General features: G+C 72.8%; 35 protein-coding genes, 6 tRNA genes and 1 rRNA gene (2 of these 42 only partly in view). 26 read left to right on the forward strand and 16 right to left on the reverse strand.

Annotated elements, in window-relative coordinates; translation table 11 throughout:
• The 3 genes in view from OOK31_RS21520 to OOK31_RS21530 are tightly spaced (at most 54 nt apart) and all read left to right on the forward strand, a layout consistent with a single transcriptional unit that may run on beyond the window.
• Positions 1-961: the 3' portion of a hypothetical protein gene (locus OOK31_RS21520; RefSeq protein WP_267088899.1), read on the forward strand. It extends 305 nt beyond the left edge of the window; the window shows 961 of its 1,266 coding nt (coding positions 306-1,266); the start codon falls outside the window, past its left edge; it ends in the stop codon at positions 959-961.
• A 54-nt stretch (positions 962-1,015) separates the two neighbouring features.
• Complete coding sequence (locus tag OOK31_RS21525; RefSeq protein WP_267088900.1) at positions 1,016-1,810, forward strand: maleylpyruvate isomerase family mycothiol-dependent enzyme; 795 nt, start codon at positions 1,016-1,018, stop codon at positions 1,808-1,810.
• A gap of 38 nt (positions 1,811-1,848) precedes the next feature.
• On the forward strand, positions 1,849-2,328 hold the full coding sequence (locus tag OOK31_RS21530) for an META domain-containing protein (RefSeq protein WP_267088901.1): 480 nt from the start codon (positions 1,849-1,851) through the stop codon (positions 2,326-2,328).
• 21 nt (positions 2,329-2,349) lie between these two features.
• Here the strand turns inward: OOK31_RS21530 and OOK31_RS21535 are convergent, their stop codons facing one another.
• Both OOK31_RS21535 and OOK31_RS39415 read right to left on the reverse strand, forming a co-directional pair.
• The gene (locus OOK31_RS21535; protein WP_267088902.1) at positions 2,350-3,807 is read right to left on the reverse strand and encodes a sulfatase; all 1,458 of its coding nucleotides are present in this window, start codon (positions 3,805-3,807) and stop codon (positions 2,350-2,352) included.
• Positions 3,808-3,993: 186 nt separating this feature from the next.
• Complete coding sequence (locus tag OOK31_RS39415) at positions 3,994-4,089, reverse strand: putative leader peptide (RefSeq protein WP_323188240.1); 96 nt, start codon at positions 4,087-4,089, stop codon at positions 3,994-3,996.
• A 168-nt stretch (positions 4,090-4,257) separates the two neighbouring features.
• Here OOK31_RS39415 and purF point away from each other — a divergent pair, with 168 nt between their 5' ends.
• On the forward strand, positions 4,258-5,775 hold the full coding sequence (purF, locus tag OOK31_RS21540) for an amidophosphoribosyltransferase (RefSeq protein WP_267088903.1): 1,518 nt from the start codon (positions 4,258-4,260) through the stop codon (positions 5,773-5,775).
• A 101-nt stretch (positions 5,776-5,876) separates the two neighbouring features.
• Positions 5,877-6,947 (forward strand): phosphoribosylformylglycinamidine cyclo-ligase, encoded by a 1,071-nt coding sequence (gene purM, locus OOK31_RS21545; protein ID WP_267088904.1) that lies wholly within the window; start codon positions 5,877-5,879, stop codon positions 6,945-6,947.
• 101 nt (positions 6,948-7,048) lie between these two features.
• Here purM and OOK31_RS21550 read toward each other — a convergent pair whose 3' ends face one another.
• A complete protein-coding gene (locus OOK31_RS21550; protein ID WP_267088905.1) occupies positions 7,049-7,318 on the reverse strand; it encodes a DUF3073 domain-containing protein in 270 nt (89 codons plus the stop codon).
• 276 nt (positions 7,319-7,594) lie between these two features.
• A complete protein-coding gene (locus tag OOK31_RS21555; protein ID WP_267088906.1) occupies positions 7,595-8,704 on the reverse strand; it encodes a Glu/Leu/Phe/Val dehydrogenase dimerization domain-containing protein in 1,110 nt (369 codons plus the stop codon).
• 212 nt (positions 8,705-8,916) lie between these two features.
• Between OOK31_RS21555 and OOK31_RS21560 the strand changes: the two genes are divergently transcribed.
• Complete coding sequence (locus OOK31_RS21560; protein WP_267088907.1) at positions 8,917-9,774, forward strand: hypothetical protein; 858 nt, start codon at positions 8,917-8,919, stop codon at positions 9,772-9,774.
• Between the two features lie 588 nt (positions 9,775-10,362).
• A complete protein-coding gene (gene bldC / locus OOK31_RS21565) occupies positions 10,363-10,569 on the forward strand; it encodes a developmental transcriptional regulator BldC (protein ID WP_003949541.1) in 207 nt (68 codons plus the stop codon).
• Between the two features lie 602 nt (positions 10,570-11,171).
• Here the strand turns inward: bldC and OOK31_RS21570 are convergent.
• Together OOK31_RS21570 and hrpA are read right to left on the reverse strand one after the other, a co-directional pair.
• Positions 11,172-11,245: transfer RNA gene (locus OOK31_RS21570), tRNA-Asp, on the reverse strand.
• Between the two features lie 70 nt (positions 11,246-11,315).
• Entirely contained in the window at positions 11,316-15,239 is a 3,924-nt protein-coding gene (hrpA, locus tag OOK31_RS21575) for an ATP-dependent RNA helicase HrpA (RefSeq protein WP_267088908.1), read from the reverse strand.
• A 110-nt stretch (positions 15,240-15,349) separates the two neighbouring features.
• Between hrpA and OOK31_RS21580 the strand changes: the two genes are divergently transcribed.
• From OOK31_RS21580 to OOK31_RS21590, 3 genes are read left to right on the forward strand one after another with little or no spacing between them, the layout of a single operon-like run.
• Entirely contained in the window at positions 15,350-15,820 is a 471-nt protein-coding gene (locus OOK31_RS21580) for a hypothetical protein (RefSeq protein ID WP_267088909.1), read from the forward strand.
• 60 nt (positions 15,821-15,880) lie between these two features.
• Positions 15,881-16,597 (forward strand): thioredoxin domain-containing protein, encoded by a 717-nt coding sequence (locus OOK31_RS21585; RefSeq protein ID WP_267088910.1) that lies wholly within the window; start codon positions 15,881-15,883, stop codon positions 16,595-16,597.
• Positions 16,594-17,418, forward strand: a complete 825-nt coding sequence (locus OOK31_RS21590; RefSeq protein ID WP_267088911.1) for a cytochrome c biogenesis CcdA family protein — start codon at positions 16,594-16,596, stop codon at positions 17,416-17,418. Before OOK31_RS21585 ends, OOK31_RS21590 begins: the two co-directional genes overlap by 4 nt.
• A 41-nt stretch (positions 17,419-17,459) precedes the next feature.
• On the opposite strand, the gene OOK31_RS21595 is transcribed toward OOK31_RS21590, so the two are convergent.
• The 3 genes from OOK31_RS21595 to OOK31_RS21605 form a co-directional block, all read right to left on the reverse strand.
• Positions 17,460-17,533 (reverse strand) — tRNA-Phe (locus OOK31_RS21595).
• Between the two features lie 22 nt (positions 17,534-17,555).
• Positions 17,556-17,629, reverse strand: a tRNA-Asp gene (locus OOK31_RS21600).
• A gap of 39 nt (positions 17,630-17,668) precedes the next feature.
• Positions 17,669-17,741: transfer RNA gene (locus OOK31_RS21605), tRNA-Glu, on the reverse strand.
• 103 nt (positions 17,742-17,844) lie between these two features.
• Between OOK31_RS21605 and OOK31_RS21610 the strand changes: the two genes are divergently transcribed.
• The 10 genes from OOK31_RS21610 to OOK31_RS21655 all read left to right on the forward strand — a co-directional run bounded on the left by OOK31_RS21610 (position 17,845) and on the right by OOK31_RS21655 (position 26,977).
• Positions 17,845-18,195 (forward strand): metallopeptidase family protein, encoded by a 351-nt coding sequence (locus OOK31_RS21610; protein ID WP_030225620.1) that lies wholly within the window; start codon positions 17,845-17,847, stop codon positions 18,193-18,195.
• A gap of 26 nt (positions 18,196-18,221) precedes the next feature.
• Positions 18,222-18,668: a CrcB family protein gene (locus OOK31_RS21615; RefSeq protein WP_267088959.1), complete on the forward strand. Its 447-nt coding sequence runs from the start codon at positions 18,222-18,224 to the stop codon at positions 18,666-18,668.
• Positions 18,665-19,039 carry a CrcB family protein gene (locus OOK31_RS21620; protein ID WP_267088912.1) on the forward strand — a complete coding sequence of 125 codons (375 nt, stop codon included), beginning with the start codon at positions 18,665-18,667 and terminating at the stop codon, positions 19,037-19,039. Before OOK31_RS21615 ends, OOK31_RS21620 begins: the two co-directional genes overlap by 4 nt.
• A 95-nt stretch (positions 19,040-19,134) precedes the next feature.
• Entirely contained in the window at positions 19,135-19,764 is a 630-nt protein-coding gene (locus tag OOK31_RS21625) for a hypothetical protein (RefSeq protein WP_267088913.1), read from the forward strand.
• A gap of 274 nt (positions 19,765-20,038) precedes the next feature.
• Entirely contained in the window at positions 20,039-22,363 is a 2,325-nt protein-coding gene (locus OOK31_RS21630; protein WP_267088914.1) for a DEAD/DEAH box helicase, read from the forward strand.
• Between the two features lie 195 nt (positions 22,364-22,558).
• Positions 22,559-22,631: transfer RNA gene (locus tag OOK31_RS21635), tRNA-Lys, on the forward strand.
• Between the two features lie 326 nt (positions 22,632-22,957).
• Positions 22,958-23,719 (forward strand): helix-turn-helix domain-containing protein, encoded by a 762-nt coding sequence (locus OOK31_RS21640; protein ID WP_267088915.1) that lies wholly within the window; start codon positions 22,958-22,960, stop codon positions 23,717-23,719.
• 501 nt (positions 23,720-24,220) lie between these two features.
• Positions 24,221-24,294 (forward strand) — tRNA-Met (locus OOK31_RS21645).
• A 170-nt stretch (positions 24,295-24,464) separates the two neighbouring features.
• Positions 24,465-25,634: a PP2C family protein-serine/threonine phosphatase gene (locus OOK31_RS21650; protein WP_267088916.1), complete on the forward strand. Its 1,170-nt coding sequence runs from the start codon at positions 24,465-24,467 to the stop codon at positions 25,632-25,634.
• 281 nt (positions 25,635-25,915) lie between these two features.
• Entirely contained in the window at positions 25,916-26,977 is a 1,062-nt protein-coding gene (locus tag OOK31_RS21655) for a M23 family metallopeptidase (RefSeq protein ID WP_267088917.1), read from the forward strand.
• Here the strand turns inward: OOK31_RS21655 and OOK31_RS21660 are convergent.
• The 4 genes from OOK31_RS21660 to OOK31_RS21675 all read right to left on the reverse strand — a co-directional run bounded on the left by OOK31_RS21660 (position 26,967) and on the right by OOK31_RS21675 (position 32,395).
• Positions 26,967-28,316, reverse strand: coding sequence for a PrsW family intramembrane metalloprotease (locus OOK31_RS21660; protein WP_267088918.1), 1,350 nt, complete (start codon positions 28,314-28,316; stop codon positions 26,967-26,969). The two genes, OOK31_RS21655 and OOK31_RS21660, sit on opposite strands and share 11 nt — an antisense overlap.
• Positions 28,317-28,360: 44 nt before the next feature.
• Positions 28,361-29,179, reverse strand: a complete 819-nt coding sequence (trmB, locus tag OOK31_RS21665; RefSeq protein ID WP_267088919.1) for a tRNA (guanosine(46)-N7)-methyltransferase TrmB — start codon at positions 29,177-29,179, stop codon at positions 28,361-28,363.
• A 368-nt stretch (positions 29,180-29,547) separates the two neighbouring features.
• Entirely contained in the window at positions 29,548-30,768 is a 1,221-nt protein-coding gene (gene lhgO / locus OOK31_RS21670; RefSeq protein ID WP_267088920.1) for an L-2-hydroxyglutarate oxidase, read from the reverse strand.
• Between the two features lie 19 nt (positions 30,769-30,787).
• Positions 30,788-32,395 (reverse strand): sporulation protein, encoded by a 1,608-nt coding sequence (locus tag OOK31_RS21675; RefSeq protein ID WP_267088921.1) that lies wholly within the window; start codon positions 32,393-32,395, stop codon positions 30,788-30,790.
• A 643-nt stretch (positions 32,396-33,038) separates the two neighbouring features.
• Between OOK31_RS21675 and OOK31_RS21680 the strand changes: the two genes are divergently transcribed.
• Positions 33,039-35,312, forward strand: a complete 2,274-nt coding sequence (locus OOK31_RS21680; RefSeq protein WP_267088922.1) for an asparagine synthase-related protein — start codon at positions 33,039-33,041, stop codon at positions 35,310-35,312.
• 281 nt (positions 35,313-35,593) lie between these two features.
• On the forward strand, positions 35,594-38,854 hold the full coding sequence (locus tag OOK31_RS21685; protein ID WP_267088923.1) for a BTAD domain-containing putative transcriptional regulator: 3,261 nt from the start codon (positions 35,594-35,596) through the stop codon (positions 38,852-38,854).
• Here OOK31_RS21685 and OOK31_RS21690 read toward each other — a convergent pair.
• Both OOK31_RS21690 and OOK31_RS21695 read right to left on the reverse strand, forming a co-directional pair.
• Complete coding sequence (locus tag OOK31_RS21690; RefSeq protein WP_267088924.1) at positions 38,841-40,847, reverse strand: sigma-70 family RNA polymerase sigma factor; 2,007 nt, start codon at positions 40,845-40,847, stop codon at positions 38,841-38,843. The two genes, OOK31_RS21685 and OOK31_RS21690, sit on opposite strands and share 14 nt — an antisense overlap.
• A 214-nt stretch (positions 40,848-41,061) precedes the next feature.
• A complete protein-coding gene (locus OOK31_RS21695) occupies positions 41,062-41,832 on the reverse strand; it encodes a TetR/AcrR family transcriptional regulator (protein WP_267088925.1) in 771 nt (256 codons plus the stop codon).
• Between the two features lie 468 nt (positions 41,833-42,300).
• On the opposite strand from OOK31_RS21695, the gene OOK31_RS21700 reads away from it, so the two are divergent.
• Both OOK31_RS21700 and OOK31_RS21705 read left to right on the forward strand, forming a co-directional pair.
• Positions 42,301-43,677: an NAD(P)/FAD-dependent oxidoreductase gene (locus OOK31_RS21700; protein ID WP_267088960.1), complete on the forward strand. Its 1,377-nt coding sequence runs from the start codon at positions 42,301-42,303 to the stop codon at positions 43,675-43,677.
• 192 nt (positions 43,678-43,869) lie between these two features.
• Entirely contained in the window at positions 43,870-45,603 is a 1,734-nt protein-coding gene (locus OOK31_RS21705) for an ATP-binding SpoIIE family protein phosphatase (protein WP_267088926.1), read from the forward strand.
• 65 nt (positions 45,604-45,668) lie between these two features.
• Here the strand turns inward: OOK31_RS21705 and OOK31_RS21710 are convergent, their stop codons facing one another.
• Positions 45,669-46,961, reverse strand: a complete 1,293-nt coding sequence (locus OOK31_RS21710; protein ID WP_267088961.1) for an MFS transporter — start codon at positions 46,959-46,961, stop codon at positions 45,669-45,671.
• A gap of 125 nt (positions 46,962-47,086) precedes the next feature.
• Between OOK31_RS21710 and OOK31_RS21715 the strand changes: the two genes are divergently transcribed.
• The gene (locus OOK31_RS21715) at positions 47,087-47,623 is read left to right on the forward strand and encodes a MarR family winged helix-turn-helix transcriptional regulator (RefSeq protein WP_267088927.1); all 537 of its coding nucleotides are present in this window, start codon (positions 47,087-47,089) and stop codon (positions 47,621-47,623) included.
• Positions 47,624-48,195: 572 nt separating this feature from the next.
• A 16S ribosomal RNA gene (locus OOK31_RS21720) occupies positions 48,196-48,658 on the forward strand; it runs 960 nt beyond the window's last position.

Below are 48,658 nucleotides of genomic sequence, written 5' to 3' on the forward strand. Positions count from 1 at the left end.
GATCGCCCTCGAAGCGGTCCTCGCCCTGTTCCGGCCCGCCGAGGCCGACGGCACGGGCCGGGCCGGAGCGTGGGTGACCCTGGCGCTCGGCGCCTTCGCCCTCACCGGCGCCCTGCTGCGCCTGCGCTCCCGCCGGATCCAGCGCGCCCTGGTCCTCGAGGCCGCGGGGGACGCCCGCCGACCCGTCCCGGACGACCTCCCCGACGGGCACCGCCACCGCGGCCGGTGGCTGATCCTGGCCGGGGCCCTGATCTGCGCGGCCGCCACCGCCTTCCTCGCCTGGGGCCTCGCCGAGGACCTGAAGGCGCCCGCCGGACACCCGTACGACGCCTCGGGCCAGCAGGTCATGGCCCTGCTGCTGTTCGCCCCCGGCACCCCGCTCCTCGGCCGCGGCCTCACCGCCCGCCGCGCCGCCCGGCGGCTGCACGACGGCCCGCAGCCCGTGCTGCGCGTCGGGGTCCGCCACCGCTACGGCGAGCGGAACTGGCTGCTCGCCGACGCCCGGACCACCACCGCACCGCCCCTCGTCGCCTTCCGGGACCGCTTCGAGGACAGCTACCGCGGCTACCGCGGGCGGACCCTCGTCGGCGGCCCCGAGGAGCGGCTGCGCACCGAGCACCACGACATCGACGAGCTGAGCGAACCGTACGAGGCGATCCTCTACGGGGTGCCCTGCGAAGGCGCCGAGATCCTCCTGGAGTTCGCCGTCTACGCGGGCGGTTCCCGCATCGTCAGCGAGCTCACCGCCGCACCGCTGATGCCCCACCGCCGCCACACCTGCCGGGAGTGGCGCCCGGCCGGCACCTCGTACGCCGTCCGGCGCGCGGAGGACGAGAAGCGGCGCCGCGAGCGCGCGGAGTCCTCCGGCGGCAGCGGTTCGTCCAGCGGCTGCGGATCCTCCGGCAGTTGCTCCTCCAGCTGCGGAAGCAGCTGCGGCGGAGGCTGCGGCGGCGGGGACTGACCGGGGCACGGCGCGCCCGGCCACGGCGGGCCCGGCGCGAGTAGGGTCGGGCCCATGCCGCCCGCCAAGAAGAAGCAGCGCACCTACGACCCCGAGAAGATCCGCGCGGCCGTCACCGCGCAGTTCGGCCACGTCGCCCGGGCGGTACACACCCTGACCCCCGAACAGCTCGCGCGTCCCAGCGGGCTCGGGGAGTGGAGCGTCGCCGAACTCGCCGCCCACATCGCCTGGATCGCGGACTCGCTGGCCGGCGGCCTCGCCCGGCCGCCCGCCGCCGTTCCCGAGCTGAGCGCCGTCGAGTGGCCCTTCGCCACCGCCTCCCTCGCCGGGAAGATCACCGAAGCGGCCCGCGAGACCCTCACCGGCGCCCCGCTGCCCGAGCTCTACGACCGGGCGGCCACCCGGATGGCCGAGGCACTGGAGGCCAACCCCGGCAGCCGGGTCCTCGACCTGTGGATCGGGGACATGACCCTCGCCGACTTCCTCGTCACCCGCACCGTGGAACTCGTCGTCCACACCGACGACCTGAACCGGGCCCTGCCCGGCCTCGACGTCCCCGTCGAGCGGCAGGCCCTCGCCGCCTGCACCCGGCTGCTCGCCGACACCCTCGCCCTCAAGGCACCCGGCGGCTCGGTCGAGGTGCGGATCCCGCCCTTCGCGGTCGTCCAGTGCGTCGAGGGCCCCCGCCACACCCGCGGCACCCCGCCCAACGTGGTCGAGACCGACCCGCTCACCTGGATCCGCCTCGCCACCGGCCGCACCGGCTGGGCCGAAGCCCTCGACGCCGCCCGGGTCAGCGCCAGCGGCGAGCGCGCCGACCTGGCCGCGCTGCTCCCCCTGATGAGCTGAGCGGGGAACCGCCCGGGCCGCGGCCCCGTCCCAGGGGCATGCGTACCCTCAGGCACCTCGCCCCCGGCCCGGCGCTGCTGGCCGCGCTCGCCCTCACCGGCTGCGGGGGCGGCACCCCGACCGCCGCCCTCACCCCGGACGGCCCCGGCCCGTCCCGCCCGCCCGCAGCCGACGCCCCGCTCACCGCGACCACCTGGACCGTAGCCACCGTCGCCGGGGCCACCGCCCCCGAGGACCGCGCGGCCCGCTTCACGCTCACCCCCGAGGGGCGGGCTAGCGGAACCCTCGGCTGCAACCGGTTCAGCGCCCCGGCCACCGTCACCGGCCCCACCGTGACCGTCGGGCCGCTCACCACCACCCGGATGGCCTGCGAAGGCCGGGCCGGCGAGGTCGAGCGGGCCCTGACCAGCCTGTTCGGCAGCGGCCCCCTCACCTGGCGGATCCAGGACCGCACCCTCACCCTCACCGCCCCCGACGGCACCACCCTCACCGCCGGGGCGGCCTCGGCGGCCGAGTGACCACAACGATCACGACAGAGCTCAGGCCGGGTACGGCAGCAGCCCCGCGTCCGTCTTCTCCCAGGCAGCCCGCAGCTGCGCCAGCCGGGCCGGCTCCACGGCCGCCTTGTCGGCCTGCTCCCGGATGTCCCCGGCCAGGTTGAACAGCTGGTCACGGCCCGACTTGCCCCGGTAGTACTTCCAGTCGCCCCGGCGCAGCGCCCGCTCCCCGCGCACCCGCCAGAACAGGTCCCGTTCGGCCGGCTTCTCCCCGCGCAGCAGGTACCCGGCGAGGCTGGTGCCGTCCAGCGGGTAGGCGCGGTGCGGCCGGGCCCCGGCTACCTCCAGCAGGGTCGCCGTCCAGTCCGGGCTGAACACCGGGACGTGGCTGACCTGCCCGCCGTCCACCCGGGCGGGCCAGCGCAGGATGTTCGGCACCCGGATCCCGCCCTCCTGGAGGGAGGCCTTGTTGCCGGCCAGGGGCCAGTTGTAGGAGAAGCGCTCGCCGCCGTTGTCGCTGGAGAACACGACGATCGTGTCGTCCTCCTGGCCGGAGCGCTTCAGCGCCTGGAGCACCTCGCCGATCGAGCGGTCCAGGTCCTCGACCATCTCCTTGTACTTCTGGACGGAGCCGCCGTCCTGGTGCCACAGCGCCCGCCCGTCGCCCGCCTTGATCCGGCGGACGATCTCGGCGCTCGCCTCGGTGTCGCCGTCGGCGATCCAAGGCCAGTGCGGGGTGGTGAAGTTCAGGTTCAGCAGCCACGGCTTGCCGTGGTGGTCGCGGGCGACGTACTCGCTCGCCCGCTCGGTGATGATCCGCGTGTAGTAGCGCAGGTCCTTGTACTCGGCGTCGCCCTCGTAGAGGTCGTACTCGCCGCCCAGGCCCAGCTTGGAGTAGTACTCCAGGGCTCCGCCGAAGTTGCCGAAGAACTCGTCCCAGCCGGACTTGGTCGGGCTGTAGTCGGGCAGGTAGCCCGCGTGCCACTTGCCGATCAGCGCGGTGGCGTAGCCCGCCTCCTTCAGCAGCGAGGCCAACGTCGGGTGCGTGGGCTCCAGCCCCGCCGACTTGTCGGCGATCGGCTCCGCCAGACCGCCCTTCGTGCGGGCCGGGTAGCGCCCCGTGTACAGGCTGAACCGGGTCGGGGAGCAGGTCGCGGAGCCCGAGTAGGCGTCGGTGAAGCGGACCCCCTGGCGGGCGAGCCGGTCCAGGTTCGGGGTCTTGATGTGCGGGGCGCCGTACGAGGAGAGGTCCGACCAGCCGAGGTCGTCGCCCAGGATGAACAGGATGTTCGGGCGCCGCGACTGCCGGCCCCGGGCGGCCCGGAAGTCCCGCTCCCCGGGTCCCGCGTACTGGGCTTCGAAGGGCCCGGACGGCCCGCCCCGGGAGGGCTCGGCGGAGGCGGGCGAGGCGGCGCCCAGCCCCACCGCGGCGGCGGCCGCGCCCACGCCGACGGCGCCGCCGAAGGCACGCCGGGACAGGTTGGATTCAGAGGAAGACACAAGTGCTCCAGGGCATGGCCCGTAGACCTGTCCGGGGCGGCGCGGGACGGCGCACGGCACGGCGGAGCAGGCGCGGACGGGGCGGGGAAAGGCGGCGGGAAGACCGGCGCGGAACGGCGCAACAGGGTTCGCGGCGACGGGAAACGGCGGAGGAGGATAAAGCGCGCGCTCAGGCGCGCCGGAGAACTACGCGCAGCGACGACAGATGGCGCTCGCGACACGGACCAGGTCCACGTGCCGGCGCTCGACGAGGGTGACGGCTCGGTCACCGAGGGGCTGCATGAGCCGGAAGCTTGTACGAACCCACAGGTGTCTGTCAACCATCGCATTCCGGATATCGAGACACCGGGACGGTCACCCTCCGCACGGGTAACCGGACTGTCCGCACTGTGACTTTTCCCGGAGGTCCCCAATTCGGACCAGTGGTCGATCTCGCCTACACTCGGGAGCGTGCCTCGTGGTGATGGACGACTCAACCACGACCTGCTCCCCGGCGAAAAGGGCCCCCAGGACGCTTGCGGCGTCTTCGGTGTCTGGGCTCCGGGTGAAGAGGTCGCCAAGCTCACCTACTTCGGACTGTATGCACTGCAGCACCGCGGACAAGAGTCCGCGGGAATCGCTGTGAGCAACGGTTCCCAGATCCTCGTCTTCAAGGACATGGGCCTCGTTTCCCAAGTCTTCGACGAAACCTCTCTCGGCTCGCTCCAGGGTCATATCGCGGTCGGTCACGCCCGCTATTCGACCACTGGTGCCTCCGTCTGGGAGAACGCCCAGCCGACCTTCCGCGCGACCGCCCACGGCTCCATTGCCCTGGGTCACAACGGCAACCTGGTGAACACCGCCGAGCTTGCCGAGATGGTCGCCGACCTCCCCCGTCAGGACGGCCGCGCCACCCAGGTGGCGGCCACCAACGACACCGACCTGGTGACCGCCCTCCTCGCCGGACAGACCGACGAGGACGGCAAGCCCCTGACCATCGAGGAGTCGGCCACCCGGGTCCTCCCGAAGGTCAAGGGCGCCTTCTCGCTCGTCTTCATGGACGAGGGGACCCTCTACTGCGCCCGTGACCCGCAGGGCATCCGCCCGCTGGTCCTCGGCCGCCTGGAGCGCGGCTGGGTCGTCGCGAGCGAGACCGCCGCCCTCGACATCTGCGGCGCCAGCTTCGTCCGCGAGGTCGAGCCGGGCGAGCTCATCGCGATCGACGAGAACGGCCTGCGCACCTCGCGATTCGCGGAAGCGAAGCCCAAGGGCTGCGTTTTCGAGTACGTGTACCTGGCCCGCCCGGACACGGACATCGCCGGCCGCAACGTCTACCTCTCGCGTGTCGAGATGGGCCGGCGCCTCGCCAAGGAAGCCCCGGTCGACGCCGACCTGGTGATAGCGACGCCGGAGTCCGGCACGCCCGCCGCCGTCGGCTACGCCGAGGCCAGCGGGATCCCGTACGGATCCGGCCTGGTCAAGAACGCCTACGTGGGCCGGACCTTCATCCAGCCCTCGCAGACGATCCGCCAGCTCGGCATCCGCCTCAAGCTCAACCCCCTCAAGGAAGTCATCCGCGGCAAGCGGCTGGTGGTCGTCGACGACTCGATCGTCCGCGGCAACACCCAGCGCGCGCTCGTCAAGATGCTCCGCGAGGCCGGTGCGGCCGAGGTCCACATCCGGATCTCCTCCCCGCCGGTGAAGTGGCCGTGCTTCTTCGGCATCGACTTCGCCACCCGGGCCGAGCTGATCGCCAACGGCATGACGGTCGACGAGATCGCCACGTCGCTGGGCGCGGACTCGCTCTCGTACATCTCGCTCGACGCGATGATCGAGGCGACCACCATCCAGAAGCCCAACCTCTGCCGTGCCTGCTTCGACGGCGAGTACCCGATGGAGCTGCCCGACCCGCAGCTCCTGGGCAAGCAGCTCCTGGAGTCCGAGCTCGCGGGCGGTACCGACGCCGCCGACGCGCTCCGCCGCCCCTGAGCGCTCGCCCGCACCTGCCCCACCTGCGCCGGGCCCTGTCTTTCAGGCTTTTCCCAGGGCCCTGCACCACCCGCAGTAACGACACGAAAGCTCTCCCTGTCATGACAGAGAAGACCACCGGTGCCAGCTACGCAGCCGCGGGCGTGGACATCGAAGCGGGCGACCGCGCCGTCGAGCTGATGAAGGAGTGGGTGAAGAAGACGCAGCGCCCCGAGGTCCTCGGCGGCCTCGGCGGTTTCGCCGGCCTCTTCGACGCCTCCGCCCTCAAGCGCTACGAGCGCCCGCTGCTGGCCTCGGCCACCGACGGGGTCGGCACCAAGGTGGACATCGCCCGTCAGATGGGCGTGTACGACACGATCGGCCACGACCTGGTCGCCATGGTCATGGACGACATCGTCGTCTGCGGCGCCGAGCCGCTCTTCATGACGGACTACATCTGCGTCGGCAAGGTTCACCCCGAGCGTGTCGCGGCCATCGTCAAGGGCATCGCCGAGGGCTGCGTCCTCGCCGGCTGCGCCCTCGTCGGCGGCGAGACCGCCGAGCACCCGGGTCTGCTCGGCCCGGACGACTTCGATGTGGCGGGCGCGGGCACCGGTGTCGTCGAGTACGACCGGCTCCTGGGCGCGGATCGCATCCGTACGGGGGACGCCGTCATCGCGATGGCCTCCTCCGGCCTTCACTCGAACGGGTACTCGCTGGTCCGGCACGTCCTCTTCGACCGGGCCGGGATGTCCCTCGACCAGCACGTCGAGGAGCTCGGCCGGACCCTCGGCGAGGAGCTGCTGGAGCCGACCAAGATCTACTCGCTGGACTGCATGGCCCTCACCCGTACGGCCGAGGTCCACGCGTACTCGCACATCACCGGCGGCGGCCTCGCCGCGAACCTGGCCCGGGTCATCCCGGACCACCTGCACGCCACGGTCGACCGCTCCACCTGGACCCCGGGCGCGATCTTCGACCTGGTCGGCAAGGCCGGTTCGGTCGAGCAGCTGGAGCTGGAGAAGACCCTGAACATGGGCGTCGGCATGATGGCCGTCGTCCCGCAGGAATCCGTGGACGTGGCCCTGACCGCCCTCGCCGACCGGGGCGTCGACGCCTGGGTCGCCGGAGAGATCCTGGACCGGGGCGACCACACCGAGGGCGCGACCCTCACCGGTTCGTACGCGGTCTGAGCAGCACTGAAACCCGGTCCGGGGCAATGCCCTGGACCGGGTTTCAGTATTTGTCAGCTTGTGTCAGCTGGTGCAGACGCCGTGTTCAGGGAACCTGCGCGTCAAGCCCCGCGACGGTGCGCCGACGGACCGGACTCTTCGTCCTCGTCCTCGTCGTCATCGCTGTTGTACAGAGCCGCGTACTTGGCGTACGGGTCGTCGTCGTCATCGTCCTGATCGTCATCGACTTCGACCGGCGCGCTGATAGGCAGCGGCTCTGTCGGCGATGCGCCCAGCTCATTGGCCAGACGCGAGAGGTCAGTCCCGCCGCTGTTGTACTTCAGCTGGCGGGCGACCTTTGTCTGCTTGGCCTTGGCCCGGCCGCGCCCCATGGCTCGACCCCCTCGGTGACGGGGCTCGACGGCCCCAGAGTCTGACACGCGTTCATGGTTCGGAGCGGGCTCTCCGTGGAGAGACCGTCCGTAGGGGTTCAACGGTACCTGCTTCCGAGGCCATACGGTACGCCGCCCGCATGACGCGCCACTTCGCAGGACCAGCGGGGCACCCCGTACTCGCTGGTCAGCTGCGATTTTAACGCTTTCCTGGCCCGCGACCCGCCGAAGTGCAGTGAGTTCCGTCTCGCCGCACCCCGGCGGGTCCCCGAAGGGCTAGGCCGTGCGGGCCGCGGCGCGGGCGGCGAGCGCCTCCGACATCCGCTGCTCGGCGATCCGGTCGGCCGCGGCGGCCGGCGGGATGCCGTCCGCCTTCGCACGCGCGAATATGGCCAGGGTGGTGTCGAAGATCTTCGAAGCCTTCGCCTTGCACCGGTCGAAGTCGAAGCCGTGCAGCTCGTCGGCGACCTGGATGACACCGCCGGCGTTGACCACGTAGTCGGGGGCGTAGAGGATCCCGCGGTCGGCGAGGTCCTTCTCCACACCCGGGTGGGCGAGCTGGTTGTTCGCCGCACCGCACACGACGGTGGCGGTGAGCACCGGTACGGAGCTGTCGTTCAGCGCGCCGCCGAGGGCGCAGGGGGCGTAGATGTCCAGGCCCTCCACGCGGATCAGGGCCTCGGTGTCGGCGACCGCGGTGACCTTGCCGCCGGGGTGCTTGTCGAGGATCTCCTGGACGGATTCCTGGCGGACGTCCGTGATCACGACCTCGGCGCCGTCCTCCAGGAGGTGCCCGACGAGGTGCCGGCCGACCTTGCCGACGCCGGCGACGCCGACCTTGCGGCCGCGCAGCGTCGGGTCGCCCCACAGGTGCTGGGCGCTGGCGCGCATGCCCTGGAACACGCCGTAGGCGGTGAGGACCGAGGAGTCGCCGGCGCCGCCGTTCTCGGGGGAGCGGCCGGTGGCCCAGCGGGTCTCGCGGGCGACGACGTCCATGTCCGCGACGTAGGTGCCGACGTCGCAGGCGGTGACGTAGCGGCCGCCGAGGGACTCCACGAACCGGCCGTAGGCCAGGAGCAGTTCCTCGGACTTCAGCACGGACGGGTCGCCGATGATCACGGCCTTGCCGCCGCCGAGGTCGAGACCGGCGAGGGCGTTCTTGTACGACATGCCTCGCGCGAGGTTGAGCGCGTCGAGGACGGCCTCCTCGTCGGAGGCGTACGCGTGGAAGCGCGTGCCGCCGAGGGCGGGGCCCAGGGCGGTGGAGTGGATGGCGATGACGGCCTTGAGGCCTGACGCTCGGTCCTGGCACAGCACGACTTGCTCGTGGCCGCCCTGTTCACTGCGGAACAGGGTGTGCAGGACGCCGTCGGTCATTTCGGTCACGGTGGTGACTCCCATGGAAGAGATGCGGCGGAAAGACGCCCGCCCTGCGGGTGGGGGAGGGCGCACTGGGAGCAGAGTAAGACCTGTGGGGCGTGGCGGTAGCCCCTGTCCGGGGATCGGAACACTCCCGTGTGAAAGCCCCCTGCGGGCCGAGAGCACGGCATCCAGCGCCCCGGAGGTGAAGGCGCCCCAAAAAAGGGGAGGTACCGCAGGTGAGCGAATCCTCCGAGTCCAGGCCGGCCGCCGCGCGCCCCGTGCCCGCCGTTCCGTACGCCTCCTACCTGCGCGTCTACGAGCCGCTGTCGGCCTTCCCCGAGCCGGAGCGCACGCACTGGGCGGACTACGCCCGGCGCGGGGTGTCCCCGACGGCACAGGACGAACTGCTGCGTTCGCTCTCCGACTTGGTGCGGGTCCCGGTGGTGGGGGTGCCGGCGCACGAGAGCGCGGACGCCTTCACGGCGGTGCTCGAGGACGGGGGGCTGCTGGTGTGCCCGTGGCGTACCCGGCTGCGCGGGTGGCTGGCGCTGGGCGAGCTGGTGGACTCCTTCCCGCTGCCGGTGCTGGACGCGGCGCTGCCGCCTCTGGCGCGGCGCCGGGCCGCGGAGGAGTACGAGGCCTGGCGGGAGCGGAACCCGGACGCGCGCCCGTGGATCCGTACGGGGGTGTGGCAGGTGCCGCTGCGCTGGTTCGTGCTGGTGGCGGACGAGGAACGGGAGTACGTGCCGGGGGAGGTGCTGCGGTACCGGACGCCGATGGTGCAGGCCCGGCGGCGGCTCGCGCGGGGGCTGCGGACGCTGCGGGCGGCGGAGGGGTACGGCTCGCTGGCGGAGGGGCTGGTGGAGGTCGGGAGCTGGCTGGAGGAGTTCCATCCGCGGTCGATGGTCGAACTGGACTACGGCGGGCTGCTGCACGCGCTGCCCGCTGACGCCCTGGCGGCGGACCGGTCGGCGCGTGACCTGGCGGAGGGGATCGCGGTGCTGCGGGCCGGCGACCGGGAGGGGGCTACGGAAATTTACGGCGAGCTGGCACACCGTTGGCGGGCGGTTCGGGAGAGACTGTTCGCGAACTAGCACCCGTACTGATGTCCGGACCTTCGGGGTCGGGCCGGACGGCGGTCCGGGGGCCCGTGCGTTTCGCCCGTATCGGTTGTATCGCCTGATCGGGTACAAGTTGCAGATCAGGCGCTTGATCACGACATTAGGGTCTTAGTTCCAGGACCTACGTCCCGATACGGGCCATTGGCCCAAGCGTGACGGACCGCACTATCTACACCCTTGCGCCCTTCCCCTACCCTCGTGCCAAAATAGGACAAGGAGTCCGGGGAGGGTTCCTTCCGCCCAACTTCGGGCGGAATGCTCGGTATTGCACTCTATGGGGGGTCTGACGACTCCTGATCGCTCTGTGACTGATCGTCACAGTGGGGTGACTGTCCGTTATGGGACGGTCCATCGGCTTCCGCCGCTGATGAACACCTCGGAGGGCAATTCCATCGGTTTGGCCCTTGGGGCTGGACGGATGGTGTAGTTGTAGTGCCGAGGACAAGCCGTTCGTCCTATAACCGACTCGGCCTGCGTATGTCCATTTCGGGCAACGCGGGCCAAGGTGCAGAATTTAGAGGAAAGAACCGAGATGGTTCGGTTCTCCCGAGGAGGCCGCTCATGACCGCTCGCACCCCTGATGCCGAGCCGCTGCTGACCCCGGCTGAGGTTGCCACGATGTTCCGCGTGGACCCGAAGACGGTCACCCGCTGGGCCAAGGCTGGCAAGCTCACGTCCATCCGCACCCTGGGTGGACACCGCCGCTACCGCGAGGCCGAGGTTCGCGCACTGCTCGCGGGAATTCCGCAGCAGCGCAGCGAGGCCTGAGGTCCCGCAGCAACACCGCTTTAAACGGGCTTTCCCGGGTCCCCCAATCCGATGAAACCCACAGGCTTCAAACGGCTGGTCCTGCCCCAACAGGCTCATTGCCGTTAGATCGCGCTGGACTCCGCCGGGTCCAGCGCGATCTTTTTTATGCCCGGACGGGGGCGGTGCGGCGGGGATGCGCGGGGGCCGGCGGGGTGGGTGCCATTGCACATATTAAATCGAGCGGGCGTATGAGTCCGATAAACGTGCGCATCTCAAAAACTCATGTGGTGACTCCCGTCACAGCTGATGACTCTTGTATATCCGGCAATGCGCCACGTAAGGGGATCTCCGGCACAGAGTGCCCCGTGCGGACGGGGGGTATTCCCGGAAGGGGCGCCTTGCGCGACCGGGGCCGCAGGAGGGCCGCTGCGGGCCTGCGGGGCCGCGTGGGGGCCAGGGAGCCGGGGAGGGTCGTACGGGGCCTCCTGGGGCCCCTCAAGGGCGTCGCGCGCCCGAGGCGATCATGGGGGCGGGTCCGTCGCCCGACCGGGTCCGGTGGCCCGTCCCGGAAACGCGTCAGGGCCCGCATCCCTTACGGGGTGCGGGCCCTGACGTTTCTGCGAACCTGACGGGACTTGAACCCGCGACCTCCACCTTGACAGGGTGGCGAGCTAACCAACTGCTCCACAGGTCCTTGATTTGCCTCCGGTTGCCCGGCTGCGAATCCGACTGTACAGCAGGTCAGGGGGTGCAGTCGAACCCGATCACGGGGCGAGTGCGTCGACCGCCTTCACGATGCGTTTGTCGGAGACCGGGTAGGCCGTGCCGAGGGCGTGCGCGAAGTAGCTGACCCGCAGTTCCTCGATCATCCAGCGGATCTCGGTGACCGCCTCGGGCACCGGCCGGCCCTTCGGGAGCTGCTCCAGCAGCCACAGGTACTCGTCCCGCATCTCGTGGACCTTCTGCATGCGCGTGGTGTCGCGCTGGGCGCCCGTCGGCATCTGCTGCAGCCGCCGGTCGGCCGCGACCAGGTACCGCATCAGGTCCGGCAGCCGGCGCAGACCGGTGAGCGTCACGAACCCGGCCGGCATCAGGGCCGCCAGCTGCGCCTTCACGTCGGCGACGTTCGCCATCAGGGCCAGGCTGTTGGTGGCCTTCAGCCGCCGCTCGCAGGCCTGCCAGGCCGCCAGGACCTGCTGCACCTGGCCCACGGTCCGTACGGTCGTGTCCACCAGGTCGGCCCGTACGGCCTCGTAGAGCTTGCGGAAGCCCGCCTCGTCCCAGGCCGGTCCGCCGTGGTCGGCGATCAGCTTGTCGGTCGCGGCGGTGGCGCAGTCGTCGAACAGCGCCTGGATGGAGCCGTGCGGGTTCCTCGACAGGGCCAGCTTCTGCTGGTTGGTCAGCTTGTCCGAGGCGAACTTCGCCGGGTTCACCGGGATGTTCAGCAGGATCAGCCGGCGCGTGCCGAGCCACATCGCCAGCTGCTGCTCGGCCTCGGTGTCGAAGAGCCGTACGGAGACGCTCGTCCCGTCGTCGACGAGGGCCGGGTACGCCTTCACGGGCTGGCCGGCCCGGCGGGTCTCGAAGACCTTCGTCAGGGTGCCGATCGTCCAGTCCGTCAGCCCCGTGCGCTCCAGGGACTCCCCGCCCGCGCGCTCGGCGGTGGCCGCCGCGGCCTTGGAGAGGGCCTGGCGGGCCTTGGGCTTCAGGGAGAGCCGCAGCGCCTCCAGGTCCTTGTCCTCGCCGAGGTTGCGGCGCCGCTCGTCGACGATCCGGAAGGTGATCTTCAGGTGTTCCGGGATCCGGGTCAGGTCGAAGTCCTCGGCCGCGACCGGCACCCCCACCATCCGGTGCAGCTCGCGCGCCAGCGTGACGTGCAGCGGCTCCTGCAGCGGGTGCGCCGTCGCCAGGAAGCGCGTCGCGAAGTTCGGCGCGGGCACGTAGTGCCGGCGGACCGGCTTGGGGAGGGAACGGATCAGCTCGGTGACGACCTCTTCCCGCAGCCCGGGGATCTGCCAGTCGAAGCCCTCGTCGGTGACCTGGTTGAGCACCTGGAGCGGGATGTGCACGGTCACGCCGTCCGCGTCCGCGCCCGGCTCGAACTGGTAGGTCACCCGGAACTTCAGCGGGCCCTGCTGCCAGGAGTCCGGGTAGTCGGCCTTGGTGACCCCGGCCGCCTTCTCCGTCAGGAGCATCTCGCGCTCGAAGTCGAGGAGTTCGGGCTCCTCGCGCTTCTTGTGCTTCCACCAGGAGTCGAAGTGCGCCCCCGAGACCACGTGCTCCGGGATGCGCTGGTCGTAGAAGTCGAAGAGGGTCTCGTCGTCGACCACGATGTCCCGGCGCCGGGCCCGGTTCTCCAGCTCCTCGACCTCGGTCAGCAGCTTGCGGTTGTCGGCGTAGAACTTGTGGTGCGTCCGCCAGTCGCCCTCGACCAGCGCGTTGCGGATGAACAGCTCGCGCGAGACCTCGGGGTCGATGCGCCCGTAGTTGATCTTCCGCTGGGCGACGATCGGGACCCCGTACAGGGTGACCTTCTCGTACGCCATCACGGCCGCCTGGTCCTTCTCCCAGTGCGGCTCGCTGTACGTGCGCTTGATCAGGTGCTGGGCGAGCGGCTCCACCCACTCCGGCTCCACCTTGGCGTTCACCCGCGCCCACAGCCGCGAGGTCTCCACCAGCTCCGCCGACATCAGGAACTTCGGCTGCTTCTTGAACAGCGCCGAGCCCGGGAAGATCGCGAACTTGGCCGACCGGGCGCCCAGGTACTCGTTCTTGTCCGTGTCCTTCAGACCGATGTGCGACAGCAGGCCCGACAGCAGCGAGATGTGGATGTTCGTCTCGGCCGCGTCGGCCTCGTTGACGTGGATCCCCATCGACTTGGCGACCGTACGCAGCTGCGAGTAGATGTCCTGCCACTCGCGGATCCGCAGGAAGTTCAGGTACTCCTGCTTGCACATCCGGCGGAACGAGGACGAGCCGCGCTCCTTCTGCTGCTCGCGGACGTAGCGCCAGATGTTCAGGAAGGAGAGGAAGTCGCTCGTCTCGTCCTTGAACCGGGCGTGGTTCTGGTCGGCCTGCGTCTGCTTGTCCGACGGCCGCTCGCGCGGGTCCTGGATGGACAGCGCCGCCGCGATCACCATGACCTCGCGGACGCAGTTGTTCTTGTCGGCCTCGACGACCATGCGGGCCAGGCGCGGGTCGACCGGCAGCTGGGAGAGCTGGCGGCCCATCGGCGTGAGCCGCTTCTTGTGGTCCTTCTCGGACGGGTCCAGCGCGCCGAGCTCCTGGAGCAGCTGCACGCCGTCACGGATGTTGCGGTGGTCCGGCGGGTCGATGAAGGGGAACTTCTCGATCTCCCCGAGCCCGGCGGCGGTCATCTGGAGGATGACGGAGGCCAGGTTGGTGCGCAGGATCTCCGCGTCCGTGAACTCCGGACGGGTCAGGAAGTCGTCCTCCGAGTACAGCCGGATGCAGACGCCGTCGCTGGTACGGCCGCAGCGGCCCTTGCGCTGGTTGGCGCTGGCCTGCGAGATCCGCTCGATCGGCAGCCGCTGCACCTTCGTACGGTGGCTGTAGCGGGAGATGCGCGCGGTGCCCGGGTCGATCACGTACTTGATGCCCGGCACCGTCAGCGAGGTCTCGGCGACGTTCGTCGCGAGGACGATGCGCCGGCCCGTGTGCTGCTGGAACACCCGGTGCTGCTCGGCGTGCGAGAGGCGCGCGTACAGCGGGAGCACCTCGGTCAGGCGCAGCTTGCGCTTCTCCAGGGCGTCCGCCGTGTCGCGGATCTCGCGCTCACCGGAGAGGAAGACCAGGATGTCGCCGGGGCCCTCCGCCTGGAGCTCGTCCACGGCCTCGCAGATCGCGGTGATCTGGTCCCGGTCCGAGTCCTCGGAGTCCTCCTCCAGCAGGGGCCGGTAGCGCACCTCCACCGGGTACGTCCGGCCGCTGACCTCGACGATCGGCGCGTCCCCGAAATGCCGGGAGAAACGCTGCGGGTCGATCGTCGCGGAGGTGATGACCACCTTCAGGTCGGGGCGCTTGGGCAGCAGCGTCGCCAGGTAGCCGAGCAGGAAGTCGATGTTCAGCGAGCGCTCGTGCGCCTCGTCGATGATGATCGTGTCGTAGGCGCGCAGCTCGCGGTCCGTCTGGATCTCGGCGAGCAGGATGCCGTCCGTCATCAGCTTCACGAAGGTCGCGTCCTGGTCCACCTGGTCGGTGAACCGGACCTTCCAGCCGACCGTCTGGCCGATCTCCGACTTCAGCTCCTCCGCGATCCGCTCCGCGACCGTGCGGGCCGCGATCCGGCGGGGCTGGGTGTGCCCGATCATGCCCCGGACGCCGCGCCCCAGCTCCATGCAGATCTTGGGGATCTGCGTGGTCTTGCCGGAGCCGGTCTCGCCCGCGACGATCACGACCTGGTGGTCGCGTATCGCCTCGGCGATCTCGTCCTTCTTCTGGCTGACGGGCAGGTTCTCGGGATACGTGACCTCCGGCATCCGCGAGGCACGGCCGGCCAGTCGCGCGGCGGCCTTCTCGGCCTCCGCGGCGATCTCGTCGAGCACGGCCTGCTTGGCCTCGGGCTTGCGGATGCGGCGGGCGCCTTCGAGGCGGCGGCCGAGGCGGTGCGCGTCACGGAGGTTGATCTCACCGAGAAGCGTCTGCAGGGCGGCGAAGGAAGTAGACATACCTGGTCGAGGATCTCACCTGGGCCCTGCGGGTGGCGAACGCATTTGTGCCCCGCCCCGTACCATTTCGGGACGAGTCCCCCCGATGTGCCAGTGAGAGGCAGCCCACCTTGTCCCGCCGTCGCCACGTGTGCTGCCTGCTGGCGGCGCTGCTCGCGATGCTGCTGGGTCCCGCCGCCACCACGGCCCTGGCCGGGCCGCAGCCCGGGCCCGCCCTTGCCGTCCCCGCCTCCGCCTCCGTGCCGACCGTCGGCCCGGGTGTCCCCGCGACGCCGGCCGCCGCCACGGCCGGGGCCCGGTACTCGGTGCGGACCGCCGCGGACGGGTCCGCCGTGCGGGGGGACTTCAGCAGCCCGGCGGAAGCCGAGGGGCGGGGGCCCGTCTGTGATCCGGGCGGGGCCGGGCACGGGCCCGCGCCGCTGCTCCCGCCCCGCGCCGGGCAGGACCACGCGCAGCTCCCGGCCGCGCGGGCCGGGGCCGGGGTGGAGCGTCCGCAGGGGGCTCGGCCCGTACGGGTCCTCGTACGCGGGCCCGACCGGCCGGCGCCAGGACCGGTGGAGCTGTCCGTGATGCGGGTCTAGGAGGCCGGCTCCGCGCCCGTCCCCTTTTACCCTTCCGCACCGCCGTACTGGAGCACCCGTATGCCCTCCGCCTCCCGCAAGCCCCTGCTGATCTCCGCCGGGGTCGCCGCCGCCGCGCTCACCCTCGGCCTCGTCTCCTGGCAGGCCACCGCCCCCGACGCCAAGCCCGGCAGGGCCCCGGCCGCCGCGCCCGCCCCCGAAGCGGCCCCCGAACTCAAGGCGCTGGCCCGCCGTGACGCCGGCGACAAGCTCGCCACGGGCCGCCCCGACGCACCCGTCGTCCTCATCGAGTACTCCGACTTCAAGTGCGGCTACTGCGCCAAGTTCGCCCGGGACACCGAGCCCGAACTGGTGAAGAAGTACGTCGCCGACGGCACCCTGCGCATCGAGTGGCGCAACTTCCCGATCTTCGGCGCCGAGTCCGAGGCCGCCGCCAAGGCCGCCTGGGCGGCCGGGCAGCAGGACCGCTTCGCCGCCTTCCACGAGGCCGCGTACGCCGAAGGGGCCAAGGAGAAGGGCTTCGGCGAGGCCCGCCTGACCGAGCTGGCCCGCGAGGCCGGGGTCCCCGACCTGGAGCGCTTCAAGGCCGACATGGCCGGGGAGGCGGCCACCGCCGCCCTGAGGAGGGACCAGGAGGAGGGCTACCGCATCGGCGTCCAGTCCACCCCGTCCTTCCTGGTGGGCGGCCGCCCCCTCGCCGGGGCCCAGCCCCTGGAGGCCTTCACCGCCGCCGTCGCCAGGGCGAAGGCGGAAGCGGAAGCGGCGGCCGGGCGGTGACCGACATCGGCTACCTGGCCGCCCTCCTGGGCGGCCTCCTCGCCCTGCTCAGCCCGTGCAGCGCGCTGCTCCTGCCCGCCTTCTTCGCGTACTCGATCGACTCCCGCTCCCGGCTGCTCGCCCGCACCGGGATCTTCTACGCGGGCCTCGCGAGCACCCTCGTACCGCTCGGCGCGGCCGGTTCGTACGCCGGAAGGTTCTTCCACAGCAACCGCGAGGCGCTGGTCCTCGGCGGCGGCTGGCTGATCATCGCGCTCGGCGCCGCCCAGATCCTCGGCCTCGGCTTCGCCTCGAAGCGGATCTCCGAGCTGTCCGGCCGGATCCGCCCGACCACCGCCCTGTCGGTGTACGCGCTCGGCGCGGTCTACGGGCTGGCCGGCTTCTGCGCGGGCCCGATCCTCGGCAGCGTCCTGACGGTGGCGGCGGTCAGCGGCAGCCCGGTCTACGGAGGCCTGCTGCTGGCGGTGTACGCGCTGGGCATGGCCGTCCCCCTCTTCCTGCTGGCCCTGCTCTGGGACCGCTTCGACCTGGGCCGCCGCCGCTGGCTGCGCGGCCGCGTCCTGCGGCTGGGCCGGCTCGAACTGCACACGACCTCGCTGCTGTCGGGGCTGTTCTTCATCACCCTGGGCGCGCTCTTCCTCGCCTACGACGGGGCGAGCGCCCTGCCGGGGCTGCTGGACGTGGACGACTCGTACGCCGTGGAGCGGTGGGCGGGCTCCGTCGCGGACGCCGTACCCGACTGGGCGCTGCTCGGGCTGGTCGCCGTAGGGGCCCTGGCCTTCGGGCTGAGCCGGTGGCGGCGCGCGGAGCGGGAGGGGTGAAACGCGGAAGGCCCCGTCCGAGGGACGGGGCCTTCCTTCTGTGGCTGGGGCCGGGGTCGAACCGGCGACCTATCGCTTTTCAGGCGATCGCTCGTACCAACTGAGCTACCCAGCCACGAGACTGTTTCCAGCCTCAGCGAACCTGACGGGACTTGAACCCGCGACCTCCACCTTGACAGGGTGGCGAGCTAACCAACTGCTCCACAGGTCCTTGCAATGTGCGAGCACAAGTCTCGCACACGGTAATGCGTACCCCCAACGGGATTCGAACCCGTGCTACCGCCTTGAAAGGGCGGCGTCCTGGGCCACTAGACGATGAGGGCTAAAGGCCCGCCGGGCACTTTGCAGCGCGTCGGGGACGTGAGAAGCATATGGGATCGGAGGAGCTATCGCCAAAACGGTTTCCCCCGGAGCGACAATGGCCGGGTGCTGGAGATGACGCGCGAGGAGTTCGAAGAGCTCGTCGCAGAGGCCCTGGACCGGATTCCGCCGGAGCTGACGCGGCTGATGGACAACGTCGCGGTGTTCGTCGAGGACGAGCCCCCGGCCGACGACCCCGAGCTGCTCGGCCTGTACGAGGGAACCCCGCTGACCGAGCGCGGCGAGTGGTACGCCGGTGTGCTCCCGGACCGCATCACGATCTACCGGAACCCCACGTTGCGGATGTGCGAGGACCGGGAGAGCGTGGTCGCGGAGACGGAGGTGACGGTGGTGCACGAGATCGCCCATCACTTCGGGATCGACGACGAACGGCTGCACGCGCTGGGCTACGGGTGACCCGGCCGGTGCCGGGGGGCGAGGCCATCGACCCGGATGTCGACCTCCACGTCCCCGCCCAGCGCACCGAGCCGCAGGGCCGGGTGCTCGCGGCGGTCGCGGCGGGCGCCGCCCTCGGGGCCTCGGCCCGGTACGGGGTGGGCCTGCTGTGGCCGGCGGGCGGGCCCGGGGCCTTCCCGTGGGCGACCCTGTGGATCAACGTCACGGGCTGCGCGCTGATCGGCGTCCTGATGGTGCTGATCGCCGAGGGCGGGCGCAGTGCCCCGCACCCGCTGCTGCGGCCCTTCGCCGGGGTCGGGGTGCTCGGCGGGTTCACCACCTTCTCCGCCTACGCGCTCGACTTCTCCCGGCTGCTCGACGACGGGGAGGCCGGGCGCGCGCTGGCGTACGCCGGGCTCACCGCCGCGGGAGCGCTGGGCGCGGTGTGGGGGGCGGCCTCGGTGACCCGGCTGGCGGTGCGGGGGCGCGGGTGAACTGGCTGCTGGTGGTCGTGGGGGCGGTGGTCGGGGCCCCGCTGAGGTACCTGACCGACCGGGCGGTGCAGTCCCGGCACGACTCCGTCTTCCCGTGGGGGACCTTCCTGGTCAACGCCGCGGCCTGCCTGCTGCTCGGGGCGCTGAGCGGGGCCGCGCTGGCCGGGGCGGGCTCCTCGCGGGTGACCCTGCTGCTCGGGACGGGGCTGTGCGGGGCGCTGAGCACTTACTCCACCTTCTCCTACGAGACCCTGCGGCTGGCGGAGCGCGGCCACGGCTTCCTCGCCTCGGTGAACGTGCTCGCATCGGTGCTGGTCGGGCTGGGGTCCGTCCATCTGGGCTCGCAGGTGGCGCGGCAGCTGTTCGGATAAGGGGCGTGTCTCTTACGGGGTAAAGGGAGTTGGGCTCATTGACCCGCCCATCGCGGACCCCGCCGCCGTGCTCCGGAGGTGCCCCAGTGCGCCATTTGTCCTCTCTCAGACTGGCCGTCTCCGCACTCGCGGTCGCGGCGACGGCGGGCTGCATGAGCGTCGGCGAGGACGCCGCGAAGCCCGCTCCCGCCGCCTCGGTCGGCGGCAAGGGCGTCGCGGGGGCCGGCGGGGCCGCGGGCGGGGGCCACGGCTCCGGGGTCCACGGCAACGGGCAGGGCGTCAAGGGCGGTACGGGGAACCAGGACGGCAAGGCCGGTGAGCCCGGGAAGGCCTCCGGCGCGACCGGAGCCTCCCCCAGCTCCGGAGCCCCGGGCGGGCGGCCGGGACAGCCCTCGCCGTCGGCGGGGCCGGGCGGCGGGGCGGGCGGCCAGGGGGGCCAGGCGCCGTCCGGCGGCGGCTCGGGTTCCGGTGGAGGTTCGGGCTCCGGGGGCTCGGGTTCCGGTTCGGGGTCGGGTTCGGGTTCCGGGTCCGGTTCGGGTTCGGGCTCGGGGTCGGGCTCCGGGGGCGGGTCGGGTTCGGGTTCGGGATCCGGGTCGGGCTCCGGGGGCGGCTCGGCCACCACTCCGCCCGTCGTGGAGCCGACCCCGCCTGTGACGGAACCCACACCGCCCGAGCCCACTCCGACCGCTCCGGACCCGACCGCCGGGCAGGGGGGATCGGCGTAGATCTGGGGGGATTCGCGGGGCCGCCCAGTGCGGCACGAGGTCCGCACCCTGGGTATTTCCGCAGGTCAGAGGGGTCTGGCCCGGAGTGACTTGCCAGACCCCCAGGAGGGTGCGTATGGTTATAGATCGTTTGATCCCATTGCCCGGCGCCGAATCCGAAGAGCGCCGTGTGGCGCGTACTCTCCCTAGCCGTGGCTGACCGCATTGAGGCGGTCGATTTGCGATTCACGGAGTTTGGGCGCGTGCCGAGACTCCGGAAGGTTTCGCATTTCGCATGTCCATTTCCAGTTCTGACCGTTCCGTCATGCCCGAGAACGACTCCAACGAGATCGTCGACGCCGAGACCCTTGCGGTCACCGAGGCCATGGAGGCCATCGAGGCGGAGGAGATCATCGAGGCCCTTGAGGCCGATGTGACCGCCGAGGCCGACGAGGCTGACGTGAACGACGAAGACGCCGCCGACGCGGAGCCCACGATCACCTTCGGCGACCTCGGTCTGCCCGAGGGCGTCGTGCGCAAGCTCGCGCAGAACGGCGTCACCAGCCCCTTCCCGATCCAGGCCGCGACCATCCCGGACGCCCTGGCCGGCAAGGACATCCTCGGCCGCGGCCGCACCGGCTCCGGCAAGACCCTCTCCTTCGGTCTGCCCACCCTGGCCCGCCTGGCCGGTGGCCACACCGAGAAGAAGAAGCCCCGCGCGATCATCCTGACGCCGACGCGTGAGCTCGCGATGCAGGTCGCGGACGCCCTCCAGCCTTACGGCGACGTCCTCGGCCTGAAGATGAAGGTCGTCTGCGGCGGTACCTCCATGGGCAACCAGATCTACGCCCTGGAGCGCGGTGTCGACGTCCTCGTCGCCACCCCCGGCCGTCTGCGCGACATCATCAACCGCGGCGCCTGCTCCCTGGAGAACGTCGAGGTCGCCGTCCTCGACGAGGCCGACCAGATGGCCGACCTGGGCTTCCTGCCCGAGGTCACCGAGCTGCTCGACCAGATCCCCGGCGGCGGCCAGCGCATGCTCTTCTCCGCCACCATGGAGAACGAGATCGGCACCCTGGTCAAGCGCTACCTGACGAACCCCGTCACGCACGAGGTCGACAGCGCCCAGGGCAACGTCACGACCATGACGCACCACGTCCTCGTCGTGAAGCCGAAGGACAAGGCGCCGGTCACGGCCGCCATCGCCGCCCGCAAGGGCCGCACCATCATCTTCGTCCGCACCCAGCTGGGCGCCGACCGCATCGCCGAGCAGCTCATCGAGGCCGGCGTGAAGGCCGACGCGCTGCACGGCGGCATGACGCAGGGTGCCCGCACCCGCGTCCTCGCGGACTTCAAGGACGGCTACGTCAACGCGCTCGTCGCGACCGACGTCGCCGCCCGCGGCATCCACGTCGACGGCATCGACCTGGTCCTGAACGTGGACCCGGCCGGCGACCACAAGGACTACCTGCACCGCTCGGGCCGCACCGCCCGCGCCGGCAAGTCCGGTGTCGTCGTGTCGCTGGCGCTCCCGCACCAGCGCCGCCAGATCTTCCGCCTGATGGAGGACGCGGGCGTCGACGCCTCGCGCCACATCGTCCAGGGCGTCGGCGCCTTCGACCCCGAGGTCGCCGAGATCACCGGTGCCCGTTCGCTGACCCAGGTCCAGGCCGACTCCGCGAACAACGCCGCCAAGCAGGCCGAGCGCGAGGTCGCCGACCTCACCAAGCAGCTCGAGCGCCTGTCGCGCCGCGCCGTGGAGCTGCGCGAGGAGGCCGACCGCCTCGTCGCCCGCTCCGCCCGTGAGCGCGGCGAGGACCCGGAGGCCGCTGTCGCCGAGGTGGCCGAGGCCGCCGAGGCCGAGGTCGCGGCTGCTGCCGCCGCCGCTGCCGCCGAACTGGCCGCGCAGGAGCGCCGCGAGGAGCAGCGCGCCCAGCGCGACGACCGCGGCAACTTCGAGCGTCGCGACAACCGCGGTGGTGACCGCGACAACCGCGGCGGCGACCGTGGCGGCTTCCGCCGTGACGACCGCGGCGACCGTGGTGGCCGTCCGTCCGGTGGCTTCAACCGCGATGACCGTGGTGGCGACCGTGGTGGCTTCCGCCGCGACGACCGTCCGTCGGGTGGCTTCCGTTCCGGTGGCGACCGTCCGTCCGGTGGTGGCTTCCGTCGTGACGACCGTCCGTCCGGTGGCTTCAACCGTGACGACCGTGGTGGCGACCGTGGTGGCTTCCGCCGCGACGACCGTCCGTCGGGTGGTTTCCGTTCCGGTGGCGACCGTCCGTCCGGTGGTGGCTTCCGTCGTGACGACCGTCCGTCCGGTGGCTTCAACCGCGATGACCGTGGTGGCGACCGTGGTGGCTTCCGCCGCGACGACCGTCCGTCGGGTGGCTTCCGTTCCGGTGGCGACCGTCCGTCCGGTGGTGGCTTCCGTCGTGACGACCGCCCCTCCGGCGGCTTCAACCGTGACGACCGTCCCTCCGGCGGCGGCTTCCGTTCCGCCGGCGCGGGCGACCGCCCGTACGGCCGCCGCGACGACAACCGCCCCTCCGGCTCCGGTTCGACCGGTTCCTTCGGCGGCCGTCGTGACGACAAGCCCCGCTGGAAGCGCAACGGCTGACGCCTGAGCGCCGTCTGACGCGGACTCGGCCCCCACAGCACTCCGGTGCGGTGGGGGCCGAGCCCGTTTCCGGCCTGTTTCACCCGGCGTTCACCCCGCGCACGGCGGTTGGCGGGAAACCGCCCGGGCCACACCCGGCGATACCCGATCGGTCATGAGCCCCTCTCCGGCTATGCTCTGGGGTGAGCACGTGGAGGGCCATTAGCTCAATTGGCAGAGCAGCGGACTTTTAATCCGTTGGTTGTCGGTTCGAGTCCGACATGGCCTACCGCACGCGGGCCCGGGGGACCTCCTCCTGACCTGTGCTTCAGCGCCCCTTCCGGCTTCGGCCGGGAGGGGCGCTCTGCTGCCCGCCCGAGGGCGCCCGTGGCTGGATGTGGTGCCGTGACGGCCGTGGGGGCGGCTACGGGCCCACGGAGCCCCACGGAGCCCCATGAGCGGCCGTCCTGGCCGGGTTTGGCCGCGGGGGAGGACGGCGGACCGCGGAGCGGGCGGCGTCCGGACCGGGCGCGCGAAGCGAGTGCCGCCGTACCATTCATGTAGTTCGTACCAGTCCGTTCGGGAGTGTCCGTGAGTGCTTCGCCCCTTGCGTCCATGGCGCTTCCCGATCTCCTGCGGGCGTGGCGGGCCGAGGCGGGCGTCAAGCTCCGGCGGGACAGGCCGCTTCCGCAGACGGAGGTCGCCCAGCGGATGGGCGTCAGCGAACGCTGGTACCGGGGACTGGAGAACGGCGTGGCCGTCTCCCTCACGCCGGAGGTGCTGCGCAGGCTCGCGGACGCGCTGGAACTCGGACCGGACGAGCGGATGGCCCTGCACGGCAAGGCGCTGGGCGGTGCGGCCCTGGTCGCGCCGGAATCGATGGCCGACCCCATACCGGCGCTCAGCCGGCTCATCGCGGCGCAGCGGAACCTGCCGGCGTACCTCACCGACCACGCCTGGAACATCCGCGGCTACAACGGCCTGATGGCGGACTGGTTCCCGTGGGTCACCGAGCCCGGCGCCAATCTGATGCGCTGGGCGCTGACCACCGAGGAGGCGCGCGCGCAGCTGGGCGACTGGCGCGGGCACGCCGAGGTGTACCTGGCCCTGCTGCGGTTCGCGCTGGTCGGGCATCCCGAGGACCGGGAGCTGGGGGACCTGCTGGAGGAGACCCTGCGGGATCCGGAGACCCGGCAGGTGTGGGACCGGGGGCCGCGGGTGGTGGCCTACCGGCAGGGACACCGCTACCGGCTGTCCCTGCCGCACGTTTCCCCGGGAGAGCTGGTCGTCACCTCCCAGGTCCTGGTCCCCGCGTACCACCAGAGCATCCGCTGCGTCGTTCTGGTCCCCGTGGACGACGCGACGTCCGTGCTCTGAAATCCCCGCGCCCCCCGGCGCCCGTTCCCCCTGTGTTCCCCCTGAGCCTCGCGGCCCCGGTCCCGGCCCCTTCCCCCGTGGAGGAGCCGGTGCCGTCACTCTGGCATGCGGTCATCTGCGTGTACAGAGGCAAACATTTGCCGGATTCGATGAATGGGCGCATTCATGGGGACCGGTGGAAACGCGCCGGTGAAGGGTCTTCACGAGTCATCTGTGCGGCAATTTCTTGCCGGTTGACGGAGGCGTGGCCGGATGTCAATGTCGTGCCTGTTCCGTTGTGTGCTGTTCCGTTTCGGAAACGGCAGGCAACCCGGGGCGGGGCATTCGTGGATCCCCCGCGGCCTGCGCCCCGACGGCGCGGGAGGCCCGGCCCTACCGGCCGAGCCTCCCGCCGCCGCCGTCTTTCAGGGCCCTGACCTGCGGTGATGTGGGTCCATGGGTGGGGCGGGGCGGTAATTGGCGGAGGCCGTCCCCCGGATGACGTAGAGTTGTGTTTACCGACGCGGGGTGGAGCAGCTCGGTAGCTCGCTGGGCTCATAACCCAGAGGTCGCAGGTTCAAATCCTGTCCCCGCTACTCAGTACGAAGGCCCGGTTCCCTTGTGGAACCGGGCCTTCGTCGTTTCCGTTGTCCCTTCTGCGGGGCCGAGGGCGCCGTCACTCGATCGGCCCGGCCGGGTCGCCGTACGACGGCCCGTGCCGCCAGCCTTGAGGGGGCGAGGCGGGACCGGGCGGCAGGAGAGCAGCGTGGTGGGGCTGGGCCGGCAGGGAAACGGCGCGAGCACGCCCGGTGGCGGTGCGGCCCGGCGGGTGGTGCGGATCCTTCCGGTACTGCTGATCCTCCTCGGCTTCGTCTTCGACGTGCTCACCCCGCCCAGCTTCACCGGTTCCCCCTTCTTCTCCGCCGCGCCGCTGATCGCGGCCCCGCTCTTCACGTTCCGGCTGACCGCGCTGACCGGGGTCGCCGCCTCGCTCGCGGTCGTGGCGCTGCACTTCCACAACGGCACCAGCTGGAAGGCGGAGGCCCTGACCGAGCTGGTGACCGTGCTCACCGTGTCCGGGCTGGCCCTGCTCATCAACCGGGTCGTGCGGCGCAGCGGCGAGCGGCTCGCCTCGGCGCGGGAGATCGCCGAGGCCGCCCAGCGGGCCGTGCTGCCGACCCCGGCCGAGCGGATCGCGGGGCTGGAGGTCTCCGCCCGGTACGAGGCCGCGCAGGCCGACGCGTCCATCGGCGGGGACCTCTACGCCGTCCAGGAGACCCCGTACGGGGTGCGGCTCGCGGTGGGCGACGTACGGGGCAAGGGGCTGGGGGCGGTGGAGGCCGTCGCCGTGGTGCTGGGTGCCTTCCGGGAGGCCGCGGAGACCGAGCCGACCCTGGAGGGGCTGGCGCGGCGGCTGGAGCGCGCGCTGGCCCGTGAGGGCGTCCGGCGGGACAGTCTGGACGCGGTGGAGGGGTTCACCACCTGCGTACTCGGTGAGATCCCCGCCGGGGCCCAGGTGTTGCGGCTCGTCAACCGGGGACACCCCGAACCCCTGCTGCTGTACGCGGACGGTGGCCTGGCGGTGCTCGCCCCGGCCGAGCCCGCGCTGCCGCTGGGCCTGGGCGAGCTGTCGGCCGGGACGGCGGACCGGGTCGGGGAGTGGGCCTTTCCGGCGGGCAGCACCCTGCTGCTGTTCACGGACGGGCTCACCGAGGCCCGGGACACCGCCGGGGCCTTCTACGATCCGGCCGCCCGGCTGCGCGGGCGGGTCTTCCCCGGGCCGGACGGGCTGCTCGACGCGCTCAGCACCGACGTGCGCCGGCACACGGGCGGCGGGGCGACCGACGACATGGCGCTGCTGGCGGTGGGCCGGCCGGGGGAGGGGCAGCCGGAGCGGCGCCGGACGGTGCCGGTGGTCCGGCGTGACGGTCTGTAGCGCAGGAGGCGCTCTCCGCAAGGGGATTGACGGGCCGTCATTTTGCCACTGTGGCTGAAGTGATGCGTGGGTGGGCAGGTATTTGCCCGAGTTGGTGGCATGGTGAGGTCAATGTCCAGGCCAAGGCTGTTCGGTGGGTGGCCGATTGGCGTTAACGATCAGTCGCAACAGCTTGGAATCACTCCCCCGCGTCTATTACCGTTCGATAACGCAGCGCGGTCGTCCCAGCCGTCGCAAGAGACGGCGCCGTGCGCGTTCCCGCTCATGAGGAGTGTGCCCCGGTGGCCTCCAACTCGCCTGCCCACGAAGGCATCGACGTCCAGGAGACGCCCACCGCCGGAGCCTGGGGAGAGTGGAACCCCACCGAGGACTCCGCCCGCCCCCCGCGCGGCAAGCACCGCGTCCTCAAGCCGCGCGGCGGACTCGCCCGCAGCTCGACCGTGCTCGGCGTCGGCGTGATCGCGGCGGTCGGCGCGGGCGGCATCGCCACCGCGCAGGACCGGCCCCAGGTCGCGATATCCATGCCCTCGCTCCCCGACCTGCTCGGCGGCGGACACGACTCCGACGGCGCCTCGCGCACCGCCGGCGTCCCGCAGCAGGCCGCCGCGCAGGCGGAGCAGGCCCAGGTGGCGGAGCAGGCCCAGGCCGACGCGGGCGAGGCGCTGCGCAACCGGATCCTCCAGCAGGCCGAGTCCCAGCAGGACGTCACCGACGCCCAGGCGCGGGCCGAAGCCCAGCGGGCCGCGAGCGAAGCCGCCGCCCAGGAGGCCCGCAGCCAGAAGGAAGCCGCCGACAAGGAGGCCGAGGCGGTCCGCGCCGCCGCCGAGAAGGCCGCCGCCGAGAAGGCCGCCGCGGACAAGGAAGCCGCGGAGAAGGCTGCCGCCGAGCAGGCCGAGACCAAGGCCGCGGCGGGCGGCGGAGCCGGGTCCGGGTCCGGGAAGTCGACGGGCGGGTACTCCCTGCCGACCTCCGCCTACACCCTCACCTCGCACTACGGCGACTCCGGCTCCATGTGGTCCTCCGGCTACCACACGGGCCTCGACTTCGCGGCGCCCACCGGGACCCCGGTCAAGGCCGTCGGCGCGGGCCAGATCATCTCCGCCGGCTACTCCGGCGCCTACGGCTACCGGATCGTCCTCCAGCTGGAGGACGGCACCCAGGTCTGGTACTGCCACCTCTCCTCGATGTCCGTGACCTCCGGTTCCGTCGGCGCGGGCGAGACAATCGGCCGGGTCGGGGCCACCGGCAACGTCACCGGAGCCCACCTCCACCTGGAGGTGCGCAAGGGCGGCTCGACGGTCGACCCGCTGGCGTGGCTCAACTCCAAGGGCCTCAGCGTCTAGAGGCCGACAGGGCCGGCCGCCTGGGCGCCGGGACGGGCGCCGGTACCGGGACCGGTACGGGTACGGGTGCCGCTGCCGGTGCCTGGAGCGGTACGGGTGCCCGGAGCGGTGCGGTGGCCGCCGGTACGGGGGCCGGGGTCGGGGTGCCGAAGCGCTGGGGCAGGAGTTCCTCCATGACCGCGGCCCGGGCCAGTGCCGGTGCGGCCGTCGCCCGGCGCAGCCAGAGCGCGCGCAGCAACTCCCGCTCCCGCGCGGTGAAGTCCGGCCCCAGGGACGGGCCCGCCCGGCGGGCCTGGCGGCGCAGCAGGGCCAGGGCGGCGGCGTCCGCCGCGTACCGGGACACCGCGCGGGCGGCGGGACGGCCCCCCGTGCGGCGGGCCAGGGCGCGCGCCAGTGACCGGGCCGGCATCGAAGCCAGGGCCGGCACCTCCGCCGGACCGAGCCAGCCCGCGCGGGCGTACACCGCCAGCTCGGCGGCGACGGCCCGCAGCCGGTGGCGCCGCATCCGCACGGCGAGCCACAGCAGCAGCCCGAACGCCGGGACCATCACGCAGCCGTAGACCAGGTAGAACCCGTACTCCCCGAAATGCGAGGAACCGTTCCACAGGGCGTGCGCGCCCATGGCGAGTCCCAGACCCAGCAGCGGCAGCGCCGTCCTGCGCGCGCGGCGGGTGCTGAGAGCGGCCGCGCCGAAGCCGAGGCCGGTGAGCACCGTGAAGAGCGGGTGCGCGAACGGCGACAGCACGACCCGTACGAAGAAGGTCGCCGCCGTCACCGAGTCCAGCACCCCGGTCCCGTCGGCGAGGTCCTCCTCGAAGGCGTTGCCCAGGTAGAGGATGTTCTCGGTGAAGGCGAAGCCGGTGGCGGTGAACCCGGCGACCACGAAACCGTCGGCGGGGCCGGTGAACTGCCGTCTTCGGAAGAGGAACACGAGCAGCAGCGCCGCCGCCTTGACGGTCTCCTCCACGAACGGGGCGATCGCCACCGAGCCGAGCTGATCCGCGGCCGAGGGATCGGTGGTGGCCTCGGATATCCACTCCGTGGCGAAGCTGTTGGCCAGTATCGCGATCAACGCGGCGGTGCACGCCCCCCAGCCGAAGCAGAAGAACAGCTGCCGCCACGGGGCCGGCGCGGCCCGGCCGAGCCACCGGAAGGCCGCCATCAGGGGCGGCACCGGCAGCACGGCCAGGCCGAGGCCTACGAAGAACCCGGCGGTGCCGGTCTGCTCCCGTACGAGTTCCAGGATCGCGATCCCGGTGGCGGTGAGCAGAGCGACGAGCACGCACGCACGGGCCGGGCCCGGCAGGCGTGCGAGCACACGGGTGAGCGCTCGGTACACATGATGACCCTACCGAGCGGGTCGGACACTCGGAGTGACGTTCGTCAGTTCCCGGAATCGGCCTTACGGGCGAAGAGGAGGTCGTGCACGACGTGCCCCTTGTCCAGGCCCTGGCCCTCGAAGCGGGTCAGGGGACGGAAGTCGGGGCGCGGCGCGTAGCCGCCGTCCGGCTGGGTGTTCTCGAACCGCGGGTGCGCGCCGAGCACTTCGAGCATCTGCTCGGCGTACGGCTCCCAGTCCGTCGCGCAGTGCAGTACCGCGCCGGGGGCCAGGCGGGTCGCGGCCAGGTCGAGGAACTCCGGCTGGATCAGGCGGCGCTTGTGGTGGCGGGCCTTGGGCCACGGGTCCGGGAAGTACACGCGCAACCCGGCGAGGGAGGCGGGCGGGAGCATCTCGCGGAGCAGGATGATCGCGTCGCCGTTGGCCACGCGGACGTTCTTCAGGCCGCCCCGTTCGGCGAGGGCCAGGAGGTTGCCCTGGCCGGGGGTGTGCACGTCGGCCGCGAGGATGCCGGTCGTGGGGTCGGCGGCGGCCATCTGGGCGGTGGCCTCGCCCATGCCGAAGCCGATCTCCAGGATCACGGGCAGGCCGTCGAAGAGCCGGTCGAGGTCGATGACCTCGTGGCCGTCGATGTCGAGGCCCCAGGTGCCCCAGAGGCGCTGCAGCGCCTCGCCCTGGCCGGTGGTGACACGGCTGCGCCGGGGCTGGAAGCTGCGGATGCGGCGCTCGTGGTGCGACCCGGCGGGGTCGGGCGCGGGGCCGTCGGGGAAGCGGGGCTCGGTGCGCCACTTGGGGGGCACGTACGCGGTCGCCTCCGGCGCGGTGTCCGGGAGGCTGGGCTGGGGGTTCGGGGACTCAGACACAATGCGCTGATTCTACGTCCGCCCGACGAACCACCGCCGTGCCCCTGGCCGGGGTGGGGTCGGGGTCGGGGACGGGGTGGGGTGCCGTCCGGGATAGGCATGATTTATGGCGCCCCCTCCGAAGCTCCGTCGAGTGACGGGGCACCGCGCGCCAACAAATCACGTTTTACATCCCGGACGACACCCCACCCCGTCCCCGACCCCTCACGTCCGTGATCCGGTCCCGCCGAATCCAGCCTCGCCGGCGTTTGAGGCGCGGGGTCTGGGGCGGAGCCCCAGGGGGTTTGAGCCGCGCCGGCTCTGAGGCGGGAACGGTGGAAGGGTGGGTAGGGGACAAGCCCCGCGCAGCGGGACAGCCGGTCGGCGGGTCAGGGGGTGTGGAGGGTTTGGAGGGCTCGGGTGGCGATCTCGCGGCCGATCGGAAGCGACGCGGTCGCCGCAGGCGAGGGGGCGTTCAGGACGTGCACCGTCCGAGGCGCGTCCATGATGAGGAAGTCGTCCACCAGGGTTCCGTCCCGGAGGACCGCCTGCGCGCGGACCCCCGCAGTGGCGGGTAGCAAGTCCGCGGCGGTGACGGCCGGCAGCAGGCGGCGCACGGCCTCCGTGAAGGCCTGCTTCGACAGGGAGCGGTGGATCTCCCCCGCCCCGTACCTCCAGTGCCGCGCGGCCATCCGCCAGGATCCCGGCCAGGCCAGTTCGGTGGCGATGTCCCGGGGCCGGACCGTGCCCCAGCCGTAGCCCTCGCGGGCCAGCGCCGGCACGGCGTTCGGCCCAACGTGGACCCCGCCGCCGATGCCCCGCGTGAGGTGGACGCCGAGGAACGGGAACGCCGGGTCCGGCACCGGGTAGACCAGGCCCCGGACGAGCGAGGGCCGGGCCAGGTCGTGGTACTCGCCCCGGAAGGGGATGATCCGCATGCCCGGGTCGTCCCCGGCCAGGCGGGCGACGCGGTCGCACTGCAGGCCCGCGCAGTTGACCAGCACCCGCGCCCGGAACACCAGCCCGGACGTGGTGCGCACCGCCACCGCGGAGGGGCGGCGCGAGATCAGGTCCACCTCGGCGCCGTAGACGATCTCCGCGCCGGAGGACTCCGCCAGCTGCGCGGCGACCCGCCCGTAGTCGACGATCCCGGTGGTGCCCACGTGGATCGCGGCGAGGCCCCGGATCTCCGGCTCGTACTCGGCGATCTGCGCCGGGCCGAGCTCGCGGACGGGGATGCCGTTCTCCCGGCCGCGCTGGACGAGGGAGTGCAGGCGGGGGAGCTCGGCGCGGTCGGTGGCGACGATCAGCTTGCCCGTGACCTCGTGCGGGATGCCGTGCTCGGCGCAGAACTTGACCATCTCGGCGGCGCCGCGCACCGCGAAGCGGGCCTTGAGGGATCCGGGGCGGTAGTAGATCCCGCTGTGGATCACTCCGCTGTTGCGGCCCGTCTGGTGCCGGGCCGGTCCGGTCTCCTTCTCCAGGACGGTCACCCGGGTACCCGGGGCCAGGCGTGCCAGGGCATGGGCCGTCGACAGGCCGACGATCCCGCCCCCGATCACCAGCACGTCGCAGTCCACGCTGACACCTCCCACCCCTGCATACTGCACCCCGCCACCGACAGAGGGGCTACGCGGGGGCCACCAGGAGCGGCCGGGCGCGTTCGCGCAGTTCCGCCACGCGCGGTTCGTCCCCGTACGGTTCCAGCCGGTGCAGGAGGTCCCGTACGTACTCGTTCGTCCGCGCCGAGGAGATCCGGCCCGCGACCTCCACGGCCCGGGTGCCGGCCGCGCACGCCGCGTCGAGGTTGCCCGACTCCAGTTCGGCGACCGCGCTGACGACCAGGCGCAGCCCGTGGGAGCGCACGTACTCCTCGGTGGGGCGGGAGAGGGCCTGCTCGGTGAAGCGGCGGACCTGGCGGGGGAGTTTGAGGTCCCGGTAGCACTCCGCCGCGTCCGCCGCGAAACGGTCGTACGAGTAGAAGCCGAGCCAGGTCGGGTCGGGGTCGCCGTCGCGGGAGCGTTCCAGCCAGCCCTCCGCCGCGCGCAGCGCCGCCCCGGCGGCCGCCGAGTCGCCGGCCTTCGCGTGGGCGCGGGCCTCGACGAGGCGGAAGAAGCTCATGGTGCGGGCGGTGGCGAGGCCGCGGTTGCGTTCGACGGCGGCCTGCGCGAGGTCCACGCCCTCGTCGGGGAAGTCCCGGTAGGTCGCCTGGAGGGACATGGAGGCCAGGACGTAGCCGCCGAGCGGGACGTCGGCGGCGGCGCGGGCCAGGCGCAGCGCCTGGATGTAGTAGCGCTGGGCCGCTTCCTGCTGGCCGGTGTCGAAGGCCATCCAGCCCGCCAGCCGGGTCAGTTCGGCGGTCGCCCCGAACAGTGCGCGGCCCACCTCGTCGCTGTAGGAGCCGAGCAGGAGCGGCGCCGCGTCCACCCGCAGGCACTCCGGCACCATCGACGAACGCCAGTCCCCGCCGCCGTACTTGGAGTCCCAGCGGCGTGCGTCCTCGGCCGCCTCGCGCAGCTTCGTCACGTCGCTGTGGCCCACGCGCTGCGGGGAGGCGTCCGACAGGGAGGTGAGCACGGCGGGGGTGGGTGCGGGCGAGGGGGCGGGCGCGGGCGCCGGTGTGGCGGCGGCCGGTGCGGTTTCGGGTCCGGACTGGGCGGGCACAACGCTTTGCGCGGGGGTGTCGGCCGGCTGCCGGGGCGGGACGGCAGGGGTCGCCGGAGCCCCCGGAGCGACAGGCGCCGTCTCGCGAGCGGTGCCCGGTTCGCGTGCCACCGAGCTGTCGGCCGGAGATATCAGCCAGCGGGAGGCGGGCGTGGCGTACGCCGACACCGCGAAGGAACCGGCGAGCGACTGCCAGATCCCGCCGCCCCCACGCCGTCCGGCGAGATCGAGCCGGTACAGGTCCGTCGCCGAACGCACGGCCGCACCGATGTCGCGCGGGAAGGCCAGACCCACCTCGGGCGCGGGGTCCGCGTCCGCCAGGCCGATCTCGTGCAGCGGCACCGGCCGCCCCAGCTTCGCCCCGATGGCGGCGGCGATCAGGTGCGGGGCCGCGCCCTGCGGCACCATCCCCTTCGACACCCACCGGGCGACCGAGGTCTTGTCGTACCGCAGCGTCAGACCGCGCTGCGCGCCGAGGTCGTTGACCCGCCGGGCCAGCCCTGCGTTGCTGATGCCCGCGAGGGCGAGGACGGCGCCGAGCTTCTCATTGGGCTCGCGGAGCTCCCTGGACATGCGCCACCCCTCGTCACACGCGGAACGCAGACGCCGCCGGGGCATAGGCGCCCGGCATTTCGTAAACCCAGCGTAGTTCCCCGCCTCCCAAGCGTTAAGGCCCCGAGTTCCGTATGGCGGGATTGTTGTCCGTATGCACAGTCCGGGCGGAGCCCGTGCCCGGGGCGCACGTCTCCTGCCGTGCTCCGGCCGTGTGGCCGTGCGCCCGGCCGTGCGCTCTGGCCGCTCCCGGGGCCCGGCGATTCGATGTGCGGTGCGTGGGTCGGCCCGCCGCGTGGATCCGGTGGGCCGGGGGATGCCGCTACCTCAATCCCCGCGGGTGGCGGAACGGTCCGGGGGGTGGATGCCGCCTCCCGGACCGCGCCCCCGCGATGGCGGTGCGGGCAGGCGGTACGGGCAGTCAGTACGGCCGAAGAATGGCCGAAACCGACCTATGGGGCGGTGGGAACGGAACGCCAAATACCGCGTGGCCGGGGCGTGTTCGTTTACATGTGCGCCCCCCGAAGCCACTCTCGCACGCCCGTCTCGTGGCAGCATGGACCCCGAGCCACCCGGGGCCCCGCCGGCCGCGCCCTCAGCGCTGACCGTCTCGTCCGTGCCGTCCGTTGCCCCGGTCATGTGCCCACAGGCTGGGGAGGCGGCGGTGCGCTGGTTGGTCGGGTGGAGCAGTATCGCCGCGAGCTTCGGCACGGCCGGGCGCGTCTCCGGCCAGGGCGGTACGCGTACGGGCGCCCCCGGCTACGGCAGCTCCGGCTACGGCGCCCCCGGCCCCGCCGCGTACGGCGACCCCGCCCACGGCCACCCCTACGCCGACCCGCCCCGCGGCGGCATCGCCGACGCCGCCTACGCCGACGACCCCGCGGCCCAGGACGCGGAACGCACCGTCCACCCCGTCGGCGCCCAGCTCCTGTGGGGCGACCCCGACCCCCTCTGGGCCGTCGGCGACTGGCGCCCGGACGAGATCCGCACCGTCACCGCCGACCCCGCGGACCCCTTCACCCGCCTCGCCGTCCTCGGCTGCTGCGGCGCCACCGACGCCGAGCTCAGACGCGCCCTCTACGCCGCCCGCGGCGGAGCCCTGCGCCACCTCACCCAGTGGTCCGGCAGCTACACCGCCGTCGTCCAGGCCGGCCGCCGCATCACCGTCCTCGGCGACCTCGCGGGCGCCCGGCCCGTGTTCTACACGCCCTGGGCGGGCGGCACCGCGTACGCCACCGCCGCCCTCCCCCTCGCCGACCTCATCGAGGCGCAGCTCGACATCGGCCACCTCGCCGCCCTGCTGGCCTGCCCCGACAGCCCCGAGGCACTGGGCGACGGCACACCGTACGCCGGGGTCCGGCGCATCCCGCCCGGCCACACCCTGATCCTGCGCGAGGGCTCCCGGGAGATCACCGGCTACGAGCCCGTCGCCTCCCTCGCCGTGGCCGCCCCCGAGGCCGATCCCGAGCGCGCGGTGGAGGGCGTACGGGAAGCTTTGGTCGACGCGGTGCGCGCCCGGCTCACGGCGCCCCGGCATGCCCCCGACACCCTGGCCCCCGACCCCGGACCCGTGCCCGGAATGGGCCCCGCCGACCGGCGCGCGGCCCGCGGCGCCCCCGCGCCCGGGGTCGGCGCCGACCTGTCGGGCGGCAGCGCCTCCGCCACCCTCGCCCTCCTCGCCGCCGGCCTGCCCGGCGCCCCGGGCAGCCTCCCCGGGGCCGGCTCCCGCCTCCTCGCCGTCACCTTCAACGACCTCGCGACCCCGCAGGGCCGCGAAGCCGAACTCGAACGCGCCCACGCCCTCGCCGCCGACCCCCGGCTGCACCACGTCGTCGTGGCCGCCGCCGCCGAAGCCCTCCCCTACGCCGAACTCGACGGCCCGCTCACCGACGAACCCGGCCCCTCCCTCGTCTCCGCCGCCCGCGAACGCCGCCGCCTCGCCGCCGGCTCCGCCGACCACTTCACCGGCCACGGAGCCCGCCAGGTCCTCGACGCGCACCCCGCCCGCATGGCCGACCTCCTCATGGACCGCCGACGCCGCCACCTGCTGCGCCCCGTCGCCGCCCTCGCCCGCACCGCGCCCGAGGGCCCCCTGCTCGTCCCGTTCTCCGTCTACTCGGCCGCCCGCCGCCTCGCCCGTACGCCGTACCGCGCGGGCATCGAGGCCGCCGCGGCCCGGCTGCGCGAAGGCGGCGTCGACACCGGGGTACCGGGGCCGGTCGACGCCTCGCTCGCCGCCCTCACCTGGGCCCGCCCCGGCCCGGCCGCGCGCTGGCTCACCGGCGAGGCCCTCGCGGAAGTATCGATCCGCCTCGGCACTGCCGCGGGCCGCCCGCCGCTGTCACTGCGCCCCGGCGAGGCCCGCGCCCGCGCCGTGCTCGCCCGGCACGCAGCCGACCACCGGGTCTTCGAGCAGGCCGTCGAGGTCCGCAGCCAGCGACTGCACGCCCCGTTCCTCGACAACCAGGTCGTACGCGCCGCACGCGCCCTCCCCGAGTCCCTACGGGTACAGCCCGGAGCCCGCGCCGCGATCCTGCGCAGCGTCCTCGCCTCCGCCGGGGTACGCGAACTCCCGCCCGGCTGGGGCGCCACCGACCGCACCCCCGACGAGAGCGCCACCCGCCTCGGACTGCGCGCCGCCCTGCCCGGCCTGCTCGCGCTGTTCACCGCCCCGCTGCTCGCGGACGCCGGGCTGATCGACACCCGGCTCGTCCGGCAGGCCCTGACCGACGCCGCCGACGGCCGGGCCGTACCCCTCGACGGGCTCGCGGAACTCGTCTCCATGGAACTGTGGCTCCGCCGCCTCCTGGCCCGCCGCGGCACCTGCTGGACCGGCACCACCACCCCCCGCCGCCGCGCCGTCCCCCGCCCGGACACCCCCCTGGGCCGCCTCCCTGCACTCCCCCGCCTCACCCCACCGAACCCGACCCACCACTGACCCACCCGGCCTGCTGCGCGGGCAGGGCTGGACAGATCCAGCCCCGCCGGCGTTTGAGGCGCGGGCGCGGAGTGCCGTGTAGTGAGGTGCGCCCCCAAGCCCCGCCGGCGTTTGAGGCGCGGGGTCTGGGGCGGAGCCCCAGGGAACGGGCGAAGGGCGGGTAGGGGAACGCCCCGCGCAGCGGCCACCCGCTCCGGGTACGGGCCCCGACCCCGCCCGGCCCGCCGCCCCGCCGCGAAAACCCCCGCACGCCCCCGGCGAGGGCAAGGCAGAATTGCCCGGTGCGGTACCGAATCCTCGGAGTCACCGAGGCACGTGACGAGACCGGCGCCCCCCTCCCCCTCGGCGGCGCCCGCCTGCGCGCGCTCCTCGCCGCCCTCGCGCTCCGCGCCGGCGGCCCCGCCGCGGCGCCCGTCGCCGAGCTGGTCGACGAGGTGTGGGGCGACGCCCCGCCCCAGGACCCGCCCGCCGCCCTGCAGGCGCTCGTCGCCCGGCTCCGCCGCGCCCTCGGCTCCCGCGACGCCGTCCACGCCGATCCCGTCGGCGGCTACCGCCTGGCCGCCGCCCGCGAGGACGTCGACCTCCACCGTTTCACCCGGCTCGCCGCCCTCGGCTCCCGGCAGCTGCCCACCGACCCCGCCACCGCCGCCGGAACCCTCCGCGAGGCCCTCGCCCTGTGGCGCGGCCCCGCCCTCGCCGACCTCCCCGACTCCGCCCGCGCCTTCCACGCCGCCGCCCCCGAGGCCCGCCGCGCCTCGGCCCTGCGCGACCGCATCGAGGCCGACCTGCGCAGCTCCGGCCGGGCCGGTGCCCCCGAACCGGCCGGACTCCTCCCGGAGATCGAGGCGCTGATCCACGAGCACCCGTACGACGAATCCCTGCGCGCCCAGCAGATCCGCGCCCTGCGCGGGGCCGGCCGCCCCGCCGACGCCCTCGCCGCCTACGAACGCACCCGCGCCGCCCTCGCCGAAGCCCTCGGCACCGATCCCGGCCCGGAACTGCGCGCCCTGCACGCGGAGCTGCTCCAGCCCCAGCCGCAGCCGGCCCAGCCGCACGCACCCCGCGGCAACCTCCGCCCCCGCCTGACCTCCTTCGTCGGCCGCGAGCCCGAACTCGCGGCCCTCGACAGCGACCTGGCCCGCTTCCGCCTCGTCACCCTCACCGGCCCCGGCGGCTCCGGCAAGACCCGTCTCGCCGAGCACGCGGCCGCCGCCCAGCCCGAATCCGGCTGGCTGGTCGAACTGGCCCGCCTCGACGACCCCGCCGCCGTCCCCGGCGCCGTCCTCAGCGCCCTCGGCCTGCGCGAGAGCACCCTCGTCAGCCGCGAGAAGACCCCGGCCGAGGACCCGGCCACCCTCCTCGTCGAGCACTGCGCGCACCGCCGTCTGCTCCTGGTCCTGGACAACTGCGAGCACGTCGTCGGCGCCGCCGCCGCCCTCGCCGAGCACCTCCTCACGCACTGCCCGGGCGTGCGGATCCTGGCCACCAGCCGGGAACCCCTCGGCGTGCCGGGCGAGTGCCTGCGCCCCGTCGAGCCGCTGCCGCCCGCCACCGCGCACCGGCTGTTCGCCGACCGCGCCGCCACCGCCCGGCCCGGTTTCACCCCCGCCGACGACCCGGCGGCCGTCGCCGAGATCTGCGCCCGCCTGGACGGTCTGCCGCTGGCCATCGAACTGGCCGCCGCCCGGCTGCGGCTGCTCACCCCGCGCCAGATCGCCGACCGCCTCGACGACCGCTTCCGCCTCCTCACCGGCGGCGCCCGCACGCTCCTGCCCCGCCAGCAGACCCTGCGCGCCGTCGTCGACTGGTCCTGGGACCTCCTCGACGCACCCGAACGGGCCGTCCTCGCCCGTCTGTCGGTCTTCGCCGGCGGCTGCGACCTCGCCGCCGCCGAAGCCGTCTGCGCCGACCCCTCGTACGAGGTCGCGGACGTCCTCGGCTCCCTCGTCGACAAGTCCCTCGTCGTCGCCGAGCCGGGCCCCGACGGCATGCGCTACCGCCTGCTCGAAACCATCCACGAGTACGCCGCGGAGCGCGCCGCCGAACACACCACCGCCGATCCGGCCGACGCCCGCGCCACCGCCCGCCGCCACACCGCGCACTACCTCGCCTTCGCCGAGCAGGCCGAACCCCTGCTCCGCTCCGCCGCCCAGCTCCCCTGGATCCGGCGCGTCGAGACCGAGCTCGACAACCTCCGCTCGGCCCTCCACCGCACCACGGCGACCACCCCCGACGCGGCCCCCGACCACGCCAGCGCCCAGCGCCTCGCCGTCGCCCTCGGCTGGTTCTGGTGGCTGCGCAACTACCGCACCGAGGCCGGCGAGTGGACCACCCGGATCCTCGCCGTCACCCCCGCCGACCCGCCCGAGGGCTCGGCCGCGTACTGGCGCCGCATGCGCCTCCAGGTCCTGAACGTGTTCCTGATAGCGGAGAGCAGGCCCGCCGACGCCTTCCGCACCCCCGAGCACCAGGCCCTCGCCGCCCGCATCAAGGAAGCGTTCCGCCACGGCTCCCCGGAGACCACCCGCTTCCCCGGCATGCTCTGGCCCACGACGGCCTTCCTCACCGGCGACGTCGACTCCTTCCACGGCGACCTCGACATCTCCGTGGAGAACTGCCGCCGCCACGCCGGCGAGTGGGAACTCGGCGTCACCCTCCTGCTGCGCACCCACGTCGCCATCGACCTCACCGGCGGCCTGTCCACCATCGACGACGACCTCGTCGAACTGCACCTGATCGCCCGCCGCAACGGGGACCGCTGGATGCGCGCCCAGGTCGCCGGAGCCGCCGGCGAGGCCGCCATCTCGCGCGGCCGTTACGCCGAGGCCCGCACCGAGTACGAGGAGTGCCTGCGCCTCGCCCGGGAGGTGGGGGCCGGCACCGAGGCGCCCTTCGCCCTCGCCCGGATCGCGGAGACGGCCTACTGCGCCGGCGACTTCGAGGGCGCCGCGAAGCTCCTCGAGGAGTCCGACGCCGAGGCCGAGGAGTACGGCGGGGTGTACGACGCCAGCGCCTTCACCCGCTTCCTCGCCGCCCTGATCGCCCTCCAACGCGGGGACACCGAAGCGGCCCGCGCCGCGTGCGCCCAGGCCCGGGCCGAGGCCGCCCACATCACCGTGCCCGCGCAGTTCACGGCCGGACTGGAGACCGTGGAGGCCGTCCTCGAGGCCGGGGAGAGCGGCCCGGAGACCGGGATCGCCCGGCTCGCGCCCGCCCTCGCGGCGGCATTGGAAGCCAAGTGCGCCGAACGCCACCTGGCCGCGCTCACCGAGACGGCGGCCCGGCTGCTGGCCGACGCCGGCCGCCCGGCCGAGAGCGTACGGTTCCTCGCGGCCGCCACCGCCTGGCGCGGGGGCTACCCCCGGCCCGTGCCCGAGGAGGCCGCGCTGGCCGGGCTCCCGGCCCGCACCCTCGCCGCCCTCGGACCCGCCGCGCAGGCCGAGGCCCGGTCGGCGGGCGCCGCCCTCACCCCGGCCGAGATCGCCGCCGAACTCACCGAACTGGCCCGGACCACCGGCCCGCCCGGGGTCAGCGGCAGCTGATCACCGCGTCGGCCCAGCTCGCCAGCGTCGGCAGGTGGCCCTGCCGGGCCTGCTCCACCACCAGCCGCAGGGACGTGTGCCCGGCCAGCGGCACCCGGACGGAGACCGGGGCGTCCTCGTACCCGACCGCGTCGGAGCGCCACAGCCGCTGCCCGTCGCCGTAGACGGAGAACCGCACCGTGCCGTCGGTCAGCATCGACAGCCCGTCCACCCCGGCCCGCGCCGAGAAGCTCGTGCACTGCCGGTTGAGGGTGATCTCCACCGAGGAACGGGAGTGGACCGTGATCCCCTGCCCGAACCGCTGACCGCCCATCACCAGGCCCCACCGCTGCCACACCCAGCTGCTGCGCCAGGTCTCCAGCTCCGGGCCGGTGTGCCGGCCGAGCGGCGCGTGCCCGAGCGAGGCCAGCTGGAAGCCCTGCGGGGGCAACGGCTGCGGCGTGGGGGACGGCGAGGGCTTCGGGCGCGTCGGCGAAGGCGTCGGGGCCGGCTTCGAGGCGGGCGGCGCGACCGAAGCCGGGGGCGCACTCGTCGGCGGCTTGGGCGGGGCGGCCGGACTCGACGCCGGCGCGGGCGGCTGCGTGCCGCGCCGCGGCGGTACGGAGCCCCGTGCCTCCGGCGCCGGATCCACCGCCGGAGCCTCCCGGGGCGGGGTGGGCGCGGGAGCGTCGGGCACCACCGGCGCCGCCGCACTCGGGGCCGGCTTCGCCTGGGGCTCGGGCTCGTCCCCGGTCAGGGCGAACACCACCCCGGCGGCCGCGGCCACCGCTATTCCGGCGGCGATGGCGGCCTTGGCCGGGAGCCCCAGCCCCTCGGACACCGCCGCACCCCCGGCCCCGGCCCCACCGCTCCCCGCGGCGGCACCTCCCGCGGCCCCGGCCCCGGCAGCCCCCGCACCCGCCCCGGCAGTCCCGGCGGCGGCAGCCCCCGCACCGGCGGCACCCGCCCCGGCACCCGCCGAGGCACCACCCGCGGCGGCGGCAGCCCCCGCACCTCCGGCGGCGACGACCCCACCGGCCACCACCCCCGCCGCCTTGGCGGCGTACCCGGCGGCGAACCACCCGATGACCGCCACCGGCAGCAGCGCGGGAATCCCCGCGTTGACGTCCTTGAGCTCCCCGGCGGCCAGCCGGCACTTCGCGCACTCCTCCAGGTGCTTGCGCAGCCCGCGCTCCGCCCGCATCCGCAACCCGCCCCGGGCGTACGCGCCCAGTCGGTCCGCGTACCGCGCGCAGTCGCCGCCCTCGCTCAGCGCGGAACTCACATGCGCCTGGAGATAGGCCTGCTTGAGCCCTTCCCGGGCCCGGCTGGCCAGCACCGCCGTCGCGTTGGCGCTCAGCCCGAACAGCGGCGCGATCGCACTCGGCGAGGCCTCCTCGACGGTGGTGTGCCACAGCACGGCCTGCCACCGCTCGGGCAGACTCCGGAACGCCTGCATCGCGAGGGACCGCTCGGCCTCGTGCATGGCCCGTACGTCCGCGCCCAGCTCCAGGGTGTCGTCCCCGGACAGCCCGCCCAGCCCGCCGGAACTCTCCGCACCGACGGCCGCCTGCTCCGCGAACACCGCGAAGTCCTCGACCAGATGCTCCCGCTTGGCGGTCTTCGCCCAGGTGGCGGCGACCCGCCGCACGGTCGTCAGCAGATAGGCCCGCACCGACTGGTCCGGCCCCGCCCCGCCCCGTACCGCCTGCAGGGTCCGCGCGAACACCTCCGCGGTCAGGTCGTCGGCGGTGTGCCCGTCACGGCAGCAGGTCCGCGCGTACCGGCGCACGGCATCGGCGTGCCGACGGAACAGCACCTCGTACGCACCGTCGTCACCGCCCCGCATCCGGGCGACCAAGTCCGCGTCGGACGGCGGCAGATCGGCGCCACCGGGCCCCGGGGCCGCATGGCGGCCGCCGGGTTCGCGCTGCGCCGGAACCTGCCGGGCGGGCAGGCTGCCCGCCTCGACATCGCCACCACCGAAGGACTCGTCCCGCCCGTCAACGCTCATCGCGGAAGCCCCCGCACGACACACTCGAACCGGTACACCGATCCAGCGTGTCACACGGCGAAGCCGCCCCGGTGCCCTCCGCGCACCATCCACCCGTCCGGGAAAGCACCGGCGACTCGATCACATCGCCGGAACCCTCCTCACCCGTTCGGACGATGGCCCGTTCGAGGAATCCGGTTGACGGCCCCCGCGTCCGCGGGGGCCACCCGCCGGATCACACCGTCCGCGAACGCAGGCCCTCCAGGAGGATGTCCAGCAGCCGTGCCGAAGCCGCGGCCTGCTGCGCCGGGTCCGGCAGGGCCGGCGCGGCGGTGGCTATCACCAGCAGCACATCGGCCACCGTGACATCGGTCCGCAGCTCACCGGCCTCCCGGGCCCGGTCCACCAGCCGCCCGACGACCTCCAGCAGCGCACCCGCCCCGGAGTCCTCCGAGGGCTCGTCCTCGACGGAAGTGCGCGCGCCGACGACCCGCAGCTCGGGAGCCGAGCCCAGGGCGGCCTGCCGCTGGTGCGGAACGCGCGCCGCGCCCTCCTCCTCGGCCCCGTCCTCCGCGGCCGCGCCGACGCGCAGCACCTGCGGCGGCAGCAGCCGTCCCGCGCCCGAGGCCACGGAGGTGCGCAGGAAGCGCGACAGCGCCTGCCACGGCTCCTCCTCCTGCCCCAGAGCGGACTGGGCCTGCTCGGTCAGCCGGGCGGTCTCCTCCTCGGCTATCCGCCGGACCAGGACGTCCTTGCTCGGGAACCGCCGGTAGACGGTCCCGACACCGACCCGCGCGCGCCGCGCGACGTCTTCCATCGGAGCCCCGTAGCCGAGCTCGCCGAAGACCTCGCGGGCCGCCCGCAGGACGTGTTCGAGATTGCGCTGGGCGTCGACGCGCAGCGGAGTGGAACGACCCACCCCGTGGGTCGTGGAGCCCGCCATCACGCGTCCGCCGCTCTCTGCGGACAGAGCAGTGGCAGAACCATGGAAATCGGAAATGTGCATATGTTTCCCCCGGTAATCATTTGTCTCCCCCCGGAGACACTCCCCGCCTTCACATCGAGGGGGGCCACGGTCATGAGGGCCCTGGTCCTACTCCTCGACGAGATACGAACATAGTTGAGCCAGAGTCAATTCAGAAGAGGCAGCCCCGGACGGAGCACCGCCCGATCGGAGCATTCACCCCCACTTTTCCGCCGCAAGCCACCGGAATCATCCCCTCCGCACCCCCTGACCTGCGGACCTATACCCGGATCCGGCTCCCTCGGCAGCCCCGTCCCGACACCACCACCGGTCACACAATTTGACGGGCCTGTGGACAAACTCCCGGCCACGTTGCGTCATGGGACGGTGAAGGCTGACAACTCCCAGGGCGAGTCCCACCCCGAGTCCCAGGGCGACGCCCTGAGTGACTCCCCGGGCGGCTCCCGGGGCGACGCCCCCGGCACCCCCGGCACCCCGCCCCGCACGCGCATCCTCGTCGTCGGCGGCGGATACGTCGGCATGTACACGGCCCTGGGCCTCCAGCGAAAGCTGAGATCCGGCGAAGCCGAGGTCACGGTGGTCACACCCGAGCCCTACATGACCTACCAGCCCTTCCTCCCCGAAGCCGCCGCCGGCTCCATCTCCCCCCGCCACGTCGTGGTCCCCCTGCGCCGCGTCCTCGACCGCTGCCGCATCGTCATCGGCGAGGCCCGCCGCATCGACCACGCCAAACGGACCGCGACCGTCACCACCCTCGCCACCGCCGAGGAGGGCACCGGGGACACCGAGATCGAATACGACGAACTCGTCCTCGCCCCCGGCTCCGTCTCCCGCACCCTCCCCATCCCGGGACTCGCCGACTACGGCATCGGATTCAAGACCGTGGAAGAGGCCATCGGCCTGCGCAACCACGTCATCGAACAGATGGACATCGCCTCCTCCACCCGCGACCCCGCAATCCGCGACGCCGCCCTGACCTTCGTCTTCGTCGGCGGCGGCTACGCCGGCGTCGAGGCACTCGGCGAACTGGAGGACATGGCCCGCTACGCCGCCCGGTACTACCACAACGTCAAGCCCGAGGACATGAAATGGGTGCTGGTCGAGGCCAGCGACCGGATCCTCCCCGAGGTCGGCCCCGAAATGGGCACGTACACCATCCGTGAACTGCGCCGCCGCAATATCGACGTCCGCATGGAGACCCGCCTCGAATCCTGCGAGAACCGCGTAGCCGTCCTCAGCGACGGCTCCCGCTTCCCCACCCGCACCGTCGTCTGGACCGCCGGCGTCAAACCCCACCCGGTCCTCGCCGCCAGCGACCTCCCCAGGAACGAGCGCGGCCGCCTGCGCTGCACGGCCTTCCTCACCGTCGAAGGCGTCGAACACGCCTGGGCCGCCGGAGACGCCGCCGCCGTCCCCGACATCACCGTCGCCGCCGACGTCCCCGCCGGCCCCGGCCGCGAATGCGCCCCCAACGCCCAGCACGCCGTCCGCCAGGCCCGCCAGCTCTCCGACAACCTCGTCGCGGCCCTGCGCGGCGAGGTCCTCACCGAGTACGCCCACAAGTACGCCGGCTCCGTGGCCTCGCTCGGCCTCCACAAGGGCGTCGCCCACATCTACGGACGCAAGATCAAGGGCTACCCCGCCTGGTTCATGCACCGCGCCTACCACCTCAGCCGCGTCCCCACCTTCAACCGCAAAATGCGCGTCCTCGCCGAATGGACCCTCTCGGGACTGTTCAAGCGCGAGATCGTCTCCCTAGGCTCACTCGAACACCCCAGAGCAGAATTCGAACTCGCGGCAGGCGGAGGCCCCAAGGACCCCACACCCCCACCGGCCCCCGAGCCCCCGCGGAAGGGCCAGGACTGACGTTGTCAGTGCGCTCGGCCACACTGGACGTGTGACCATAGGTGGGCCTACACCTGCACACAGTGACATTCGCACGACATCCACCGAGCACAGCGACACTCACCGAGCCCAGCGACCGACCCAGGGGGCACCGCCCAGCGGTAGCTGGGGGAGACACCGCGACCACTTGCGACACCACGAGGCCTGAACGCAGTGAACTTCACGCGATGGAGCGCCCGGTTCCCCGGAACGCAGCGCCGCGCCGCCGCCCGGAACGAACACGCCGCCGCCCAGGCCAAACGCGGCGAAGGCTCCGTCCCGGCCGCCCGCGGCGCCGCCGGCCACTCCGTCACGCCCCCGGACGGCAGCCCCGCCGACGCCACCGTCTCCGGCACCGGCACGGCCCCGCTGCCCGCCGTACCCGCCCTCGACGAGCTGTCCGTACGTGAGGTCCTCGGCCTGCTCCCGGCCCTCGTCGCCCTCGTCCACGGCCCCGAGCACCGCGTCGCCTACGTCAACGACGCCTACACCGCCGGGTTCGGCCCCCGCACCACCGGAGCCCCCGCCCACGAGGCCCTCCCCGAGCTCGGGGACCTCGGCCTGCTCCCGCTCCTCGACCAGGTCCAGCGCAGCGGCAAGCCCCGTACGGCCAAGAACCGCACCGCCCCCGGCGGCGGCAGCTCCTACACCGTCACCTGCACCCCCGTCGAGTTCCCCAAGACCGGAGCCGACACCGACACCGACGCCGCCCACCACACCGGGATCCTCGTCCACCTCGCCGACGTCACCGACCACGCCGAAGCCGTCGAACGCCTGCGCGCCAGCGAACGCCGCCAGCGCGAGGCCGCCGTCACCCTCCAGCGCTCCCTCCTGCCCCAGGAACTGGAACAGCCCGACGACCTCCGCGTGGCCGCCACCTACCAGCCCGGCGGCACCGAGGCCGCCGTCGGCGGCGACTGGTACGACGTCATCACCCTCGGCGCCGGCCGCACCGCCCTCGTCATCGGCGACGTCATGGGCCGGGGGGTGCGCGCCGCGGCCGTCATGGGCCAGCTCCGTACGGCCGTCCGCGCGTACGCCCGCCTCGACCTTCCGCCCCACGAGGTCCTCCAGCTCCTCGACGGACTCGCCGCAGAGATCGACGCCAGCCAGATCGCCACCTGCGTCTACGCCGTCCACGACCCCAACGAGGGCCTCCTCGCCTACGCCTCCGCCGGACACCTCCCCATCCTCGTCCGCGACGAGGACGGCACCGTACGCCGCGCCGCCGACCCCACCGGCCCGCCGCTCGGCACCGGCGGCTGGCTGCACTCCTCGGGCACCATCGCGCTGGGCCCCGGCTCCACCGCCGTCCTCTACACCGACGGCCTGGTCGAACGCCGCGGCGAGGACATCGACGAAGGCGTCGCCACCCTCGAACGCGCCCTGTCCGGCGCCCAGGGCACCCCCGCCGTCGTCTGCGACCGCCTGATGCGCGCCCTCGGCGTCGACGCCGACCATGACGACGACGTCGCCGTCATGGTCCTCCAGCAGCCCGCCCGCACCGGAGCCGACGCCGAGCTCTTCCACAACGCCGCCCTGGAACTCCTCGGCGGCGTCGAGGCCGCCCCCCGCGCCCGCGCCTTCGCCTCCGGGGTCCTCGCCTCCTGGCGCTTCCCCGTGGAACTGTGCGACCTCGGCGTCCTGGCCGCGAGCGAACTCGTCGCGAACTCCCTCCAGCACGGCACCCCGCCCATGCGCCTGCGCCTGCGCCGCACCGACCGCCGCCTGATCATCGAGGTCACCGACGGCGACGACCACCTCCCGCGCCGCCGCCGCGCCGAACCGGCCGACGAGACCGGCCGCGGCATCTCGATCATCGCGACCATCGCCTCGTCCTGGGGCTCCCGCCGCACCCCGGGCGGCGGCAAGGCCGTCTGGTGCGAGTTCGCCCTCCCGGACAAGTAGCCGCGTACGACAAAGGCCCCGGTCCGAAGAACCGAGGCCTCTCCCTACTCTCCACGTCCGTACGCCTACACGTGCGCGTGCTCCACAGCGGCGGCCTTCGCCACCGGGGCACCCGGCCCGCCCTGCGCCACGACCCGCGACAGCGACGGGTTGTCCTGCACCGGGCTCAGCTGCCCGCCCAGCCGCAGCGCCAGCCCCGCGATCCCCAGCGACACCAGCACGAAGATCCCGATGTAGAGCATCGGCGCACCGGCACCCAGCGGCACCCCGAGCGGTCCGAGCGCCAGCGCCATCTGCTTGACCAGCGCGAACGCCGAGTTGTACTGCCCGACGGAGCCCTCAGGAGCCAGATCGGCCACCAGCGGGGCCAGCGTCGGCGACAGCATCGCCTCGCCGATGCCGAAGAGCGCGTACGTGGTGATGAACGCGGCGGCGGCCATCATCGCGCTGCCGTGCCCCAGCCCCGAGAACCCGGCGATCACCCAGGCGACCGTCCAGATCAGCCCGACCAGCGCGATCACCCGCGACCGGCGCCGCTTCTCGACCAGCCTCAGCACCACGAACTGCGCGACGACGATCGCACCGGTGTTGGCGGCCAGCGCGAACCCGAGGGTCGACGGGGAGATCCCGGCGGCCTCGGTACCGAAAGCGGCCAGACCCGACTCGAACTGTCCGTAGCAGGCGAAGAAGAGCACGAAGCCCAGCACGCACAGCTGCACCATGGCCTTGTGCCGCAGCAGCCGCTTCCAGCCGCCGCCGGCCGGCGCCGCGTTCTTCGCCATCGCCCCGCTGATCCCCGCCACCTGCGGCATCCGCACGGTCGCGATGACAGCGGCCAGCACCAGGAACATCACGGCCTCGATGCCGAACAGCAGGGTGAAGCTGCCGGGCCGGCTCACGTCGACGATCTGACCGCCTACGAGACCACCGATGCCCAGACCCAGGTTCTGCATGAAGAACTGCAGGGCGAAGGCCCGCGTCCGGGTGGCCGGCGTCGAGCACCAGACGATCATCGTGGCGAGCGCCGGCTGCATCACGGCCTGCCCGGCGCCGAGCGCCAGGGCGGACAGCAGGATCGGCACGACGCCGGTGGAGAGCCCGAGCGAGAGCGCACCCACCGAAGCGGCCACGGCCGCCCCCATGACCACGGGCACCGGACCGCGCCGGTCGATGACCCGGCCGGTGAAGGGCAGCGCGACGAGGGCGCCCAGGGCGAACGCCACGAACGCACTCGTGGCGGCCATGGAGCCCAGACCTCGCACCTGCGCCACATAGATGTAGAGGAACGGAACCGTGAAACCGATGCCGAACGCGGTCAGCGCGTTCCCGGCCTGGATCCGCCGCATCGCAGCGCCCATCACCTTGGTCACTTCTCACCTGCCTTTGAGACCTGAAGCCTGAAGACTTCATAGCTAAACTTCAAGCCTTAACACTACACACCGAAGGAGTTAGATGCCAACGAGCTCGTGCGATACTTCGACCCATGGGTGACACCCCCGACGGCACCACGCCCGTCCACGAGCCGAGCCTCGACGAGCAGATCGCCGTCTACCAGCGCGAATTCCAGGACCTCGACCCCCAGGTCGAGAAGGTGGTCTCGGCCCTCAGCCGCCTGAACCGCCGCATGAACGTCGCGTACGGCCGCCAGACGGCAGCCCTGGGCATCAGCAACGCGGAGTGGGAGGTCCTCAAGGCCCTCGTCATCTCCGGAGCCCCCTACCGGCTGGGCCCGAGCGAGCTCGCGAAGCAGCTGGGCCTCACGCCGGCGGCGATGACCCACCGGATCGACCGCATGACGGCGGAGGGTCTGGTCACCCGGGAGCGCGACGAGACCAACCGGGTCCGCGTGATCGTGGAGCTCACGGACGAGGGCCGCAGCAAGTGGCTGGACGCGATGCGCGCGGCCACGGTCTTCGAGGAGGACCTCCTCCAGGACCTCTCCACCGCGGAGCGCGGAGTACTGGGAGACATGCTCACCCGCCTCCTGGACCGCGTGGAAGACCTCCAGTCCCGCGCCTGACCTCGCGGGTTGACAGGCCCCTCGCGGATCCGTAAGGTTCTTCGAGTTGTCCCAGAGCCGAAAGGTTCTGGCGTCAACGAATCCCGCCGCCTCGTTGCGGCACCCAACTCAGCACGATCTCCCACTGGGAACGTATTCGGCATGTCCGAATTCATTTCCGAAGGCCCGATTATCGGTTGCCGGGGAAATCCGCTAGAGTTCGGGAGTCGGAAGGGCCCAACAGCCCGGAAGACAAACCCTGCTGACTGGGAGTCAGGCCCGAAAGAGTCTGATAGAGTCGGAAACGCAAGAACGAAGAACAGAACAGAACGAAAGCCCGGAGGAAAGCCCGAGAGGGTGAGTACAAAGGAAGCGTCCGTTCCTTGAGAACTCAACAGCGTGCCAAAAATCAACGCCAGAAGTTGATACCCCGTCCACTCCGGTGGATGAGGTTCCTTTGAAAAAGACCTGTGAGGTCGCCTTCGGGTGATGCTTGCAGGCAACAACACAGCGAGGACGTTGTGGCGCGTCGGTCATATTCCGACATGATGCGCCCGCTCTTTCGTGTGTGTGCACCCGATTACGGGTAAACATTCATGGAGAGTTTGATCCTGGCTCAGGACGAACGCTGGCGGCGTGCTTAACACATGCAAGTCGAACGATGAAGCCCTTCGGGGTGGATTAGTGGCGAACGGGTGAGTAACACGTGGGCAATCTGCCCTTCACTCTGGGACAAGCCCTGGAAACGGGGTCTAATACCGGATACCACTCCTGCCCGCATGGGCGGGGGTTGAAAGCTCCGGCGGTGAAGGATGAGCCCGCGGCCTATCAGCTTGTTGGTGGGGTAATGGCCCACCAAGGCGACGACGGGTAGCCGGCCTGAGAGGGCGACCGGCCACACTGGGACTGAGACACGGCCCAGACTCCTACGGGAGGCAGCAGTGGGGAATATTGCACAATGGGCGAAAGCCTGATGCAGCGACGCCGCGTGAGGGATGACGGCCTTCGGGTTGTAAACCTCTTTCAGCAGGGAAGAAGCGAAAGTGACGGTACCTG

It is taken from the genome of Streptomyces sp. NBC_00249, from assembly GCF_026342355.1.
Classification (GTDB): Bacteria; Actinomycetota; Actinomycetes; order Streptomycetales; family Streptomycetaceae; genus Streptomyces.

Excerpts from the sequence above, each read along its gene's own strand:
- OOK31_RS21525 (WP_267088900.1), top strand. The coding sequence starts at position 1,016 with ATGCCGCCCGCCAAGAAGAAGCAGCGCACCTACGACCCCGAGAAGATC.
- OOK31_RS21530 (WP_267088901.1), top strand. The coding sequence starts at position 1,849 with ATGCGTACCCTCAGGCACCTCGCCCCCGGCCCGGCGCTGCTGGCCGCG.
- OOK31_RS39415 (WP_323188240.1), bottom strand. The coding sequence starts at position 4,089 with ATGCAGCCCCTCGGTGACCGAGCCGTCACCCTCGTCGAGCGCCGGCAC.
- purM (WP_267088904.1), top strand. The coding sequence starts at position 5,877 with ATGACAGAGAAGACCACCGGTGCCAGCTACGCAGCCGCGGGCGTGGAC.
- OOK31_RS21550 (WP_267088905.1), bottom strand. The coding sequence starts at position 7,318 with ATGGGGCGCGGCCGGGCCAAGGCCAAGCAGACAAAGGTCGCCCGCCAG.
- bldC (WP_003949541.1), top strand. The coding sequence starts at position 10,363 with ATGACCGCTCGCACCCCTGATGCCGAGCCGCTGCTGACCCCGGCTGAG.
- hrpA (WP_267088908.1), bottom strand. The coding sequence starts at position 15,239 with ATGTCTACTTCCTTCGCCGCCCTGCAGACGCTTCTCGGTGAGATCAAC.
- OOK31_RS21585 (WP_267088910.1), top strand. The coding sequence starts at position 15,881 with ATGCCCTCCGCCTCCCGCAAGCCCCTGCTGATCTCCGCCGGGGTCGCC.
- OOK31_RS21630 (WP_267088914.1), top strand. The coding sequence starts at position 20,039 with ATGTCCATTTCCAGTTCTGACCGTTCCGTCATGCCCGAGAACGACTCC.
- OOK31_RS21640 (WP_267088915.1), top strand. The coding sequence starts at position 22,958 with ATGGCGCTTCCCGATCTCCTGCGGGCGTGGCGGGCCGAGGCGGGCGTC.
- OOK31_RS21675 (WP_267088921.1), bottom strand. The coding sequence starts at position 32,395 with ATGTCCAGGGAGCTCCGCGAGCCCAATGAGAAGCTCGGCGCCGTCCTC.
- OOK31_RS21690 (WP_267088924.1), bottom strand. The coding sequence starts at position 40,847 with ATGAGCGTTGACGGGCGGGACGAGTCCTTCGGTGGTGGCGATGTCGAG.
- OOK31_RS21695 (WP_267088925.1), bottom strand. The coding sequence starts at position 41,832 with ATGCACATTTCCGATTTCCATGGTTCTGCCACTGCTCTGTCCGCAGAG.
- OOK31_RS21710 (WP_267088961.1), bottom strand. The coding sequence starts at position 46,961 with ATGGGCGCTGCGATGCGGCGGATCCAGGCCGGGAACGCGCTGACCGCG.
- OOK31_RS21715 (WP_267088927.1), top strand. The coding sequence starts at position 47,087 with ATGGGTGACACCCCCGACGGCACCACGCCCGTCCACGAGCCGAGCCTC.